Origin of the sequence: Kaistia sp. MMO-174, assembly GCF_037147815.1 — a bacterium.
Classification (GTDB): domain Bacteria; phylum Pseudomonadota; class Alphaproteobacteria; order Rhizobiales; family Kaistiaceae; genus Kaistia; species Kaistia nematophila.
Map to the genome: position 1 here is coordinate 1 of NZ_JBBCUO010000010.1, position 56,019 is coordinate 56,019.

Annotated in this window: 50 protein-coding genes; 28 read left to right on the forward strand and 22 right to left on the reverse strand. The window is 67.5% G+C overall.

Features of this window, described 5'->3' with window-relative positions:
* The 5 genes from WFK98_RS26575 to WFK98_RS26595 form a co-directional block, all read left to right on the forward strand.
* On the forward strand, positions 1-192 hold a 192-nt coding region (locus WFK98_RS26575; protein WP_336802415.1), incomplete at its 5' end, for a hypothetical protein.
* A gap of 231 nt (positions 193-423) precedes the next feature.
* On the forward strand, positions 424-1,632 hold the full coding sequence (locus tag WFK98_RS26580; RefSeq protein WP_336802416.1) for an efflux RND transporter periplasmic adaptor subunit: 1,209 nt from the start codon (positions 424-426) through the stop codon (positions 1,630-1,632).
* A complete protein-coding gene (locus WFK98_RS26585; RefSeq protein ID WP_336802417.1) occupies positions 1,629-4,715 on the forward strand; it encodes an efflux RND transporter permease subunit in 3,087 nt (1,028 codons plus the stop codon). Before WFK98_RS26580 ends, WFK98_RS26585 begins: the two co-directional genes overlap by 4 nt.
* An 88-nt stretch (positions 4,716-4,803) precedes the next feature.
* Positions 4,804-6,045, forward strand: coding sequence for a chromate efflux transporter (gene chrA, locus WFK98_RS26590; protein WP_336802418.1), 1,242 nt, complete (start codon positions 4,804-4,806; stop codon positions 6,043-6,045).
* A gap of 143 nt (positions 6,046-6,188) precedes the next feature.
* Positions 6,189-7,130, forward strand: coding sequence for an alpha/beta hydrolase family protein (locus WFK98_RS26595; protein WP_336802419.1), 942 nt, complete (start codon positions 6,189-6,191; stop codon positions 7,128-7,130).
* 42 nt (positions 7,131-7,172) lie between these two features.
* Here WFK98_RS26595 and WFK98_RS26600 read toward each other — a convergent pair whose 3' ends face one another.
* The 3 genes from WFK98_RS26600 to WFK98_RS26610 are packed head-to-tail and all read right to left on the reverse strand — an operon-like array spanning position 7,173 to position 10,534.
* Entirely contained in the window at positions 7,173-8,690 is a 1,518-nt protein-coding gene (locus tag WFK98_RS26600; RefSeq protein WP_266341220.1) for a DHA2 family efflux MFS transporter permease subunit, read from the reverse strand.
* A gap of 27 nt (positions 8,691-8,717) precedes the next feature.
* Positions 8,718-9,899 (reverse strand): HlyD family secretion protein, encoded by a 1,182-nt coding sequence (locus WFK98_RS26605; protein ID WP_266341221.1) that lies wholly within the window; start codon positions 9,897-9,899, stop codon positions 8,718-8,720.
* Positions 9,896-10,534: a MarR family winged helix-turn-helix transcriptional regulator gene (locus WFK98_RS26610; RefSeq protein ID WP_336802420.1), complete on the reverse strand. Its 639-nt coding sequence runs from the start codon at positions 10,532-10,534 to the stop codon at positions 9,896-9,898. Before WFK98_RS26610 ends, WFK98_RS26605 begins: the two co-directional genes overlap by 4 nt.
* 146 nt (positions 10,535-10,680) lie before the next feature.
* On the opposite strand from WFK98_RS26610, the gene WFK98_RS26615 reads away from it, so the two are divergent.
* Both WFK98_RS26615 and WFK98_RS26620 read left to right on the forward strand, forming a co-directional pair.
* The gene (locus tag WFK98_RS26615; RefSeq protein WP_266341223.1) at positions 10,681-11,442 is read left to right on the forward strand and encodes a sulfite exporter TauE/SafE family protein; all 762 of its coding nucleotides are present in this window, start codon (positions 10,681-10,683) and stop codon (positions 11,440-11,442) included.
* 111 nt (positions 11,443-11,553) lie between these two features.
* Positions 11,554-12,726, forward strand: a complete 1,173-nt coding sequence (locus WFK98_RS26620) for an OpgC family protein (RefSeq protein ID WP_336802421.1) — start codon at positions 11,554-11,556, stop codon at positions 12,724-12,726.
* A 62-nt stretch (positions 12,727-12,788) separates the two neighbouring features.
* Here the strand turns inward: WFK98_RS26620 and WFK98_RS26625 are convergent, their stop codons facing one another.
* On the reverse strand, positions 12,789-12,968 hold the full coding sequence (locus tag WFK98_RS26625; protein WP_266341225.1) for a YdcH family protein: 180 nt from the start codon (positions 12,966-12,968) through the stop codon (positions 12,789-12,791).
* A gap of 259 nt (positions 12,969-13,227) precedes the next feature.
* Between WFK98_RS26625 and WFK98_RS26630 the strand changes: the two genes are divergently transcribed.
* Positions 13,228-13,434, forward strand: a complete 207-nt coding sequence (locus WFK98_RS26630; RefSeq protein WP_266341226.1) for a YdcH family protein — start codon at positions 13,228-13,230, stop codon at positions 13,432-13,434.
* Here the strand turns inward: WFK98_RS26630 and WFK98_RS26635 are convergent.
* Positions 13,407-13,994, reverse strand: coding sequence for a GGDEF domain-containing protein (locus tag WFK98_RS26635; RefSeq protein WP_336802422.1), 588 nt, complete (start codon positions 13,992-13,994; stop codon positions 13,407-13,409). The genes WFK98_RS26630 and WFK98_RS26635 overlap by 28 nt on opposite strands.
* Before the next feature lie 269 nt (positions 13,995-14,263).
* Here WFK98_RS26635 and purE point away from each other — a divergent pair, with 269 nt between their 5' ends.
* The 4 genes from purE (at position 14,264) to WFK98_RS26655 (ending at position 20,336) form a co-directional block, all read left to right on the forward strand.
* Positions 14,264-14,728 (forward strand): 5-(carboxyamino)imidazole ribonucleotide mutase, encoded by a 465-nt coding sequence (gene purE / locus WFK98_RS26640; RefSeq protein ID WP_266341267.1) that lies wholly within the window; start codon positions 14,264-14,266, stop codon positions 14,726-14,728.
* On the forward strand, positions 14,718-15,812 hold the full coding sequence (locus WFK98_RS26645; RefSeq protein ID WP_336802423.1) for a 5-(carboxyamino)imidazole ribonucleotide synthase: 1,095 nt from the start codon (positions 14,718-14,720) through the stop codon (positions 15,810-15,812). Before purE ends, WFK98_RS26645 begins: the two co-directional genes overlap by 11 nt.
* A gap of 288 nt (positions 15,813-16,100) precedes the next feature.
* Entirely contained in the window at positions 16,101-19,253 is a 3,153-nt protein-coding gene (gene ileS / locus WFK98_RS26650) for an isoleucine--tRNA ligase (RefSeq protein WP_336802424.1), read from the forward strand.
* Positions 19,254-19,343: 90 nt separating this feature from the next.
* Complete coding sequence (locus tag WFK98_RS26655; RefSeq protein ID WP_336802425.1) at positions 19,344-20,336, forward strand: LLM class flavin-dependent oxidoreductase; 993 nt, start codon at positions 19,344-19,346, stop codon at positions 20,334-20,336.
* Positions 20,337-20,372: 36 nt separating this feature from the next.
* Here WFK98_RS26655 and WFK98_RS26660 read toward each other — a convergent pair whose 3' ends face one another.
* The 4 genes from WFK98_RS26660 to WFK98_RS26675 all read right to left on the reverse strand — a co-directional run bounded on the left by WFK98_RS26660 (position 20,373) and on the right by WFK98_RS26675 (position 22,930).
* A complete protein-coding gene (locus WFK98_RS26660; RefSeq protein WP_336802426.1) occupies positions 20,373-20,933 on the reverse strand; it encodes a biotin transporter BioY in 561 nt (186 codons plus the stop codon).
* A gap of 37 nt (positions 20,934-20,970) precedes the next feature.
* Positions 20,971-21,570 carry an energy-coupling factor transporter transmembrane component T family protein gene (locus tag WFK98_RS26665; RefSeq protein ID WP_336802427.1) on the reverse strand — a complete coding sequence of 200 codons (600 nt, stop codon included), beginning with the start codon at positions 21,568-21,570 and terminating at the stop codon, positions 20,971-20,973.
* Complete coding sequence (locus WFK98_RS26670) at positions 21,567-22,241, reverse strand: energy-coupling factor ABC transporter ATP-binding protein (protein WP_336802428.1); 675 nt, start codon at positions 22,239-22,241, stop codon at positions 21,567-21,569. Before WFK98_RS26670 ends, WFK98_RS26665 begins: the two co-directional genes overlap by 4 nt.
* Before the next feature lie 92 nt (positions 22,242-22,333).
* On the reverse strand, positions 22,334-22,930 hold the full coding sequence (locus WFK98_RS26675) for an exonuclease domain-containing protein (protein ID WP_266341234.1): 597 nt from the start codon (positions 22,928-22,930) through the stop codon (positions 22,334-22,336).
* Positions 22,931-23,096: 166 nt separating this feature from the next.
* Here WFK98_RS26675 and WFK98_RS26680 point away from each other — a divergent pair, with 166 nt between their 5' ends.
* Positions 23,097-23,474 carry an antitoxin Xre/MbcA/ParS toxin-binding domain-containing protein gene (locus tag WFK98_RS26680; RefSeq protein WP_266341235.1) on the forward strand — a complete coding sequence of 126 codons (378 nt, stop codon included), beginning with the start codon at positions 23,097-23,099 and terminating at the stop codon, positions 23,472-23,474.
* The gene (locus WFK98_RS26685) at positions 23,434-24,228 is read left to right on the forward strand and encodes an RES family NAD+ phosphorylase (protein WP_336802429.1); all 795 of its coding nucleotides are present in this window, start codon (positions 23,434-23,436) and stop codon (positions 24,226-24,228) included. The genes WFK98_RS26680 and WFK98_RS26685 overlap by 41 nt, the downstream gene beginning before the upstream one ends.
* Positions 24,229-24,397: 169 nt before the next feature.
* Here WFK98_RS26685 and WFK98_RS26690 read toward each other — a convergent pair whose 3' ends face one another.
* Positions 24,398-25,597 (reverse strand): MFS transporter, encoded by a 1,200-nt coding sequence (locus WFK98_RS26690; RefSeq protein WP_336802430.1) that lies wholly within the window; start codon positions 25,595-25,597, stop codon positions 24,398-24,400.
* Between the two features lie 309 nt (positions 25,598-25,906).
* Between WFK98_RS26690 and WFK98_RS26695 the strand changes: the two genes are divergently transcribed.
* Together WFK98_RS26695 and WFK98_RS26700 are read left to right on the forward strand one after the other, a co-directional pair.
* Entirely contained in the window at positions 25,907-26,548 is a 642-nt protein-coding gene (locus WFK98_RS26695) for a 2-dehydro-3-deoxy-phosphogluconate aldolase (protein WP_336802431.1), read from the forward strand.
* Between the two features lie 255 nt (positions 26,549-26,803).
* Positions 26,804-27,760 (forward strand): tellurite resistance TerB family protein, encoded by a 957-nt coding sequence (locus WFK98_RS26700; protein WP_336802432.1) that lies wholly within the window; start codon positions 26,804-26,806, stop codon positions 27,758-27,760.
* 79 nt (positions 27,761-27,839) lie between these two features.
* Here the strand turns inward: WFK98_RS26700 and WFK98_RS26705 are convergent, their stop codons facing one another.
* Positions 27,840-29,024 (reverse strand): pyridoxal phosphate-dependent aminotransferase, encoded by a 1,185-nt coding sequence (locus WFK98_RS26705; RefSeq protein WP_336802433.1) that lies wholly within the window; start codon positions 29,022-29,024, stop codon positions 27,840-27,842.
* A gap of 135 nt (positions 29,025-29,159) precedes the next feature.
* Between WFK98_RS26705 and WFK98_RS26710 the strand changes: the two genes are divergently transcribed.
* The 6 genes from WFK98_RS26710 to WFK98_RS26735 all read left to right on the forward strand — a co-directional run bounded on the left by WFK98_RS26710 (position 29,160) and on the right by WFK98_RS26735 (position 34,320).
* Complete coding sequence (locus WFK98_RS26710; RefSeq protein ID WP_336802434.1) at positions 29,160-30,956, forward strand: IlvD/Edd family dehydratase; 1,797 nt, start codon at positions 29,160-29,162, stop codon at positions 30,954-30,956.
* 365 nt (positions 30,957-31,321) lie between these two features.
* Positions 31,322-31,615: a hypothetical protein gene (locus WFK98_RS26715; protein WP_266341242.1), complete on the forward strand. Its 294-nt coding sequence runs from the start codon at positions 31,322-31,324 to the stop codon at positions 31,613-31,615.
* A gap of 17 nt (positions 31,616-31,632) precedes the next feature.
* A complete protein-coding gene (locus WFK98_RS26720) occupies positions 31,633-31,812 on the forward strand; it encodes a hypothetical protein (RefSeq protein WP_266341243.1) in 180 nt (59 codons plus the stop codon).
* 123 nt (positions 31,813-31,935) lie between these two features.
* Positions 31,936-32,760, forward strand: a complete 825-nt coding sequence (locus tag WFK98_RS26725) for an isocitrate lyase/PEP mutase family protein (protein WP_336802435.1) — start codon at positions 31,936-31,938, stop codon at positions 32,758-32,760.
* A gap of 4 nt (positions 32,761-32,764) precedes the next feature.
* On the forward strand, positions 32,765-33,472 hold the full coding sequence (locus WFK98_RS26730; protein WP_336802436.1) for a GNAT family N-acetyltransferase: 708 nt from the start codon (positions 32,765-32,767) through the stop codon (positions 33,470-33,472).
* Between the two features lie 92 nt (positions 33,473-33,564).
* Entirely contained in the window at positions 33,565-34,320 is a 756-nt protein-coding gene (locus tag WFK98_RS26735; RefSeq protein WP_336802437.1) for an SDR family oxidoreductase, read from the forward strand.
* Between the two features lie 213 nt (positions 34,321-34,533).
* On the opposite strand, the gene WFK98_RS26740 is transcribed toward WFK98_RS26735, so the two are convergent.
* Positions 34,534-35,499, reverse strand: a complete 966-nt coding sequence (locus WFK98_RS26740) for a 2-hydroxyacid dehydrogenase (RefSeq protein ID WP_336802438.1) — start codon at positions 35,497-35,499, stop codon at positions 34,534-34,536.
* 232 nt (positions 35,500-35,731) lie between these two features.
* On the opposite strand from WFK98_RS26740, the gene WFK98_RS26745 reads away from it, so the two are divergent.
* From WFK98_RS26745 to WFK98_RS26755, 3 genes are all read left to right on the forward strand, one after another.
* Positions 35,732-36,631, forward strand: a complete 900-nt coding sequence (locus WFK98_RS26745; protein WP_336802439.1) for an NAD(P)-dependent oxidoreductase — start codon at positions 35,732-35,734, stop codon at positions 36,629-36,631.
* Positions 36,632-37,008: 377 nt separating this feature from the next.
* A complete protein-coding gene (locus WFK98_RS26750) occupies positions 37,009-37,854 on the forward strand; it encodes a cytochrome b/b6 domain-containing protein (RefSeq protein ID WP_336802440.1) in 846 nt (281 codons plus the stop codon).
* A complete protein-coding gene (locus WFK98_RS26755; protein WP_336802441.1) occupies positions 37,844-38,626 on the forward strand; it encodes a molybdopterin-binding protein in 783 nt (260 codons plus the stop codon). Before WFK98_RS26750 ends, WFK98_RS26755 begins: the two co-directional genes overlap by 11 nt.
* Positions 38,627-38,783: 157 nt before the next feature.
* Here WFK98_RS26755 and WFK98_RS26760 read toward each other — a convergent pair whose 3' ends face one another.
* The 3 genes from WFK98_RS26760 to WFK98_RS26770 all read right to left on the reverse strand — a co-directional run bounded on the left by WFK98_RS26760 (position 38,784) and on the right by WFK98_RS26770 (position 43,302).
* Positions 38,784-39,980: an MFS transporter gene (locus WFK98_RS26760; RefSeq protein WP_336802442.1), complete on the reverse strand. Its 1,197-nt coding sequence runs from the start codon at positions 39,978-39,980 to the stop codon at positions 38,784-38,786.
* Between the two features lie 177 nt (positions 39,981-40,157).
* The gene (locus WFK98_RS26765) at positions 40,158-41,084 is read right to left on the reverse strand and encodes a DMT family transporter (RefSeq protein ID WP_266341252.1); all 927 of its coding nucleotides are present in this window, start codon (positions 41,082-41,084) and stop codon (positions 40,158-40,160) included.
* 184 nt (positions 41,085-41,268) lie between these two features.
* Positions 41,269-43,302 carry an outer membrane beta-barrel protein gene (locus WFK98_RS26770; protein WP_336802443.1) on the reverse strand — a complete coding sequence of 678 codons (2,034 nt, stop codon included), beginning with the start codon at positions 43,300-43,302 and terminating at the stop codon, positions 41,269-41,271.
* Positions 43,303-43,490: 188 nt separating this feature from the next.
* Between WFK98_RS26770 and WFK98_RS26775 the strand changes: the two genes are divergently transcribed.
* Positions 43,491-44,504: a KpsF/GutQ family sugar-phosphate isomerase gene (locus WFK98_RS26775; protein WP_336802444.1), complete on the forward strand. Its 1,014-nt coding sequence runs from the start codon at positions 43,491-43,493 to the stop codon at positions 44,502-44,504.
* A 166-nt stretch (positions 44,505-44,670) separates the two neighbouring features.
* Here WFK98_RS26775 and hemH read toward each other — a convergent pair whose 3' ends face one another.
* A complete protein-coding gene (gene hemH, locus WFK98_RS26780; protein ID WP_336802445.1) occupies positions 44,671-45,723 on the reverse strand; it encodes a ferrochelatase in 1,053 nt (350 codons plus the stop codon).
* Positions 45,724-45,924: 201 nt separating this feature from the next.
* Here hemH and WFK98_RS26785 point away from each other — a divergent pair, with 201 nt between their 5' ends.
* Positions 45,925-47,427: a bifunctional metallophosphatase/5'-nucleotidase gene (locus WFK98_RS26785; protein ID WP_266341257.1), complete on the forward strand. Its 1,503-nt coding sequence runs from the start codon at positions 45,925-45,927 to the stop codon at positions 47,425-47,427.
* 156 nt (positions 47,428-47,583) lie between these two features.
* Here WFK98_RS26785 and WFK98_RS26790 read toward each other — a convergent pair whose 3' ends face one another.
* On the reverse strand, positions 47,584-48,708 hold the full coding sequence (locus WFK98_RS26790; protein WP_336802446.1) for an ABC transporter substrate-binding protein: 1,125 nt from the start codon (positions 48,706-48,708) through the stop codon (positions 47,584-47,586).
* A 201-nt stretch (positions 48,709-48,909) separates the two neighbouring features.
* Between WFK98_RS26790 and WFK98_RS26795 the strand changes: the two genes are divergently transcribed.
* Complete coding sequence (locus tag WFK98_RS26795; protein ID WP_336802447.1) at positions 48,910-49,695, forward strand: gamma-glutamyl-gamma-aminobutyrate hydrolase family protein; 786 nt, start codon at positions 48,910-48,912, stop codon at positions 49,693-49,695.
* Positions 49,696-49,872: 177 nt separating this feature from the next.
* Here the strand turns inward: WFK98_RS26795 and WFK98_RS26800 are convergent, their stop codons facing one another.
* From WFK98_RS26800 to WFK98_RS26820, 5 genes are all read right to left on the reverse strand, one after another.
* On the reverse strand, positions 49,873-50,973 hold the full coding sequence (locus WFK98_RS26800; protein WP_266341260.1) for a nickel/cobalt transporter: 1,101 nt from the start codon (positions 50,971-50,973) through the stop codon (positions 49,873-49,875).
* Complete coding sequence (locus WFK98_RS26805) at positions 50,970-51,614, reverse strand: DUF1007 family protein (RefSeq protein ID WP_336802448.1); 645 nt, start codon at positions 51,612-51,614, stop codon at positions 50,970-50,972. Before WFK98_RS26805 ends, WFK98_RS26800 begins: the two co-directional genes overlap by 4 nt.
* A 128-nt stretch (positions 51,615-51,742) precedes the next feature.
* On the reverse strand, positions 51,743-52,651 hold the full coding sequence (locus WFK98_RS26810; protein WP_266341262.1) for a LysR family transcriptional regulator: 909 nt from the start codon (positions 52,649-52,651) through the stop codon (positions 51,743-51,745).
* Positions 52,652-52,660: 9 nt separating this feature from the next.
* Positions 52,661-53,845 carry an amidase gene (locus WFK98_RS26815; RefSeq protein ID WP_266341263.1) on the reverse strand — a complete coding sequence of 395 codons (1,185 nt, stop codon included), beginning with the start codon at positions 53,843-53,845 and terminating at the stop codon, positions 52,661-52,663.
* Positions 53,846-53,960: 115 nt separating this feature from the next.
* A complete protein-coding gene (locus tag WFK98_RS26820; RefSeq protein ID WP_442907485.1) occupies positions 53,961-55,547 on the reverse strand; it encodes a gamma-glutamyltransferase family protein in 1,587 nt (528 codons plus the stop codon).
* Positions 55,548-56,019 lie beyond the last annotated feature (472 nt).

A 56,019-nucleotide genomic window follows, 5' to 3' on the forward strand; every position in this document is an offset into this window, starting at 1 on the left:
TCTCTCTACGATGAAACCATAAAAAACCCCGCCGCGCTCCAAAGCCGGCGGGGTTTTTGCATTCAAAACAAAAACACACACAACGAAGAACGAAGAACAGCGGCGCGGACGAGTTCTCAGGAGATACCGCCCAAAGGACAGCGGCGCGCGGCCGGACCCGTCGCGGAAGGGGAGGCGGATCTCCAGGCCTGATGGCCCGCTTTTCGGGCCGGATATCCAGTCGGTAGGTGTTGCCTTGTTGGCACTCGCGTCGAGCGAACGTTCGCTCCGCCTCAAGCGTGCGTTGACAGTTATGTGCACGCGGTACACAAATCTGCCTGGTGACCGCGGCAGCAGGCCTGCGAGGCAGGCTGCCGGGTTTATTTGTTTTGTACTATGCGCTCGGCTTCCCCGGCTCGCCCTGCGCCCATTGGATTGCCAAACATGAAGCGGTTCATCCTCGCAACGATTCTGCTCGTCGTCGTCGTGGCGTTCTGTGGCGGTCTCATCTGGTTCAATTTCTTCCGGACCAAGATGATCGAGCAGTTCTTCGCCAACATGAAGGCGCCCGTCGTCACGATCTCGGCGATCACTGTCGAGCCGGCGCAGTGGACGCCCGGCATCGAGGCGGTGGGAACGGCCGCGGCGGCGGAAGGCGTTGACGTCGCGGTCCAGGCCGGCGGCATCGTCGAAAAGATCCTGTTCAAGGCGAACGACAAGGTCGAGCAGGGCCAATTGCTGGTGCAGATCGATGACGCCGTCGAGCGCGCCGGCCTGGTCAGCGCGAACACGGCCGTTGCCGTCAGCCAGGACGCGCTCAGCCGCGCCCAGGCACTGCTGCAGCGCAATGTCAGCACGGTGGCCTCGCTGCAGGAAGCGCAGAACAACCTCGACAAGGCCAAGGGCGCGCTGACGCAGCTCGAGGCGACCCTCGATCAGAAGGCGATCCGGGCGCCGTTCCCGGGCACGATCGGCATTCCGAAGATCGACGTCGGCCAGTATGTGCAGCCGGCGACCGTCGTCGCGACGCTGCAGAATCTCGACCAGATGAAGGTCAATTTCAGCGTGCCGGAGCAGGAGCTCGGCTCGCTGAAGATCGGGCAGCCGGTTCGTTTCGGCCTCAAGGAGGACGACCTCAACTTCTCGGGCAAGATCACCGGCATCGACCCGAAGATCGACGCCGCCTCGCGCCTCGTCTCGGTGCAGGCGCTGCTCGACAACGCGGACGAGACGCTTCGCCCGGGCCAGTTCATTCGCGTCCGCGTCGACCTGCCGGTCGAACAGGGCGTGATCGCGCTGCCGCAGACGGCGGTGACGATCAGCCTCTATGGCGCCTACGTCTATGCCGTGCAGGATGCGCCGGCCGCGGCGCCGGCTTCCGGAGACGCCGCGAAGAGCGCTGAGGCCGCAAAGCCGGCCGACGCCGGCAAGCCGGCGGAGCCGGCCAAGCCGGACCTCGTCGCCAAGCAGGTGTTCGTCAAGCTCGGCCGTCGTTCGGGCGATCGCATCGAGATCGTCGAGGGCGTCAAGCCGGGCATGCAGATCGTCACTTCCGGGCAGAACAAGCTCTCCAGCGGCAGCCCGGTCGCCGTCGACAATTCGGTCCAGCCGGTTCCCGGCGCGGACGCCAATGCAGGGGCTTCCAAGTCATGAGTTTCTCGGAGCTCTTTATTCGACGGCCGGTGCTCGCAACGGTCGTCAGCTTGCTGATGCTGCTGCTGGGGGCGCAGGGCATCCTGTCGATGTCAATCCGTCAGTATCCCAAGGTGGACGAGACGGTGGTGACGGTGACGACCGTCTATCCGGGCGCCAGCGCCGACGTCATCCAGGGGTTCATCACCTCGACGATCGCGAAGTCGGTTTCTTCGGCCGAGGGCGTCGACTACGTCACGTCGAAGAGTTCGCTCGGCGTCTCGACGGTTTCCGTCTACATGCGGCTGAACACTAATCCGGACAAGGCGCTGACGGAAGTCATCGCCAAGGTCCAGCAGGTGCGCGGCAAGCTGCCGGACGAAGCCGAGGACCCGGTGATCCAGAAGGGCACTGGCTTCCAGTTCGCGCTGATGTATCTGGCGGCCCGCAGCGACACGATGAACGCGCAGCAGCTGACGGATTACCTGATCCGCGTGATCCAGCCGCGCTTCGCCACCGTCGACGGCGTCGCCAACGCCGAAATCCTCGGCGCGCAGGAATTCGCCATGCGTGTCTGGATCGATCCCGTCGCGCTCGCTTCGCGCAACGTGACGGCGACGGAAGTGCTGGCCGCCATCAAGGGCTCTAACTTCCTGTCGGCGCCAGGCAAGACCAAGAACGAGTTCTACGCCTATTCGATCGAGGCGAAGACGACGCTGCAGGATCCCGATACCTTTGGCGCGCTGCCGCTTCGCTCGAACGGGGCCGACATCGTGCGCCTGCGCGACGTCGCGACCATCGAGCTGGCGGCGGCCTCGACGGATACCGAAGTGCGCTTCAACGGCAAGCCCGGCGTGTTCCTCGGCATCTTCCAGACGCCGTCGGCCAACCCGCTCGACGTCGCCACCGGCGTGCGCAACGAGCTGCCGAAGATCGCCGCCTCGCTGCCCGAGGGGATGCATATCGAGTTGGTCTATGACTCGACCGAGGCGATCAGCGCCTCGATCGACGAGGTGCTGCACACGATCCTCGAGGCATCGGCGATCGTCGTCGTGGTGATCTTCCTGTTCCTCGGCTCGTTCCGTTCGGTGATCATCCCGATCGTCACCATCCCGCTATCGCTCATAGGCGTCTGTTTCATCCTATGGGCGCTCGGCTATTCGCTGAACACGCTGACCCTGCTCGCCATGGTGCTGGCGATCGGCCTCGTCGTCGACGACGCGATCGTCGTGGTGGAGAACATCCACCGCCATATCGAGGAGGGGCTGAAGCCGATGAAGGCGGCCATCGTCGGCATGCGCGAGATCACCGGCGCCGTCATCACCATGACGATCACGCTGGCGGCCGTGTATGCGCCGATGGCCTTCACCCAGGGCGTGACGGGCGCGCTGTTCCGCGAATTCTCGCTGACGCTCGCCGGCGCGGTGATCCTGTCGGGCTTCGTGGCGCTCACGGTGTCGCCGATGATGTCGGCCCGCATCCTGAAGCCGGGCGGCGGTCGCATCCAGCACTTCATCGACAAGGTGTTCGACCGCTTCAGCGGCTGGTATGCGCGTCGCCTGACTGGCTCCCTGAAGGTCCGGCCGATCACGCTGCTGATGGTGGCCGCCCTGCTCGGCACGATGGTCTTCCTCTTTCTCCATACGTCGTCTGAACTGGCGCCGGAGGAGGACGAGGGCGCGATGTTCACGCTGATCACGGCGCCGCAATATGCGACGATCGACTACACGCAGCTCTATGTCGACGAGATCGCGCAGAAAACCGCGGATATTCCGGAACGCGAGGCGCTGTTCTCGATCGCCGGATCCGGCTCTGCCAACTCGGCCTTCTCGGGCCTCGTGCTCAAGCCTTGGTCCGAGCGCACGCGCTCGCAGGCCCAGGTCCAGCAGGAGGTGCAGGGCCGTCTCGATACGGTGTCGGGCGTGCAGGCCTTCGTCTTCGCCGTGCCGTCGCTTCCGGGCACCGGCGGCGGCCTGCCGATCCAGTTCGTGGTTCAGTCGACCGAGCCGGCCGACCGCGTCTATGCGGTGGCCGAGGAGATCAAGAACCGCGCCATGGCGTCGGGCAAGTTCATCGTGGTGCAGAACTCGCTCTCCTTCGATACGCCGAAGGTGAATGTGGTGATCGACCGTAACCGCGCCGCCGCGCTCGGCGTCTCGGTGTCGGATATCGGCAACACGCTCACCCTGCTCGTCGGCGAGAACGGCATCTCGAAATTCGACCGCGAGGCGCGCGCCTACGACATCATCACGCAGGTGCCGCAGAAGTACCGGCTCAATCCGGAAAGCCTGTCGACCTTCTTCGTGCGATCGCAGGCGGGCGACATGGTGCCGCTCTCCTCGGTGGTGACGATCAATACCGAAGGTTCGGCGCCGGCGATCGAGCAGTTCAACCAGCTGAACTCGGCCACGCTTGCCGCGCTGCCGAGGCCGACGGTGACGTCGGGTGAAGGCCTGGCGACGCTGCAGCAGATCGCGACGGAAGTGCTGCCGCCCGGCTACTTCATCGAATATGCCGGCCAGTCGCGCACCGAGCTCGAGACGGGCAATTCGCTCCTGATCGTGTTCGCGCTCGCGATCGTCGTCATCTACCTGGTGCTGGCGGCGCAGTTCGAGAGCTTCCGCGATCCGCTCATCATCATGATGTCGGTGCCGCTCTCGATCTTCGGCGCGCTTATCCCGCTCAATCTGGGCCTGGCGTCGCTGAACATCTACTCGCAGGTCGGTCTCATCACGCTGGTGGGCCTGATCACGAAACACGGCATCCTGATGGTGGAGTTCGCCAACCAGTTGCGCGAGGAGCGTGGGCTGAACCGGCATGACGCCATCGTCGAGGCAGCGCGGGTTCGCCTGCGCCCGATCCTGATGACGACGGCCGCCATGGTGTTCGGCGTGGTGCCGCTGCTGTTCGCGGTCGGCGCCGGCGCGAAGGCGCGCTTCTCGATGGGTCTCGTCATCGCGACGGGCATGTCGATCGGCACGATCTTCACCCTGTTCGTGGTGCCGATGTTCTACACCTACCTGTCGAGCGAGCATGCGAAGCAGGAGGACGAGGACGAGGCGCCGGCCGTTCCCGCAGGCGCGGAGCCGAAGCCGGCGCACTGAGCCGGTTTCGGCTGAAGACGTCTCAGAAGGCGGCGCCCGCGGGCGCCGCCTTCTTCATTTTGTCGTGTCGACCGAGCATCATCCGCCGATGATGGAGCGAACCGATTCCGCCGGCGCCGTCGGGGAGGGGCGTTCTTCGCCCTCGGCCGTCCGGATCTTCCTGGTCTTCCTGCGCCTCGGCTGCACCTCGTTTGGCGGGCCGGTCGCGCATATCGGCTATTTCCGCGATGCCTTCGTGCGCCGCCTGCGCTGGCTGGACGAAGCCTCCTTCGCCGATCTGGTCGCGCTCTGCCAGTTCCTGCCGGGACCGGCCTCCAGCCAGGTCGGGATGGGCATCGGCCTCGAACTGGCGGGGCTGCGTGGCGCCATCGCCGCCTTTCTCGGCTTCACCCTGCCATCCGCCGTCCTGATGGGGCTGTTCGCCTATGGTGTCGGTGCCGCGCATGGGCCGATCGATGCCGGCATCCTGTCCGGCCTCGCCATCGTCGCCGTCGCCGTGGTGGCGGAAGCGGTGCGCGGCATGGCGCGGTCGCTGGTGACGGGCCGGGCTGGCATGGCCATCGCGCTGGCCGCGCTCATCGCCGCATTGCTTTGGCCCGGCAGCCTCGCGCAGGTGGCGATCCTGCTCGCCGGCGGACTGGCGGGCTATGCCGTCGGCGGCGTCGACGGGGCCGACGTTCCCGCTGCCGCTCCCGCTGCGGCGGCGAAGGGACCGATGCCGCCCGCCTGGGTCGGCGGAGCCGCACTGGGGCTGTTCGCGCTGCTCCTCGTCGGCCTGCCCCTCCTCGCCGGGGCGACCGGCGCCCCGGTTCTCCGTCTCCTGGAAGGGCTCTACCGCGCCGGCGCGCTCGTCTTCGGCGGTGGTCATGTCGTGCTGCCGCTTCTCAAGGAGAGCGTCGCCGCCGCCGGCTTCGTGCCGGAGACTGCGCTCGTCGCCGGGTATGGCGCGGCGCAGGCCATGCCGGGGCCGCTCTTCAGCCTCGCCGCCTATATCGGTGTCGCGGCGGCGCTGCCGACGCCCTGGCTCGGCGGCGCCCTGGCGACTTTGGCGCTGTTCGCGCCGGCTTTCCTGCTGGTCGTCGGCGTATTGCCGTTCTGGCGCGCGCTGCGCCGTGTCGCGCCGATCCGGCAAGCGCTCGGCGGCGTCAATGCCGCCGTCGTCGGCCTGCTCGCGGCGGCGCTCTATGATCCGGTCTTCACGACGGCCATCCATGGCACACGGGACCTCGCCCTTGCCGTCGCCTGCTACGGCCTGCTTGTCGTCGCCCGCCTGCCGGCCTGGCTGGTGGTGCTCCTGGCGGCCGGCGGCGGCTGGATCATCGCCGGCTGAGAACCTTTGCCGGCAAGGTTGCCGCCGGCCCGGATTGCATCAATAGTGTCGAGGCTGGCCGTCGTGCCGGCCTTTTTCTTGCGGCCGGCGCTGCCGCCGGCCCAGATCTTCGACAAAGACTTCGTGCTTCCAGGGGAAATTTGATGCTGAGAAAATGGCTGCTCGCCTCCATTGTGCTGGCCGCGATCGTTGCGCCGGCCGCGGCCGACGACGTGACCGCAAAGATGCGGGAGGCGTCGAAGACGGCGCTGGCCCAGAAGGCCGGTGGCGTGGTCGAGAGCAACGTCAAGATCGCGCGCGGCGACGAGACGATCGTCGGCACGCTGGCGCTGCCGAAGGGCGTCGAGAAGCCGCCGGTCGTGCTGCTCCTGCATGGCTTCACCGGCAAGCGCGACGAGCTTGCCATTGCCGGGACAGAGGAGGGTGTCTATTCGCGGACGGCGCGGCTCCTGGCCGAGCGCGGCGTTGCCAGCCTGCGCATCGATTTCGTCGGCTCGGGCGACAGCTCGGGCAAGTGGGAGGATACGACCACCTTCAGCCAGATCGCCGATGCGGTCGCCGCCTTCGACTGGCTGAAGAAGCAGGACAATGTCGACGCGGCCAAGATCCATGTCATCGGCTGGAGTCTCGGCGGCCTGGTTGCGTCCCATCTCGCCGCCGTCCGGCCGGTCGATACGGCGACGCTCTGGGCGCCGGTCGCCAATCCCGCCTTCAGCTTCGGCGTCGTGCTCGGCCAGGAGGCCGTCAACAAGGCGCTGGCGTCGAAGGACCCGAACGAGCTGATCGAGGGCACGTTGCCCTGGGGCGCCAAGACGACGCTGAAGGTGTCGTTCTTCAAGTCGCTGTTCGCGACCGATCCGGTCGCGGCGATCGCGCAGTATGGCGGGCCGCTGCTGGTGATCGTCGGGACGCGGGATACGGTGGTGACGCCGCAGCCCGCCGCCGGCCAGCTCTTCCTCGATTATCACAGCGGCGAGGAAGGCCTGATGGTGCTCGATACCGACCATGGCTTCGACGCCTTCACCGGGCCGGCGACGCTGGACGAGATGGTCGGCGCGACGCTGAGCTTCATCGAAGCGCACTGACGGGCTCTCGCGCGCCGGCGGAATCATGCCGCCGGTGCGCGCCTATTCGAGCGCGACGTGCTGCGCAGGGCCCTTCTGCGGCTTGTAGCGCATGAAGGCGAGCAGCGGGATCGTCGCCAGCGTCACGAACATCATCAGCTTGAAATCGTCGATATAGGCGATGAAGGCGGCGTCGCGGGTGATCACGCCATTGATCTTCGCCAGCGCCTCGAGATTGCCGGCTGCTGCGTCGGCGGGCATGGCCGGATTGAAGGGCGTTACATGGCCGGCGAGGACTTCATGGCCGATCTGCGTGTTCTGTGACAGCAGGGTCGCCACCAGCGACACGCCGATCGACGAGCCGAGGTTGCGGACGAGGCTGAACAGGCTGGCGGCGTCGGTGCGCCAATGCGGCGGCAGCGTCGCGAAGGCGATTGTCGAGAGCGGCACGAAGACGAAGCCGAGGCCGAAGCCCTGGATGATGCCGGTCGTCATGAAGGGCGTGGCGCTCATCTGCGGCGCCCAGGTCGTCATCTCGTAGAGCGACCACGTCGTAGCGCCGAGGCCGATCAGGATCAGGATGCGCGGGTCCACCTTCCCCATCAGCCGGCCGACGACGATCATCGCGATCATCGTGCCGACGCCGCGCGGCGCCAGGATCATGCCGGTCGTCACCACCGGGTAGCCGTAGAGGTTCTGCAGCATCGGCGGCAGCAGCGCCATCGTCGCCAGCAGGATGATGCCGATGATGAAGATGAAGATCAGCCCGGTGACGAAATTGCGGTCCTTGAAGATATGCGGATCGATGAAGGTGTTCTTGGCCGTCGCCATGTGAATGGTGAACACCCAGAAGCCGATCGCCATCAGCGCCAGTTCGATCAGGATCTCCGGCGAGGAGAACCAGTCGAGCTGCTCGCCGCGGTCGAGCATCATCTGCAGGGCGCCGATGCCGAGGCTCAGGAAGGCGAAGCCGAAGAAGTCGAACTTGCGTTCCCGCAGCGGGCCTTCCGGCATGAAGGCGCCGATGCCGAGAAAGGCGATGATGCCGACGGGCAGGTTGATGAAGAACACCCAGCGCCAGTTGAAGGCGTCGGTCAGCCAGCCGCCGAGCGTCGGGCCGATGATCGGGCCGACCATGATGCCGGCGCCCCACATCGCCATCGCCTGGCCGTGCTTTTCCTTCGGGTTGATGTTGAGCAGCACGGATTGCGATAGCGGCACCAGCGCCGCGCCGAACAGGCCCTGAAGGATGCGGAAGCCGACCATCTGGGTCAGGCTGCCGGAAAGGCCGCAGAGCATGGACGCGACCGTGAAGCCCGCGACGCAGGTCATGAACAGCCGCTTGATGCCGATCCGGTCGGCGATCCAGCCGGTGATCGGCGTGGCGATGGCGGCGGCGACGATGTAGGAGGTCAGCACCCAGGTAATGGTGTCCTGGGCGGCACCGAGCGAGCCCTGCATCGAGGGCAGCGCGACATTGGCGATCGTCGTGTCGAGCACCTGCATGATGGTCGCAAGCATGATCGACACGGTGATGAGGCCGCGATGCGGAACGGCGGTCGGCGAGGCGGGCGCGTTCATTGTGGCGACTCTCCGGGACCCGCGGGCTTAGTGGGTCGTGGGGGCTTCCGCAGGCGCTTCGCTATTGGCTGCCACGGCATGGCCGAAGCCGGGCAGGGTCCGCTTGTAGCCGGTATCGACCTCGACCGTCGCGCTCAAGCCGGTGCGCAGCGTCGAGAAATCGACGGGGCCGTCGAGGCGCAGCCGCACGGGCACGCGCTGCACGACCTTCACCCAGTTGCCCGAGGCATTCTGGGCCGGCAGCAGCGAGAAGGCCGAGCCGGTACCGGCGTCGATTGATTCGACATGCGCGGCGAACGGGCGGTCGGGATAGGTGTCGAAGGTCACGGTCGCCGATTGCCCCACCTTCATGTGGGTCAGGTCGGTTTCCTTGAAATTCGCGGCGACATAGGTTGTCGCCGTCTCGACCAGGCTGAGCAGCGCCGTTGGGGCCATCGCCGGATTGGTGACGTACTGGCCGACGCGCAGGCGGTCGGTCTGCGATACGACGCCGTCGTCGGGCGCGAAAACGCTGGTTTCCTTGAGCGCCAGCGCCGCCGTTTCCTCGGCAACCTTGGCCTGCAGGACGGTCGGGTGCTGGTCGGTCTGGATGTTCGGATCGCCGCCGAGCGCCGTCAGCGCGCCCGCGACCTTCTCGCGCGCCTGCGCCACGACCTGCTCCGCCAGGCGGAGATTGTTCTGGGCGGTGTCGAAGTCCGCATTGGACGTGACGCCGCGATCCAGCAGGTCCTTCTGGCGCTGGAAGGTCTTCTGGCGATAGGCGAGGCTGTCCTCGGCGGATTGCTGCTCGGCCAGGGCCTGCTGGTAGTTGGAGCGCAGCTGCTCGACCTGCAGCTTGGCGACGGCGACTGCCGCCTCGGCCTGGCGTAGCGCGAGCTTGTACGGCTCGGGATCGATGCGGAAAAGCAGGTCGCCCTTCTGCACATGGTCGTTCTCGTTGACGGCGACCTCGACGATGCGGCCCGACTGGTCGGCCGTGATGGTCACGCGGTCCTGCTCGAGATAGGCGTTGTCGGTCGAGGCGTAGCGCCCGCCCGTCAGCCAGAGATAGCCGCCGCCGACGGCAAGCACCACGGGCAGCGCCAGCATCAGCAGGAAACGGCCGCCGCGCTTCTTCTTCTGCGGCGTCTCGACGACGGTCAATTGCGGAACGCGGGGCAGATCCTTGCTGGGTTCTGCCGTCTCGCGCGCGGCTGGCTCGGCGCTCATATCAAAGCCTTCTGGGGGACTTTCGTTGCCGGGGGCTTGGCAGTCGATGTCTTGGCAGCCGATGTCTTGGTAGTTGCGGCCTTGGCCGTCGAAGCCTTGGCGCCCGCGGCCCTGGAGGCGACCGTCTTGGCCGACGCATCCTTCGTCGCCGCGTCGTTGGCCACAACGTCGCCTAAAGCGTCCGAGCCTGCCTGATCCACGCCTCGGCCCGCCATGTTGCAGCGGATGCGGCTCAACAGGCAGATCAGCGTTTCCGCCTCTTCTGCGGTGATGCCCTCGAGCGCGGTGTCGATCACCTCGTTGCCGATCGTCTTCATCTCGTCCAGCAGCGGGCGGACGCTCTCCGTCAGATGCAGGCGGCGGGCGCGGCGGTCGGCCGGGTCAGGCACGCGGGCGACATAGCCGAGCGCTTCCAGCCGGTCGATGTGGCGGGAAAGCGTGATCGGCTCGACGTCCAGGGCTTCCGCGACCGTGGCCTGGTTCGATCCCTCATTGTGGAAGAGATAGGCCAGCACCTGCCACTGCGCCCGGGTCAGACTGCAACTCTGCGCACGTTGATCGAACGCCCGCCGCACCAGCCGGGCGACGTCGTTGATCAGAAAGCCGAGATGCTTTTCAGAGGGCGGAGTATTCATGGCTCTTATATAATAAGCTTGCGCATATGACGCAATGTGAGTTTGAGATGCGGAAAGGCGGTCAAACAGCAGATATAGTGGATTTTGCCGGCGAAGCGGGGTAAATCGATTCAACCCGCTACATCCTCCGCTTGAACGATCCCCGCATGCACACCGAACTCGCATTTTATGCCGCGGCCGTTCCCGCCGTGGCGCTCGCAGGCCTGTCAAAGGGCGGCTTTGGCGGCGCGATGGGCATGCTAGCCGTTCCCGTGCTGGCGCTGGTGATCTCGCCGGTGCAGGCGGCCGGCATCATGCTGCCGATCCTGCTCGTGATGGACGTGATCAGCCTCTATTTCTACCGTCGGATCTTCGACCGGCCGACGCTCGCGGTCATGTTGCCGGCGTCGGTCGTGGGCATCGCCGTCGGCTGGGCCACCGCCGCCTATGTGAAGGAGGATTTCGTCCGCCTGCTGGTGGGGCTGATCTCCATCCTCTTCGCGCTGAACTACTGGTTCGGCGACCGCCTGCGGGCGAAGCCGGCGGAGCCGAACGGCGCCAAGGGCTCGTTCTGGGGCCTGCTCGCCGGCTTCACTTCCTTCGTCAGCCATGCCGGCGCGCCGCCCTTCCAGATGTATGCGCTGCCGCTGCGGCTCGACAAGCAGGTCTTCGTCGGCACCTCGGTGATCTTCTTCGCCGTCACCAACGCCGTGAAGCTGGTGCCCTATTTCTTCCTCGGCCAGTTCGACGCCGCCAATCTAGGCACGGCGGCGGCGCTGTTCCCGCTCGCGGCGCTGACGACTGTGCTCGGAATCTGGATCGTCCGGGTCATCGACCAGACCCTTTTTTACGGGCTCTCCTATCTCTTTGTCTTCGTCATCGGCCTGAAATTGACCTTTGACGGAGCCATGTCGCTTTTCATGCATTGAAATCCGGCATCTGCCGCCGCACGCTCGCCTTGTTCGCCGGCTAGGCGATCGAGGTTCTCATCGGCTCCTGTAAACTGAGGCTCCCGGGTGCATCGAGCATTGTCCACGTCCATGCCGCGCGACTATCGGATCGATTTCTTCCGAGGCCTCGCGCTGATTTCTATCTTCGTGAACCACATCCCGGGCAATCTATACTCCAACTTCACCCACCGGAACTTCGGGTTGTCGGACGCGGCGGAGATCTTCGTGCTGCTCGCCGGCATCTCGGCGGCGCTGGCCTATTATCCGCGCTTCGTGTCGGGGCAGGCAGGGCAATCGATGGGCCGGGTCGGCAAGCGCATCGGTACGCTCTATGTCGCCCATCTCGCCTCCATCGCCTGCGGCTTCGCGCTTTATGCCGGCGCGGCGCTCTGGCTGCAGGAACCGGGCCTGATGCTTCCCGACGAGCGCCACTGGATCGTCGAGCAGCCTGTGGAGGCGTTGGCGGGCATGGGCCTGCTCACCTACCAGACCGGCAATTTCAACATCCTGCCGATGTACATGGTCATGATGGCGATGCTGCCCGTGATCATGCTGCTCGCCCGCGTGCGCCTGTCTCTGGTGCTGGTCGTGAGCTTCTTGCTTTGGGCGGTCGCCAATGCCTGGCGCATCACCCTGCCGAGCTTTCCCGGCCAGGGCGGCTGGTATTTCAACCCCTTCACCTGGCAGATCCTGTTCGTGATCGGCTTCGTCGGCGGCATCCTGCTGCGCCGGGGCGTCCGGTTTCCGGTGTCGCGGCCGCTTTATGGCCTGGCGGTGCTCTACCTGGTTGCTTCCGCCATCCTGGTCTTCGCCCATCTCTGGGACTATTTCCCGTCATTGCCGGAATGGGTGTGGCTATCGGGCTTCAACAAGAGCTGGGTTGGCATCTTCCGCCTGCTGCATGTGCTGGCGATCGCTTATGTGGTGATCTACAGCCCGCTGCCTGCCTTCCTGCAGGCCTGGCTCGACGAAAGCAACGCGATCGTCCGCCTTGGCCGCCACACACTGCCGGTCTTCTGGGTCGGCACTATCCTGAGCGTTGCCGGCCACATCGTCCGCGAAAGCGTGTTCGGCCTGCCGAACGATCCGACCTTCACCGCCTTCGGCGCCATGCTGGACACGGTCCTGATCGGCACCGGGCTCTGCATCCTGTTCGGGCTCGCCTGGTATCTCGACTGGACGCGGACCCAGCCGAAGGGGCGCCCGATCCTCGATGCCGGCGAGCGGGCCGCTTCGCCTTCCCGCGTCGTGCCGGCGGAGTGATCCGCATAAAGCAAAGGCGCCGCGATCGATCGCGGCGCCTTGCTTGACCCTTTCGTCATCAATCAGTGAATGGTCTTGTTTACCTTCAGTCGGGCGATCTCGTCCTTGAGCTGCAGCTTGCGCCTCTTCATGGCCGCCAGTTCAAGCGTGTCGGCGCTCGGATGGCTGAGGGCCTCGTCGATTTCCCTGGAGAGGGCCTCGTGACGGCGCTCCAGCTCGGCAAGATGCGATTCGATGGACATTAATATTGCCTCCCTTCGTGATCGATGACGGCACCTGATCGTGCCACAGACGCGGGTTGCTGTGAACCGGCTTATAAACCGGAGGCCCCCGCAGGAGGTCCGCCAGACGGCCGGCACTCTCTGGATCTGTGGCCTTTGGCCGCCCGCTTCAAGGGGGCAAGGCGTGATAGATGCACTCGCGCCCGTTCGACCGAGCATGTATCGTCTCGGTTCCGGCGCCGAAAAATGGGCCGGGCGGAGCTCGGTAAGGTTGGGGCGTATGACCGAGGAAGAAGAGCGGGAAATTCGGTTCGAACTGGCGCGGTTGCGGCAGGAGCACAGCGATCTCGACGCTGCGATCTCCGTCATGTCGGAAACCGGCCGTGCAGATCCGTTGCGGATTCAGCGCCTTAAGAAGCGCAAGCTGGCGCTGAAGGACCGGATCGTCGCGCTGGAGGATCAGCTCCTGCCGGATATCATCGCCTGACCGCAGGCAATGCCCTCGAGCAGCAGCCGATCGGCCGCCGCGATCACCTGGTCGGCCGTGGCGCCGGGTTCGATCATCACGACGGATGAGCGCGTGGCGATGCCGGCCCCCGCCGGGAAGCCATCCTCAAGGGCGGCGATTGCGCGCTGCAGTCCCTGCACGCGGTGGCCGCAATCGGCCGGCGTCGAATTCCAAAGCACGACGGCGAACTGCTCGTTGCCGGTCCGCGCCGTGACGTCGCAGGAGCGGATGCCGGCGCGCAGCGTGTCGCCGATCTTGCGCAGGGCGCGGTTGAGGCCGGCCTGTCCCTGGGCGGCGCGGATGGCGTCCATGCCATCGATGTCGATCAGGCCGACGCCGCAGGTCATCGGATAGCGTGCCTGGAAGGCGATGGCCCGCTCGATCTCGCGCGTAAAGGCGCGTCGGTTGAAGAGGCCCGAAATCGGCTCCTCGGCGGCTTCGACCTCGAGCGCCGCGATGCGGTGCTGGCTGGCGTCGAGCGCGCGGCGCAGCGCCGCCACCTCTTCCGAAAGCCGCATCACCAGCGAGCGCTGCTCCACCGGCAACTCCGTGGCCGGCTCGGCCGAAGAGGCCTCGCGTCGGCGCGCGAGCGGCGCCGGTTCGGTTCCGGGGGCGGCGATGGGGTTGGGTCGGAGGGCGGGTGCGTGGGCCATGGCGCGATTTTGCCCGCGCTTGGTTCAATTCTGGTTAACGACGGGTAAGGCTGTTTCGGTGCCTTGCGGCGAGGGCGTCCCTCTCTATAATCCGCGCCTTCCCGCAAGCCGGAGACGAGAACTTGGCAGACAAGACGGCGCCAGTCGCCATCATCATGGGCAGCCAATCCGATTGGCAGACGATGCGGCACGCCGCCGAGACGCTCGATGCGCTCGGTGTCGCGCATGACGACCGGATCGTCTCGGCGCACCGGACGCCGGACCGGCTGGTCGAATTCTCGAAGTCGGCGCGCGACAAGGGATACAAGGTCGTGATCGCCGGCGCCGGGGGCGCGGCGCATCTTCCCGGCATGTGCGCGGCGATGACGCCGCTGCCGGTCCTCGGCGTGCCGGTCGAATCGAAGGCGCTCTCCGGCCAGGACAGCCTGCTCTCGATCGTGCAGATGCCGGGCGGCATCCCCGTCGGCACGCTGGCGATCGGCAAGGCCGGCGCGATCAACGCGGCGCTGCTCGCCACGGCGATTCTGGCGCTCAACGATGCGCCGCTCGCCGCCCGTCTCGATGATTGGCGCGCTGCCCAGGCGGCGCGGGTTGCGGAAAGCCCTTCCGATGACGTCTGACAAGATGCTGCCGCCCGGCTCGACCATCGGCATTCTCGGTGGCGGGCAACTGGGCCGGATGCTGGCGACGGCCGCTGCCGAACTCGGCTTCCGCTGCCACATCTACTGCCCCGACGGCGAGAGCCCGGCCTTCGACGTCGCGGCGGCGCGCACCACGGCCGCCTATGAGAACCAGTCGGCGCTTGCCGCCTTCGCCGGTTCCGTCGATGTCGTCACCTATGAGTTCGAGAATGTGCCGGCCGCCACAGCCGCCTTCCTCGGCGATCAGGTCGACGTGCTGCCGGGGCCGCGCGCGCTCGCCGTCTCGCAGGATCGCTTGTCCGAGAAGGAGCTGATGCAGAGCCTCGACATTCCGGTCGCGCCCTTTGCCAGGATCGACGATCTCGCCGGGCTTGAGGCGGCGCTCGGGCAACTCGGGCGGCCGTCGATCCTGAAGACGCGCCGTTTCGGCTATGACGGCAAGGGGCAGGTGGCAATCCGTCCGGGCGACGATCCCGCCGCCGCCTTCGAGGCGATCGCCGGCAAGCCGGCCGTGCTCGAAGGTTTCGTTACCTTCGCGCGTGAGGTTTCGGCGCTGGTGGTGCGCGGCCGCAATGGCGAGACGGCGGTCTACGACATCGCCGAGAACGTTCACCGCAACCATATCCTCGCGACCTCCACGGTGCCGGCGCAGCTTTCGCCCACGACCGCCGGCGCCGCTCGGGAAATCGCCACCAGGGTGGCGGACGCGCTCGATTATGTCGGCCTGCTGGCCGTCGAGATGTTCGTCGTCGAGGACGCCGGCGTCGAGCGGCTGCTCGTCAACGAGATCGCGCCGCGCGTGCATAATTCCGGCCATTGGACACAGGATGGCTGCATCGTCTCGCAGTTCGAGAACCACATCCGCGCCATTGCCGGCTGGCCGCTCGGCTCGACCGAGCGCCATTCGAACGCGGTTATGACCAACCTGATCGGCGCCGAGGCGGACGAGTGGGCGACACTCGCCGCCGAGCCCGGCGCGCGGCTGCATCTCTACGGTAAGGCGGAAAGCCGGCCCGGCCGCAAGATGGGCCACGTCAACCGGATTTCGCCAAGGGTCGGGTAGGGCGAAGGACCCTCGACCCACCCCTCTGCCGTTTGCGGGAGAGGGGCATCCGGTCCGGTGCGCGTCGAGACCTGAATAGGCCAAGAGACCCTTTCCCGCATGCGGGAGAGGGTTGGGGGTGAGGGGCTTGTGTGTCCCGCAGGCGCCAGCCCCTACCGCCCCCTTACAACGTCCTGCCTCGCCTCCCATATCAGCCCTTCTCCCCAAGGGGTGGCGTCGATGCCGCAAAGGCGCTATCGAAGGCGCCGATTTCCGTCCCGTTTTCCGCCCAGAACAAAGACATTCGCCATGACAGAGCCGAAGACCGTCTATCCCGCCGCCGAGCCGTCGCCGTCCTTCCCCAAGATCGAGGAAGCGATCGGCGCGTGGTGGAAGGAGAACACGATTTTCGAACGCTCGATCGAGCAGCGCCGCGAGCAGGGTGCGTCCGAGTTCGTTTTTTATGACGGACCGCCCTTCGCCAACGGCCTGCCGCACTACGGTCACCTCGTCACCGGCTTCGTGAAGGACCTGGTGCCGCGCTATCAGACGATGCGCGGCAAGGTCGTCGATCGACGCTTCGGCTGGGACTGCCATGGCCTGCCGGCCGAGATGCAGTCCGAGAAGGAACTCGGCGTCTCCGGCCGCATCGAGATCCTGAAATATGGCGTCGCCCGCTTCAACGAGCATTGCCGCAGCTCCGTCCAGCAGTTCGCGGCGGACTGGGAATACTATGTCACGCGCTCGGCGCGCTGGGTCGATTTCAAGAACGACTACAAGACGATGGACCTCTCCTTCATGGAGAGCGTCATGTGGGCGTTCAAGCAGCTGCACGACAAGGGCCTGATCTATGAGGGCTATCGCGTCGTGCCCTATAGCTGGGCCGCGCAGACGCCGCTGTCGAATTTCGAGACCCGCCTCGACAATTCCTACCGCATGCGACAGGACCCGGCGCTGACGGTCGGCTTCCTGCTCGATCCGCGCGAGGGCGACAACGTCCCGACGCGCCTGCTCGCCTGGACGACGACCCCCTGGACGCTGCCGTCCAACATGGCGCTGGCCGTGGCGCCCGACGCTGACTACGCCGTGCTCGAGAAGGACGGCGCGCGTCTGGTCATCGGCGCGCCCCTCGTCGGCAACTACGCCAAGGAACTGGAGGGCTATGCCGAAGTCGGGCAGTTGAAGGGCAGCGACCTCGTCGGTCGCACCTATCAGCCGCTTCTGCCCTTCTTCGCGAACGAGAAGGCGAATGGCGCCTTCCGCGTGATCGGCGGTGACTTCATCGAGATGACCGACGGCACCGGCGTCGTGCACATCGCCCCCGCTTTCGGCGAGGACGACATGCGCGTCGGCCAGGAAGAGGGCATCCCGGTCGTCGACCCGGTCGATTTCGCCGGCAATTTCACCGATCTCGTTCCCGCCTATGCCGGCATGAACGTTTTCGACGCCAACAAGGAAGTGATCCGCGACCTCAAGCATCAGGGCGTGGTCCTGCGGCACGAGACCTATGACCACAATTATCCGCATTGCTGGCGCACCGACCAGCCGCTGATCTACAAGGCGCTACGCTCCTGGTACGTGAAGGTCACCGCCTTCAAGGACCGCATGGTCGAGCTGAACCAGGGCATCGAATGGGTGCCGGGTCACGTGCGCGACGGCCTGTTCGGCAAGTGGCTGGAAAACGCGCGTGACTGGAACATCGGCCGCAACCGCTTCTGGGGTTCGCCGATCCCGGTCTGGAAGTCGGACGATCCGAACTATCCGCGCATGGACGTCTATGGCTCGCTCGACGAGATCGAGCGGGACTTTGGCGTGCGCCCGCACGACCTGCACCGTCCCTATATCGACGAGCTGACCCGTCCGAACCCGGACGATCCGACCGGCAAGTCAGTGATGCGCCGCGTCGAGGACGTGCTGGATTGCTGGTTCGAATCCGGCTCGATGCCGTTCGCGCAGGTGCACTACCCGTTCGAGAACAAGGACTGGTTCGAAGGTCACTTCCCGGGCGACTTCATCGTCGAATACGTCGCGCAGACGCGCGGCTGGTTCTACACGCTGATGGTGATGGCGACGGCCCTTTTCGACAAGGCGCCGTTCCGTTCGGTCGTCTGCCATGGCGTCGTGCTCGACGAGAACAAGCAGAAGCTGTCGAAGCGGCTCCGCAACTATCCGGACCCGATCGAGGTGTTCAACACCTATGGCGCCGATGCGCTGCGCTGGTATCTGGTGTCGTCGCCGCTGCTCTCCGGCGGCGATCTCGCCATGCCGAAGGACGGACGCGCCATCGCCGAGACGGTGCGCCAGGTCATGCTGCCGATCTGGAACGCCTATTCGTTCTTCACGCTCTACGCCAATATCGACGGCATCAAGGGCCGGATGGTCACGACCGCCGAGGCCGAACTCGACCGTTACATCCTCGCCAAGACCGCGGACCTGATCCGCGGTATCGACGCGGCGATGGAGAAGCTCGATCTCGCCGGCGCGACCAGTGCGTTCCCGCCCTTCATCGAGGCCCTGAACAACTGGTTCATCCGCCGCTCGCGAGAGCGCTTCTGGAAAGCCGAGAAGGACGCCGACAAGCAGGCCGCCTATGACACGCTCTACACCGTGCTCGTCACGATGACGCGTGCCCTGGCGCCGTTCCTGCCGTTCCTGACCGAGCACATCCATCGCGCGCTGGTCGATGGCGAGAGCGTGCATCTGGCGAATTGGCCGGATGCGTCGGCGCTGGTCGACGACAAGGCGCTGGTCGAGCGCATGGACCTGGCACGCACCGTCGCATCGGCGGCGCTGTCGATTCGCACGGTCAAGAACCTGCGCACGCGCCTGCCGCTGCGCAGCCTCACGATCGCCCATCCGGGCTTCGAGAAGCTGGCGCTGCTGAAGGACGTCATCGCCGACGAGGTCAACGTCAAGGAAGTCGTCCTGGCGGCCGATCCGTCTGCTTTCGGCGAAGTCGTGCTCGCGGTCGATCCGAAGATCGGCAAGCGGCTCGGCAAGAACCTGAAGGACGTGCTCAACGCGGCGCGGGCCGGCCAGTGGGAAGATCTGGGGGGCGGCCGCTATGCGGTGGCTGGCCAGACGATCGAGCCGGGCGAATACGAGCTGCGCTTCAAGGCCAATGAGGGCCTCGACGCGGTCGCCTTCGACGGCGCCGCCGGCGTGGTCGTGCTCGATACGCATGTCGACGAGGCGCTGGAGCGCGAGGGCGTGGCCCGCGACTTCATCCGCCTGGTGCAGACGGCGCGCAAGGAGGCCGGCTTCAACATCGCCGACCGCATCCATATCGAGGTCAAGATCGCCAACGGCCTCGGCGGGGCGCTGGTCGACCACGCCGAGACGATCCGAGCCGAGACGCTGGCCGAGACGCTGCGGCCGACCAACGACCGGCCGGAGGGCTTCGTCTCGGAGACGAGCCTTCTCGACGAGCCGATCGAGATCGGCGTCCGCGTCGCGCGCTAAGGCGCGAGAGCGATTGAAGTTTTCGCCCGGCCGACTTACCTCGGTCGGGCGAAGTTTTTTCCGGCCCTTGCCGCCTGATTGGGGATTGCCATGACGCCCTTGTCCATTCTCGAACTCGTGCGCGTGACGGAAGAGACGGATGCGAGGGGAGCGCTCGACAATGCCCGCGATCTCGCAGCCCATGCCGAAAGCTGGGGCTATCATCGCATCTGGGTGGCCGAGCATCACAACATGCACGGCATCGCCAGCGCGGCGACCTCGATCGTCCTCGCCCATATCGCGGCCGGCACAAAGACGATCCGGGTCGGGGCCGGCGGCATCATGCTGCCGAACCATGCGCCCTACATCATCGCCGAGCAGTTCGGCACGCTGGCGCGGCTGTTTCCCGGCCGCATCGATCTCGGCCTCGGCCGCGCTCCCGGCACCGACCAGCTGACCTTGCGCGCCTTGCGCCGCTCGCCGAACAACGCCGACAATTTTCCGCAGGACGTCCTGGAATTGCAGGCCTTCCTGGCGCCGGCCGGGCCCGAGCAGCGCATCGTCGCGGTGCCGGCGGCGGGCACCGAGGTCCCGCTCTGGATCCTCGGCTCCAGCAATTTCGGCGCCATGCTGGCGGCGGAGCTTGGCCTTCCCTATGCCTTCGCCTCGCATTTCGCCCCGGACCTGCTGCTGCCGGCGCTGGAGATCTACAAAAGCCGCTTCAAGCCGTCGGAGCAGCTCGACCGGCCCTATGCCATGGTCGGCGTCAACGTGATCGCGGCGGAGACCGATGCCGACGCGGCCCGGCTGGCGACGACGCAGCAGATGTCGTTCGCGGATATCTTCAAGGGCGCGCGCGGGCTTTCCAAGCCGCCGATCGACGATATCGAGACCTATTGGGGGCCGATGGAGCGGGCGCAGGCGAAGCAGATGCTCGCCCGCTCGATCATCGGTTCACCGGCGACGGTCCGCGCCGGCATGGAGGCGCTGGTCGAGGAGACCGGCGCCGACGAGCTGATCCTCGTCTCGGATGTCTACGACCACGCGGCGCGGCTGCGTTCGGTCGAACTGATCGCCGAGGCCTGGGGGATCGGCGCGGGTTAACAGCGCCGATCCTGTTAGCGATCCGGTAACGGCGCGTTAGCGCGCCGCCTGCATCAGCGGATAGGAGCGGCGCACCGTCTCGGCGATGACGGCGGCGACGGCCGCCTTGATCAGGTCGCCCGGCACGAAGATCATCGAACCCTTCGCCGCATCCCAGAGCGACAGCTTGGCGACCATGGCGAGCCAGGGGATGCCGATCAGGTAGACGACCACGACGCCGCCGATCACCGAGAAGACGAAGAACCAGACCGCGTTCATCCGGCGCCAGTTCAGTTCGGTCAGCCAGCCGGTGACGAAGGCGGCGATCGGCCAGGAGAGGATGAAGCCTGCGGTCGGGCCGAAGAAGACCGAGAGGCCGCCATGGCCGCCGGCCAGCAGCGGCAGGCCGAGCGCCACCAGCAGCACGAAGAGCAGGATGGCGAGGCCGCCGCGCTTGGCGCCGATCAGGGAGCCGGCGAGCATGACGCCCAGCGTCTGCGCGGTGATCGGCACCGGCAGGAAGCCGACCTGCAGCGCCGGCACCAGGTTGATGGCCGCCATCAGCGCGGCGAAGAGCGCGATATAGACGATGTCGCGGGTGGAAACGTCCTGGCTCATCGGGTCTCTGTCTCCGGGTTGGTAGGATGCTCAGCGATCAGGATTCATAACCGCGCGCCTCGATGGCGTCGGCGAGTTCGTCGGCGGATTTCAGCGTGCGGATGATCAGCGGCACGATTAGCGCCAGCGGATTGGCGGCAAGGCCGCGCGCCGCCTGCGCCTCGCGAATATGGCGGAATTCCTCCGAGATCAGCGGCACGAAGCGGATGGCGAGCGCGATCGAAAGCCCGACCTTCTCCGGATTGATGCCGATCGGGCGCAGCGGTTCGAGCAGCCATTCGACCAGCTCCGCCATCTCCGACACCGGCGTCGTCAGCGTGACCGCGCTCGCAAGCAGGATCAGCGCCGCGAAGCGCGCCACGGTGAGGATCCCCTCGGCGGCCGAGCCGAAGACGAGATGGAAGGCGAAAATGATGGCGAGCAGGATCGCCGGGCCGCGCAATTGCGTCATCAGGCTGCGGAACGGCACGCCGGTCGACAGGTAGATGGTGAAGGCGAGCGGCACGCTCGCGAAGACCACGGGCTTCGACGGCAGCAGGAAGAGCGCCAGCGAGACGGCGAGCAGGCCGGCGAGCTTGGCGCCGGCCGTGGCGCGGTGCAGGCGCGAGCTGCCCGGATGGTAGAGCCCGAGCGTCATCGCATCCGCTCGCGATAGAAGCGCAGCACCTCGCCGGGCTGGCCGTCGGCGGCGACCCGGCCTTCCTCGATCATCAGCACGCGGTCGAAGCCGGCGATCAGGTCGAGGTCGTGGCTGACGACGACGGCCGGATGCGCCAGTTCCTCGATCGCGGCGGCGACCCGGTTGCGGTTGCGCAGGTCGAGCAGGGTGGTCGGCTCGTCGAAGACGATGATTTCCGGATCGGTGACCAGCACGGCCGACATCGCCACCAGCTGCTTCTCGCCACCGGACAGGAGATGCACCGGCCGCTCGCGCAGATGGTCGAGCTGGTAGCGAGCGAGCGCCGCGTCGATGCGGGCGTCGATCTCACCCTTCGGGATCCTGCGCGCCTTCAGGCCGAAGGCGAGGTCCTCGGCGACGATCGGCATGACGATCTGGTGGTCGGGGTTCTGGAAAACGAAGCCGACCTTGCGACGGATCGCCTTGATGTCCTTCCGGGTGTCGACGCCGTCGACCAGCACGCGTCCGGCGCGCGGCACGACGAGGCCGTTCAGCAGCCGCGCGAAGGTGCTCTTGCCGGAGCCATTGGCGCCGACGACGCCGATGCGCCGCTCCGGCAACGCCAGATCGATCCCGTCGAGGACGGGGCGGCCATCGAAGTCATGGCTGACCGCTTCGAGCACGATCATGGAAGTCGGCGTCCCCGCTGGCGGTTTGTGCGTTGCCGCATGCGATAGAGGCTGCGTCGCGCCGGGTCAATTGCAGCGATCCGCCACCGCCGCTACGTCGCTGTCCGGTAGGGCACATGGACCGGCGTGATGCCCTCGGCGCGCAGCACTACTTCCGCCGCCGCGCGCGCGTCTTCGCCGGCGTCGTGGTGATCGAACGAGAGCCCGAGATGCGCCTTGAGGCTGGCGAGCCCGTGTCCGCCATTGCCCTTCAGTTCGGGCCAGGCGATCCGGGCGACCTGGACGCTGTTGCGCCAGGACCAGCTCGGCGCCATGCGGCCGGCATTCGAGCAGGCGGCGGCGATGGCACCGCTGTCGAAATGCGAGTGCTGGTAGATGATCGCGCCGTCGAGCGCCGCCTGCAGAACCGGCAGCACCTCAACGAAGGTCGGCGCGCCGCGCACCTTGGCCGCCGTGATCCCGTGCAACCCGCTCCAGAGCCAGACCTCGGTTCTCGGGTCGATGAAGGTCACCCAGGTCTCGATCGAATGATCGTGGCGTACACAGGCGACGCCGATCTGGCAGATGCTGCCGCGATCATTGTTGGCCGTCTCGACGTCGAGCGCGAAAAAGCGGAAGGGTCCCTTCGGAAAGGGCGTCACGGCAGGGATCGAGACTGCCGCGAGCCGGCTTTCTTCGGTCAGGGACAAGGAAACGCTCCGGAATCGCGGGGACGGCAGCTTTGCGGGTTTCAAGATGCGATAGAGGCTGGCATGCGCCGGGTCAATTTTCGCAGGGCCTCGCGCGAGCCTTAAACGATCGCCCCTTTCATTGGAAAGAAAAGTGCCATATCTTTTCTATGGAAAGGAGAGGGTGATGCTCAAGCTGCAACCCGCCGCCCGGCCCGAGGCCGGACCGGTCCTCACCAAGGCGGCCATCCGCGCCGCCGACCAGCTACGCCTGACCGCGCGCGTTCTCGCCGCGATCCTCGGCGTCAGCGAGGCGACGGTGTCGCGCATGAAGCGCGGCGATTTCGCTCTCGCGCCCGGCACCAAGCCGTTCGAACTCGCCGTGCTCCTCGTCCGCCTGTTCCGCTCCCTCGATGCAATCGTCGGCGGTGACGGCGCGGTCGCGACAGCCTGGCTCGACAATCCGAATCTGGTCCTTGGCGGCCGGCCCGTCGAAAAACTGCAAACCGTGAGCGGGCTGGTCGATGTCATCGCCTATCTGGACGCGCGTCGCGCTCTCGTCTGAGTTCCGGTCGTTCGCCGGGCCGTGCTGGCGTCTGGTCGAGGCGCAGCATCGCGTCTCGACCCTGAAGCTGACCGATACGCTGGCCGAGCAGGCGCTGCTGGAAGAGCTGATCGAGGACGCCAAGCCGGCGATCCCGCCGGATTGCCGCCATCTCGATTTCCTGCTCGCAACACCGTTCCGCTATGGCGCGATCTATCCCTATGGCTCGCGTTTCCGCCGCGCCGGCCGCACGCTCGGCGTCTATTATGCCGCCGAGGATCCGAAGACGGCCGTGGCCGAGATGGCGTTCTACCGGCTGCTGTTCTTCGCCGAGTCGCCCGATACGCCCTGGCCGCGGGACGCGGCCGAATACACGGCGTTCTCCGCCGAGGTGGCGACGGAGCGATTGCTGGACCTGACCGTGCCGCCGCTCGCCGACGACGCCGGGATCTGGACCGACCGCGTCGACTATCAGGGCTGCCAGGCCTTCGCCGACGCGGCGCGCCAGGCCGAGGGCGAGGTGATCCGCTATCGCTCGGTGCGCGATCCGGCCGGCGGCAGCAATCTCGCCATCCTGCTCTGCCGCGCCTTTGCCCGTCTGGCGCCGATCGAACGCCAGACCTGGCGCATCCGCCTCAGCGCCAGCGGCGCCCAGGCGCTCTGCGAGTTTCCGCGCCAGGCGCTGGAATTCCCGCCGGCCGCGTTCGCGGCCGACCCCCGCATCGCCGGCGTCAATTGGGAGCGGGCTGGCGGCGCGGGCCGGCTGCGGTCGTGAGGCGGTAAAGCGAAGGCAGGCAAGACCCTCACCCAACCCTCTCCCGCTCGCGGGAGAGGGCCTTTTGGACGGTGCCCTTCATGAGTTCGGCACGCATGGGAGAGACGCAGGCGGGCTCCCTCTCCCGCGTGCGGGAGAGGGCTGGGGTGAGGGGCTTCCTTCCCCACTTTTACGCCGTCTGCACCTGGCGGCGTGTCAGCGGCGGGAAGGCGAGGGCGATCGCCACCGCGCCGAGCCCGACGATCGACGAGCCGATGAACAGCCACGCATAGTTCTGGAAGGTGTCGTAGATCCAGCCGCCGATCCACGGCCCGAGCGCCATGCCGATGCTCGACAGCATGGTGGCGGCACCCAGCACGGCGCCGAGGCTCTTTTGGCCGAAATAGTCATGCGCCAGCACGGCATAAAGCGGCATCACCCCGCCATAGGCGGCGCCGAAGACGAGCGCCAGCAGGTAGAACTGCTCGAGCTGGCTGACGACGCTGTAGGCGGCGATGACGACGGCCTGCGCCAGCAATCCCGCCACCAGCACCGGCTTGACGCCGATCCGGTCGGCGGCGACGCCGAGAAGCAGCCGCCCGCCAAGCCCGGCCAGCCCTTCCACGCTGTAGATGCTGACCGCCGCCATCGGCGAGATGCCGCAGACGATCGCATAGCTCACCATGTGGAAGATCGGCCCCGAATGGGCGGCGCAGCACGCGAAGAAGGTCAGCGCCAGGATCCAGAACTGCGGCGAGCGCAGCGTGTCCTGCATGGTCATGCCGCCCGTCTCGCCGGCTTCGGCAGCGGCGCCGGCCGGCGCGGTCGCGGGCGGACGCCGGATCAGCAGGGTCGTCGGCAGCAGGATCACCCAAGCCCCGATGCCGATCACCAGCATGGCGAAGCGCCAGTCATAGGCGGAGATCAGCCAGCGGGCGAAGGGCGAGATGGTCATCGGCGCCATGCCCATGCCGGCCGAGACCAGCGAGACGGCCAGGCCGCGGTGGGTGGTGAACCAGCCGGTCACGGCGGCGATCACCGGCGCGAAGAAGGCGCTGGAGGCGAGGCCGACGAGAATGCCGAAGGTGAGCTGGAAGGCGAGAAGCGACGTCGCCCGGCTCGCCAGCACCAGCGCCAGGCCGAGCAGCACCGTGCCGGCCAGCACGACGGCGCGCGGACCGAAGCGGTCGCTCAGCATGCCCCAGCCGATGCCGGCGACGCCCATGATCAGGAAATTCAGCGTCATCGCGCTCGATATGCCGGCGCGCGACCAGCCGGTGTCGACCGACAGCGGCTCCAGGAAAACGGCGAGCGAAAACATCGTGCCGACGGCGACGCAGCCCATCAGGGCGCCTGCGAAGACGACGAGCCAGCGGTTGAAATTGGTCATGCTGCGAACCCCTCCCGAAGGATTTCTGGCCGCGACCGGTTTCCGTGCGCCGCCGATGAAAGCATGACGAACGAGCCGACGCCGTTTCGACAGGCGCGTGAAGAATTTTGTCGGCTCGTTCGCGGAAGAGAGCAAGACCCTCACCCTCGCGGTTCCGCTCGACCATCATCCTGTGGTGCCCTGCAAGGCCGGGCCTCGAAGGAGGATCCAGGGTACGCTAGATTGCCTCCGCCCCCTTTTCTTCGGTGTCCGATCGGATAGGTTCCGATCGCTCTTCCGCTCCGCGAACCCATTGGCTAAAAGCATTTCATGACCCAGAACCTCTCCGCTCTCCTCCCGATCGTGAAAGCCGCGCCGGTTGTTCCGGTGCTGATCATCGAAGACGTCAAGACGGCCGTGCCGCTCGCGCGGGCGCTGGTCGCCGGCGGCCTGACGGCGCTCGAAGTGACGCTGCGCACGCCGGCGGCGCTCGATTGCATCCGCGCCATCAAGGGCGAGGTCGAGGGCGCCAATATCGGCGCCGGCACCATCCTCAATCCGAAGCAGTTCGACGAGGCCGTCGCGGTTGGTTCGAGCTTCCTCGTCAGCCCCGGGGCCAGCCCGAAGCTGATCGCGCATGCGGCGGGCTCGCCGGTGCCGCTGCTGCCGGGCGTCGCCACCGCCGGCGAGGCGATGTTCCTGCTCGAAGAGGGCTATGGCGCGGCAAAATTCTTCCCGGCCGAGCAGGCCGGCGGCGCGCCCTATCTGAAGGCGCTGTCGTCGCCGCTGCCGGGCCTGATGTTCTGCCCGACCGGCGGCGTCAGCCTGAAGAACGCGCAGAGCTACCTGTCGCTGCCGAACGTCATGTGCGTCGGCGGTTCGTGGGTGGCGCCCGCGAGCGCGATCGCGGCCGGCGACTGGGCGGCGATCACCACGCTGGCGCGCGAAGCCTTCGAGCTGCGCGCGGCCTGAGCCGATTTTCCTGATCGCCCCGCCGGTTCGCGGCGGGGCGAAGTCTTCGCCGGCAAACGATCCCGGCGCCCGTCTATCCCGAACGGAACGGCCCGGTCGAGCGCCGGCATCGCCGCCTGGCGCGCCCTGTTTCGGCCGCGCCGTCGCGCCGGAATGATTTCGATCTTCCAGACGGCATCTTGCCTTGTCGCGGTAGCCGGTGCTCACTACTTCCCCAATGCGTTTCGCACGGTCTCCATCATAGGGAAAAGTGAGATGATCGACGGCAAGAGCATTCTCGACCAGCTGCTCGGAGCGGCATCCGGAGCAGGCGGCGGCCAGGGGCAGGGCGGTCTCGGTGATCTCAGCCGGATGAGCGGCTCGCTCGGCAGCGGCGGCGGCCAGCCGGCCTCGTCCGATCCGGCCGGCGGCCTCGGCGACCTGCTGGGCGGCATGCTCGGCGGCGCGGGCGGCCAGGGCCAGGGCGGCGGCGGTGCCGGCGGGCTCGGCGACCTTCTCGGCGGCATCCTGGGCGGCGGTGGCAGCGGCCAGGCCGCCTCGACTGGTGGCGCGGGCGGCGGCCTCGGCGACGTGTTCGGCAAGGTCACGGAATACGCCAAGCAGAATCCCGGCCTCTCGACGGCGGCGGCCGGCGGCCTCGCCGCCGTGCTGTTCGGCGGCAAGGGCCCGAAGCTCAAGGCAGACGCGCTGACCCTGGGCGGCCTCGCCGCCATCGGCACGCTCGCCTACAAGGCCTACCAGCAATACAAGGTCAACAATCCGGATGCGCCGGCCGCTTCGGCGCCGCCGGTCGGCACCCCTGCAGCGTTGCCGCCGGCGGATTCCGCCTTCCATCCGGCCAATGCGCCGGGCGGCCCGGACGCCGTGGCGCTCTCGATCGTCTCGGCGATGATCGCCGCCGCAAAGGCGGACGGCACCATCGACGCCGACGAGAAGCAGAAGATCCTCGGCAAGCTCAGCGAAGGCGGCCTCACCGCCGACGAGCGCGATTTCCTGAACCGCGAGATGGCCGGCCCGCTCGACATCAACAAGGTGGTAGATTCGGCGACCGGGCCGGAGCACGCGATCCAGCTCTATGCGGCGTCGCTGCTGGCCATCAATCCCGACCATCCGGCCGAGCGCGGCTATCTCGACATGCTCGCCGCCCGTCTCGGCCTCGACGCCAATCTGAAGGCCTCGATCGAGCAGGCCGTCGCCGCCGCGGCGACGTAAGGCGGGGTCCAAGCTTAAAAAGAAGGGCGCGGAGCCGAGCGGTTCCGCGCCCCTCTCGTTTCAGGAAGCTGCCGCGGCCTCAGGCCGCCTTGATGTTCGCCTGCAGGAATTCGTCGATGCGGGCGATCGCCTTGCGGATGTTCTCGGTCGAGTTGGCGTAGGAGAGGCGGATATAGCCCTCGCCATAGACGCCGAAATCCGGGCCGCCGATGGTGGCGACGCCGGCCTGCTCCAAGAGCGCCGACGCCAGCGGCTTCGCCTTCCAGCCCGTCGCCTTGATGTTCGGGAAGGCGTAGAAGGCGCCCTTCGGCGTGGCGCAGGTGATGCCCTGGAGCTTGTTCATCTCCTCGACCACGACGGCGCGGCGGCGGTCGAACTCGGCGACCATCGCATGCACCGCATCCTGCGGGCCGGTCAGCGCCGCGAGGCCGGCGAACTGCGCCGGGGCGTTGACGCAGGACCAGCAGTTGACGGCGAGCTTGCGCACCTTGTCGACCAGCGCCGTCGGCCAGACCGAATAGCCCATGCGCCAGCCGGTCATGGCATAGGTCTTGGACCAGCCGTCGAGCAGGATGACGCGATCGCGGATCTCCGGGTAGGAGAGCAGCGAGGTGTGCTCCAGCCCGTCATAGATCATCTGGCCGTAGATCTCGTCCGACAGGATCGCGACATTGGGCCACTTGGCGAGGCCGGCGACCAGCTTGTCGATCTCGCTCTTCGGCGTGACGCCGCCGGTCGGGTTGGCGGGCGAGTTCAGGATGATCAGCCGGGTCTTCGGCGTGATCAGCGCCAGCGTCTCCTCGGCCGAGAAGGCGAAGCCGTTCTCTTCGCGGATCGGCACCGGGATCGGGGTGGCGCCGGTGAACTCGATCATCGAGCGATAGATCGGGAAGCCGGGATCCGGATAGAGGATGTCGGCGCCCGCCTCGCCGAACATCAGGATCGCCGCGAACATCGTCACCTTGCCGCCCGGGACCACCACGACATTGTCGGGCGAGACCGGCGCGCCGGTGCGCTTCTGAACGTCGGCGGCGACGGCCTCGCGCAGCGGCAGGATGCCGGTCGCCGGCGTATAGCCGTGCTCGCCGTCGCGCAGCGCCTTCACCGCCGCCTCGACGATGTGTTCCGGCGTCTTGAAGTCGGGCTGGCCGATGCCGAGATTGATGATGTCGCGGCCCTGGCGGGCGAGGTCGGTGGCGCGCGCGAGAACCGCGAAGGCGTTCTCCTCGCCGATGCGCTCGAAATTGGCGACTGTCTGGAACATTTCTGGCCTCCCGGGCTATCTCTTTGCGGGGTCTGATTTTGTTGACGGCCGCGACGAGACGGCCATTGATTTCGTATGATGTTTCAGCGCATCCTCAGGGCAAAATCAAACCTGATTTTCCGGGAGCCTCTTACCATGTCGTCCACCACGCCGCGCAAGCTTCGTTCTCAAGCCTGGTTCGATAATCCGGACAATCCGGGCATGACCGCGCTCTACATGGAGCGCTATCTGAACTATGGCCTGACGCGCAAGGAACTGCAGTCGGGCAAGCCGATCATCGGCATCGCCCAGACCGGCTCCGACCTGTCGCCGTGCAACCGCCACCACCTGGTGCTGGCCGAACGCGTGCGCGAGGGCGTGCGCGAGGCCGGCGGCCTCGTCATGGAATTCCCGGTCCATCCGATCCAGGAGACGGGCAAGCGTCCGGGCGCGGCGCTCGACCGCAACCTCGCCTATCTCGGCCTGGTGGAGCTCCTCTACGGCTACCCGCTGGACGGCGTCGTGCTGACGATCGGCTGCGACAAGACCACCCCGGCCTGCCTGATGGCCGCCGCCACCGTCAACATCCCGGCGATCGCGCTGTCGGTCGGCCCGATGCTGAACGGCTGGTACAAGGGCGAGCGCACCGGCTCCGGCACCATCGTCTGGAAGCAGCGCGAGCGCCTCGCCGCCGGCGAGATCGACTATGAAGAGTTCATGGAGATCGTGGCCTCGTCGGCGCCGTCGACCGGCTACTGCAACACCATGGGCACGGCGACGACGATGAACTCGCTCGCCGAGGCGCTCGGCATGCAGCTCCCCGGCTCGGCCGCGATCCCCGCGCCGTACCGCGAGCGCCAGCAGATCGCCTACGAGACCGGCAAGCGCGCCGTCGAGATGGTCTGGGAAGACCTGAAGCCGTCCGACATCATCACCCGCGAGGCGATCGAGAACGCCATCGTCGTCAACTCGGCGATCGGCGGCTCGACCAATGCGCCGATCCACATCAACGCCATCGCCCGCCACATCGGCGTCGAAGTCTCCGTCGATGACTGGCAGACCGTCGGCCACAAGGTGCCGCTGCTCGTCAACCTGCAGCCCGCCGGCAAGTATCTCGGCGAGGACTACCAGCATGCCGGCGGCGTGCCGGCCGTCGTCAACGAGCTGATGAAGCACGGCCTCATCCATGAGAATGCGATGACCGTCAACGGCAAGACGATGGGCGACAACTGCCGCAACGCCGAGATCGAGCTGCCGGACGTCATCCGCACCTTCGAGACGGCGCTGGTGCAGGACGCCGGCTTCATCGTGCTGCGCGGCAACCTGTTCGACAGCGCCATCATGAAGACCAGCGTGATCTCGAAGGAGTTCCGCGACCGCTACCTGTCGAACCCGAACGATCCCGAGGCCTTCGAAGGCCGCGCCATCGTGTTCGAGGGTCCGGAGGACTACCACCACCGCCTCGACGATCCGTCGCTCGAGATCGACGAGAACTGCATCCTGTTCATCCGCGGCACCGGCCCGATCGGCTATCCGGGCGCGGCCGAGGTCGTGAACATGCAGCCGCCGGCAGCCCTCATCAAGCGCGGCATCCTCTCGCTGCCCTGCATCGGCGACGGCCGCCAGTCGGGCACGTCGGGTTCGCCGTCGATCCTGAACGCCTCGCCGGAAGCCGCCGCCGGCGGCGGCCTGGCGCTGCTGAAGACGGGCGACCGCGTCCGCGTCGACCTGAACAAGGGCTCGGCCAACATCCTGATCTCGGACGAGGAGCTGGCGACCCGCCGCGCGGCCTTGAACGCTGCCGGCGGCTTCCCGATCCCGCCGAGCCAGACGCCGTGGCAGGAAATCCAGCGCGCGCTGACCGACCAGCTCGCCGACGGCATGGTCCTGAAGCCCGCGGTCAAGTACCAGAAGGTCCACCAGACCTACGGCGTGCCGCGCGACAACCACTAAGCGTCGGCGGAAGGCCCCGGCTTTCCGGCCGTTTCGAGAATTGCATGACCGGCCCTCGTGGCCGGTCATGTCGTTTCTGGGTTCGTTTGCTGGCAGCGTCCCGCGTCCCACCCTCGCCGTCATCCCGGACGCAGCGCAGCGAAGATCCGGGATCCGTTCGGCGATGGCATCCGGTGTCCTGCACGACAAGCCTGCCGCTGCATGGATCCCTGCTTTCGCAGGGATGACGGGCCGAGGATGACGATGGCCCCGGTAGTTGGCCGGGCGGGGTCGGCGTCTCCAGGGCGCGAGGAACCGGTGAGGCGGGATTCCATCCCGGCGATACTTGTCCTAGTCTCGGCATTCCCCATCCAGCGGAGGCCCCTTTGCAGCATCTTCGTATTTCGCCGGAAGGCATCAGCTCGTTGTTCTGGATCGTGCCGGAAGACAAGCCCGCCTATGCCATCGAGCCGGACGACCTCGACCTCTCCGAGGAACTGCTCGACCGGATCGAGGTCTGGAACGACGTGTTCGACGCCCTGTTCGATTCGGACGATCCGAAGGCCTCGCAGTTTCCGACGCCGCAGGCCGAGGCGGCCTGGCGGGCCGAGGGCCGTGCCCTCGCCGACGCGATCCGCGAGGAACTCGGCGACGAATGGGAAGTCGAGGCGCGCTTCTGAGGCGCGAGGGGGAAGGGATGAGCAAGCTCAACCGGGCCTGGCACGAGGCGCATCCGATGCCGCCCAATCCGACGCTCGACCAGCGCATCGCCTGGCATCTCGACCATAGCGCCCATTGCGGCTGCCGGCCGATCCCCCGACTCATTCTCGAGGAACTGGCGCGGCGCGGCATCGAGCCGCCCGCGCCGGCGGCCTGAGGCGCGCTCCATCCTTTCCGGCTTCCGCGCCAGCGCGTTGCCGGATCGCGTTTTCCGCTCGAACCGCTCTTCACCTCGCCCGAAAACCTTCTAGGATCGCTGCGACTGAAGATGAGGATCGACATGACATCGTTATCGGAGCGGCGCGCCGCCTTTCGCAGGCTGCATGAGGGCGGCTGCTTCGTCATCCCCAATCCGTGGGACATCGGCAGCGCGCGTCTGCTCGCCGGGCTCGATTTCAAGGCGCTGGCCACTACCTCGGGCGGCTTCGCCTTCAGCCGCGGCCTGCCGGACGGCGCCGTGTCGCGCGACGTGATGCTGGCGCATGTCGCCGAGATCGTCGAGGCGACGGAACTGCCGGTCAACGCCGATTTCGGCAATGCCTTCGCCGACGATGCCGAGGGCGTCGCCACCAATGTCGCCCTCTGCGTCGATGCCGGCGTCGCTGGCCTCTCGGTCGAGGACATGGCGTCCGATCGTTCGCTCTATGGCTTCGATCATGCCGTCGAGCGGATCCGCGCCGCCCGCGCCGCCATCGATGCGTCACGCCAGGACGTGCTTTTGACCGCGCGCAGCGAGGCGCTCCTGGTCGGCCATCCCGGAGGGCTGGACGAGGCCTGCCGGCGCATCGCCGCCTTTGCCGAGGTCGGCGCCGACGTGCTGTTCGTGCCGGGCAAGCTCGACGCCGCCGCCACCGCCGCCGTGCTTGCCGCTGCCGGCGGCAAGCCGGTCAACGCCATCGCGCTCGATCCCGCCCAGCCGATCGCCGAGATCGCGGCGCGGGGCGTGCGCCGCGTCTCGCTCGCGACCGGCCTTGCCCGCGCCGCCTATGGCGGCTTCCTGCGGCTGGCGCGCGAGGTGGTGGCCGCCGGCACGCTGACGGAGCTCGCCCATGCCGAGCCGGGCGCCGAGCTGAACCGCATCTTCGCTCCCTTCGCCAGAGGCTGATATCGTGACATCGAACGGAACGCTGCCCGTCGGCATCGAACTCGACCCGACGCCGGGACCAAGGCCCGGCCGCGTGACGCTCGCGGGGCGTTTCGTCACCATCGTGCCGTTCGACCTCGCCGCGCATGGCCGCGACATCTACGAGGCGTCGAGCGGGCCGGAGAACGAGGGGCTCTGGCCCTATCTCTGGCAGGGTCCCTTCGCCGACTACGAGAGCTTCGCCGCCTATTACGCCGAGGCGGCGAAGAAGGACGATCCACTGCTCTTCGCCATTCTCGACCGCGCCACCGGCCGCGCCGTCGGCCATGCGGCGCTGATGCGGATCGTGCCGAACGACCGGGCCGTCGAGGTCGGCAACATCCTCTATACGCCGCCGCTGCAGCGCACGATCGGCGCCACCGAGGCGATGTATCTGCTGGCGCGCCATGTCTTCGACGATCTCGGCTATCGCCGCTACGAGTGGAAGTGCAACGACCTGAATGCGCCGTCGCGGCGCGCCGCCAGGCGCTACGGCTTCGCCTATGAGGGCACCTTCCGCCAGCACATGATCGTCAAGGGCCGCAACCGCGACACCGCCTGGTTCGCCATGCTCGATAGCGACTGGCCGCGCGTGAAGGCCGCCTTCGAGGTGTGGCTCGATCCCGCCAATTTCGACGCCGAGGGCCGGCAGAAGTCGAGCCTCGACGCGTCGCTGCCGGAGGCATCGACCTAGCCGCCTCGCCATCCGGCAGCCATCCAGTTTTCGGCCTGTGGATTGAGGAATTCCACCGGCCGCAATCCATGACATAGAACGGGAGGAATTTCATGACGGGACGTCTCAAGGGCAAGCGCGCCTTTCTCACCGCGGCCGGCGCCGGCATCGGGCACGCCACCGCGCTCGCCTTCGCGGCCGAGGGCGCCTATGTCATCGCCACGGACCTGAAGCCGGAGGGGATGGCCGACCTGAAGGCGGCCGGCGTCGCCGAGGTTCATGCGCTCGACGTGCGCTCGACGGCGGCGGTCGACGCTTTGGCCAAGCAGGTCGGCCCGGTCGACGTGCTCTTCAACTGCGCCGGCTTCGTCCATCACGGCACGGTGCTCTCCACCTCGGACGAGGACTGGGATTTCTCCTTCGACATCAACGTCAAGGCGATGCACCGCACGATCCGCGCCTTCCTGCCGGGCATGCTGGCGAAGGGCGAGGGCTCGATCATCAACATCTCGTCGGGCGCGAGCTCGGTGCGCGGCATCCCGAACCGCTATGCCTATGGCGCCTCGAAGGCGGCCGTGGTCGGCCTGACCAAGGCGGTCGCGGCAGACTATATCCGCCAGGGCATCCGCGCCAATTCGATCGCGCCGGGCACGATCCAGTCGCCGTCGCTCGACAGCCGCATCGCCGAGCAGGCGGAGAAGCAGGGCAAGACGGTGGAGGAAATCCGCCAGCAGTTCATCGACCGCCAGCCGATGGGCCGCCTCGGCACGGCCGAGGAGATCGCGTCGCTGGCGATCTACCTGGCGTCCGATGAGTCGCGCTACACGACCGGCCAGGTCTACCTCTCCGACGGTGGTTTCGCGCTGTAAGGGGGCGTGAGCGTCGTGAAGACCCTCACCCCGGCCCTCTCCCGCGCGCGGGAGAGGGGGGCGCCTGCGCGGGTTGCCGCAATGGCTCGCCGGCTATGAAAGGCGCTGCCCCAAAGCCCTTGCCCGCTCGCGGGAAAGGGTTGGGTGAGGGCCTTGCCCTGAGGCGAAGCGGGAGGGGCGATCCCTCCCGCGTATTCGCGAGGCCCGAAGGCCTTACTTCTTCTTCCAGCCGGTGAACGGCGTCTCGACGACCGGGCTCAGCGGCGGCTTGCCGTCGAGCCAGGCGGTGAGATTATCGATCACGCGCTGGCCCATGGCGTTGCGCGTATAGACCGAAGCCGAGCCGACATGCGGCAGCAGGACGACGTTCTCGAGCGCGATCAGCTCGGCCGGAACCTGCGGCTCCTTCTCGAACACGTCGAGGCCGGCGGCGAGGATCCGCTTCTCCTGCAGCGCCTTGATCAGTTCCGGCTCGTCGACGACGGTGCCGCGGCCGATGTTGATCAGGACGCCGTTCGGGCCCAGTGCGTCGAGCACGGCGCGGTTGATCGCCTTCTCTGTCGAGGCGCCGCCCGGCAGCACGGAGAGCAGCGTGTCGACCTCCTTCGCCATCTCGGTCAGGTCGGCGTAGTACTCGTAGGAAACGTCATCGGCCGGCCGGCGGTTGTGGTAGACGACCTTGACGTCGAAGGCCTCGAGGCGGCGGGCGATCGCCTTGCCGATGCGGCCGAGGCCGACAATGCCGACGGTGCGGTCGCGCAGCGAGCTGCTGAGCGGATAATTGCCGGAGGGCCACTTGCCGGCGCGTAGGTAGCGCTCGGACGCGGAAAGCTCGCGCACCGTCATCAGCAGCAGGCCGAGCGCCGTGTCGGCGACTTCCTCGGTCAGCACGTCCGGCGTGTTGGTGACGATGATGCCCTTGGTGCCGGCGTATTTGGCGTCGACGAGGTCGTAACCGACGCCGAAGGAGGCAATGACTTCCAGCGCCGGGAGCTTGTCGATCAGCGCCGCGTCGACAGCGCCGCCCACGGCGACGGCCTGGATGCGGGGCGCGACTTCGGCCAGAAGCGCGGCCGGATCCTTGGCGTCGTAGAGACGATGCACGGTAAACTTGGCGTCGAGCGCATCGTTGACGTTCTTTTGCATGCGGCCGGGCATGAGCAGTTCGGGCCGGGACATGGAGGCTCCTTGGGGCTGGCTGGGTGCGGTCCCCGGTTGGCGCATCGCCGGGACCGGATTCGTGTGATCGGTAACATGATTTGCGCGATCGATTCCGGCAAGTCTTCGCCGACAATCCGATCCGGCGGTGTTTCCTCGCGGGAATGGCGGTAGTTTGCCTTGTCCTGAAACCGCTTACCACTCTAATCTGCGAATGAAATCAAATGCAAACACCCAGGGAGGGGTTGCAGGCATGTCGAACCGCACCGTTGGCTTCATCGGGCTTGGATTCATGGGCGAGGGGATGGCCACCAATCTCGTCACCAAGGGCAATCCGCTGCTCGTGATGGCCAATCGACGCCGCGAGGCGGTCGAGCGGCTGCTGGCGCTCGGCGCCAGCGAGGTGAAGACCCCGGCCGAGATGGCGCGCGGCGCCGACGTGATCTTCCTCTGCGTCACCGGCTCCCGCGATGTCGAGCAGGTGATCGAGGGCAAGGACGGCATCCTCGCCGGCGCGCGCAAGGGCCTGATCGTCGTCGACTGCTCGACCGCCGAGCCGACCTCGACGCTTCGCCTCGCCGGCCGCATGGAGGCGCAGGGCGTGACGCTGGTCGACGCGCCGCTCGGCGGCACGCCGGCGAATGCCGCCGCCGGCACGCTGCAGGCGCTGGTCGGCGCCTCCGACGAGGTGTTCGCCTCGCTGGAGCCGCTGATCGCCTGCTGGGCGGCGACGATCGTCCATGTCGGCCCGGTCGGCGCCGGCCACAAGATGAAGCTGCTCAACAACTTCCTGTCGCTCGGCTATGCCGCGCTCTATTCCGAGGCGCTGGCGCTTGGCCAGAAGGTAGGCATCACGCCCGATACGTTCCATTCGGTGATCAGCAAGGGCCGCATGCGCTGCGGCTTCTACGACACCTTCATGAACTACGTGATCGACCGCAACGAGAATGCGCACCCCTTCACCATCTCCAATGCCTACAAGGACCTGCGCTACCTGGCGCTGATGGCGGATTCGGTCGGCGCGGTGAACACGCTGGGTGAATCGGTGAAGAACAATTTCGCCGCCATGGCCGCTTCCGGCCAGGCCGAGAAGTTCGTGCCGATGATCTCCGACTTCATCGCCGCCCAGAACGGCACCAAGCTGAAGGGCTGAACGTTTCCCGCGGGCGGGACACAGGAAAGACCCTCACCCCAACCCTCCCCCGCGCGCGGGAGAGGGGGCTTGGCTTCGGATGCGAGAAGGGGCGCGGGCTCTCCTTCACCTCTCCCATGGGGAGAGGTCGGAGCGAAGCTCCGGGTGAGGGGTTGCCATCTCTCGGGTGAGGCCTGAACCCCTCACCCGCCGGCCTGCGGCCGTCGACCTCTCCCCATGGGAGAGGCGAAGTCGTTGCGCCTCGGTGAAGCTGGAAACTCCTTCTCGTCCGTGAAGTGCCATCTCCCGAAACTTCGCGGGCGAAATTGGCGTAGAATGGTCGGGCCCGGAGAGAGGGCGGCCGTATCGACCGCGTGCCGGGCCGGCGGAGGCCGGCCATGTCTGCGATACCGCATGAGGATGCTCCCCGACGACGCCTGCTGATCTATCGTCACCGCCTGGTGGTACGGATCACGCACTGGATCAACGTGCTCTGCATCGCCGTGCTGCTGATGAGCGGCATGCAGATCTTCAACGCCCATCCGGCGCTCTATGTCGGCCAGCGCTCGCAGTTCGACCATCCCGTGCTCGCCATGGGCGCGGCGGACGACGGCGGCGCCCAGCCGGTCGGCGTCACCACCATCCTCGGCCATGATTTCACCACCACCGGCGTGCTCGGCGTATCGCGCGAGCATGGCGAACTGGTCGAGCGCGGCTTTCCGAGCTGGGCGACGCTGCCGAGCTACCAGGATCTCGCCACCGGCCGGCGCTGGCACTTCTTTTTCGCCTGGCTGTTCGTCGCCAACGGCCTCGTCTATCTCGCCTGGAGCCTGACGTCGGGCCATCTGCGCGAACTGGTGCCGAGCGGCGAACAACTCCGCCATATCGGCCGCTCGATCTGGGAGCATCTTCGGCTTCGCTTCCCCAGGGGGGACGAGGCGCGCCATTACAACGTGCTGCAGAAGCTCGCCTATTTCGGCATCGTCGTCATCGTGCTGCCGCTTCTGGTGCTGGCGGGGCTCACCATGTCGCCCGGGATCGACGCGGCCTTTCCCTGGCTGGTCGAGCTATTCGGCGGGCGGCAGACGGCGCGCACGATTCATTTCATCTGCGCCACGCTGGTGATGCTCTTCGTCGTCGTCCATGTCGTGATGGTGCTGGTCTCCGGCCTCTTCAACAATCTGCGCTCGATGATCACCGGCAATTACGCGATCGATCCCGAGGAGAAGCCCGATGCGCATTGAGAGCGGTTTCGATCGTCGGGGCTTCCTCAAGCGGGCGCTGGTGCTGGGCGGCGCGCTGCTGCTTTCCGGCTGCGACCAGCTTTCCGGCTCCGAGAGCTTCCGCCGCCTGCTGTTCCGCGCCGAGACGCTGACGCGCACGGCGCAGCGCGCCCTTCTCGGTCCCGACGCGCTGGCGCATGAATATTCCGAGGCCGACATCTCGCCCGATTTCCGCGCCAATGGCAGCACCGATCCGCAGGACGCGGACTATCTGGCGCTCGCCGCCGACAATTTCCGGAACTGGAAACTGAAGCTCGGCGGCCTGGTCGAGCGGCCGATGGAATGGTCGCTCGACGAGCTGCGGGCCTTGCCCTCGCGCACCCAGATCACCCGGCACGATTGCGTCGAGGGCTGGAGCTGCATCGGCAAATGGAAGGGCGTCCCGCTGAAGGTCCTGCTCGATCAGGCCGGGGTGAAGCCCGGAGCGCGCTACATCGTCTTCTATTGCGCCGACACGCTCGACGAGACTCTGACCGGCGGCGCCAAATATTACGAGAGCCTCGGTCTCGAGGACGCGAACCACGCCCAGACCATCCTCGCCTATGAGATGAACGGCGAGACCCTGCCGGTGCCGCATGGCGCGCCGCTGCGGCTGCGGGTCGAGCGCCAGCTCGGTTACAAGATGGCGAAATACGTCATGCGCATCGAGGCGGCCGCCGATTTCGCCGATATCGACGGCGGCCAGGGCGGCTTTTGGGAAGACCGCGGCTACGAATGGTATGCGGGGATTTGAGGATTTTATTGAAGAGAGCCCTCGCCCCGGCCCTCTCCCGCGCGCGGGAGAGGGGGATCGCCTAAGTTCGCGCAGGCGACGCTCCCGATCGATGAAGGTCGCCGGCCAAAACCCTCGCCCGCTTGCGGAAGAGGGCAGGGTGAGGGCCTTGCTTCGCCTATCGCGCCGGGCGCGGGGCGGCGAGGATCAGCTTCGCCGCGCCGTTGACGACGAAGGTGCCGACGACGATGAACACCGTCAGGCAGAGGAAGGCGCCGAACAGGCCGAGCTGGTCGCCCAGGAAGCCGAGCGCCAGCACCGGCAGCGCGTTGGCGAGATAGCCGGTGATGTAGAAGGTAGACACCCAGGTCGCGCGCCGGTCGGCCGGCGCGATCCGGTTGACCACGCCGGCGGCGCCGACGAAGGCGGCACCATAGCCGATGCCGCTGCCGACCGTGCCGAGCACGAACAGGAGCGGCGAGGTGATCCAGATCGCCAGTGCGCAGGCGAGGATGGCGAGCGCGATCAGCGTGGTGCCGAGCACCATGGCGCGGTTCGAATCGAGCCGCTGGCTGGCGAGCTGGCTGATGCCGGCGACGAGCTGGAAGGCGGCGACGATGACGCCGGACGCCGCCTGGCTGTGAACCTCAAGCAGTTCATGCACGAAGGTGACGCCGAGCCCGGCGAAGGTCGAGCCGACCGCCCAGGCGATGATCAGCGCGCCGGCGGCGACCGCGAAGGCCGTGTAGCGCCCGGCGGGCACGTCGTCGGCGGCGGTCGCCTCGCGGGGGTCGGTGATGCGCGGCGCCGGCTGCCACGACGCGGTGGCGAGGCCGAGAATGGCGATCAGCGCCAGCGCGGCGATCAGCACGAAGGGCAGGTGCAGCGGCCAGGCGTCGAAATGGAGCGCGGCCGAACTGATCATCGGGCCGAGCGCGCAGCCGCCGGTGAAGACGGCGGTGGCGAGCACGGCGTTGGCGCGGGCATCCGCCTTCGGGTCGAGCTCGATCAGCGCGGCATTGGCGATGCCGGTGAGGCCGCCCGTGCCGGCGCCGGCGAGCAGGCGGCCGAGCATCAGCGTCGGGAGATTGCCGGCGAAGCCGAAGATCAGCGCGCCGGCGATCACCACGCCGAGCGAGAGGATGATCAGCAGCCGCCGATCCGGGAGGCGATCCGACAGGCGGCCGAGCACCAGCAGGGCTATCAGCGTGCCGAAGGCGTAGATCGCGAAGATGAAGGCGACGGTGAAGGCGCCGAGCGACCACATCATCCGGTAGCTCGTATAGAGCGGCGACGCGGCGGTGCTGTTCAGCAGCGCGACCGAGATGGCGAGGGCGACGAAGAAGCGCGCCTGGCGGTTGGCGGGAAGGGCCATGGGGAAATCCGGGGGAAGGCACGTGCTGGGCCGCCGGCCTTCGGGGAGGCGGCTCGTTCTCTTAGAGCAGTTCCGGGCTGCATGGAAACACCGAACTGGCCCGGTTGCCTGACGACCCGCGTTTTCTTGTCGCGCGCGCCCCGTCGCTGGCGGAAGCGCTTTCACGCTCCCGTCGCGTCAGCCGTCCAGCACGTCGATCGGCTGCTGGCGCTCCGGCGCCTTCACCCGCTCGCGATAGAGCAGGTAGAGCCCGCTCGCGATGATGATGGCGGCGCCGACCAGGGTGCGCGGCTCCGGCACGTCGCCGAAGAAGACATAGCCGAGCAGGATCATCCAGATCAGGCCCGTATACATGAAGGGCGCCAGCACCGGTACGGCGGTCATGTGATGGGCGCGCACCAGGCACCAGTGGCCGGCGAAGGCAAGCGCGCCGGTCAGGAACAGGCAGAGCGCGACGAGGATCGTCGGCGGCACGGCCATGACCGGCAGCGACACCGGCGAGAGCACCAGCATCGGGATCAGCGCCGAATAGAGCAGCAGGCCGGCGCTGCTCTCGGTCCGGGTCATGAGCCGGGTCGAGAGGATGTAGAAGGCGTTGGAGCAGGCGGCGGCGAGCGACAGGAAGATCGCCGGCTTCAGCGCCCCGAAGCCCGGCATGGTGATGACGAGCACGCCGGCGAAGCCGACCAGGATCGCCGCCCAGCGGCGTGGCCCGGCCCATTCGCCGAGCAGCGGCCCGGCCAGCGCCGCCGTGATGAAGGGCGCCGAGAAGCCGATCGACATGGTCATGTCGAGCGGCAGCTCATGGATCGCCAGGAAATTGAAGATCGTCGAGCCGGCGAGGAACATGCCGCGCAGGAACTGCATCACTGGCCGGCGGGTCTTGTAGAGGGCGATGGCGCGCCAGGGCTGGAACACCAGCGCGGCGAGTACGACCTGCACCAGGAAGCGGAGCCACACCACCTCCATCACCGGCACGAACTGGCCGGCGAACTTGGCGCAGGCGTCCGTGCAGGAAAACAGCAGCATGGCGAGGCAATAGAGAGCGATGCCGCGCAGGCGCAGCGTGGCCTCCGCATCGGCGGTCGGCAACGGGGGAGACATCCGGACTCCGCGAAGTCGGTCGGGAGATGATGCCCCGGGGAGGGCAGGCGCTATCGACGATCGGCCCCCGCCACTCAACCAGATCGCGCCGCCCGGCTCAAGCAAGGACTTGCCGAAGTCGGGGTTTGCCCAGACCGGGACCTCGCGCGCCAAAGCTGGCACACCGCGTCGGCGAAGACTTCGTTTAGGCGACGACTTCGGGCTTCTCGGCGACGTCCGGCTGCGCTTCCGCCTCGGCCGCCGCTTCCGGCTCGTCGATGACGTCGTCCTCGTCGTCCTCGGCGATGGCGGAGAGGTTGCGCTCGATCTGGCGCAGCAGCTTGCGCAGCCGCTTGACGTCCTTGTCGTCGAGCCCGGCCAGCGCCTCCTTCTCGAGGCGCTTCCAGCCCTTGTCGATGCCGAGGATGGCGTCGCGGCCCTGTTCGGTCAGGTAGACATGCGCCTGGCGCCCGTCCCCGGCCGAGGCCCGGCGCTCGACATAGCCCTGCGCGGCGAGGCGGCTCACCATCTTGGTGACGGTGGGCGGCTGCACGGCGAGGGATTGCGCCAGCTGGCTCATCGAGAGCCCGTCCTGCTCGGAAAGCGTCTTCAAGACGCTGTCCTGACCCGGATGAAGCCCCATCCGCGTCAGATGGCTACCTGAACGCCCGCGAGCGGCACGCGCTGTCTGGGCGAGGCGGAAGGTGATCGTTTTGCGGTGGTTAAAGGCCATGATCTTCCGCATAACCGGTGAACGTGTCGGGTTGATGACACGGCAAACGAAACGACCCGAAATCAGCGCTGGAGGCGCAATCCGACCGTGACCGTGGTGGTCGGATAGTCGCCTCCCGGCGTGGCACTCTTGTAGTATTCCTGCTGGAAACGGCCGACAACCCAGGCCGAGCGATTGATCTTCCAGGTGACGCCGAAGCCGGCTTCGTAGGTTGCGTCGGCGGCGTTGATTCCCTCGTATTTCTGGTACTGGTAGCCGAGGTCGGCATCGAGCGTCAGGTTGCGCCGCAGCGCGTGCTGCGCCTTCAGGCCGATGTCGTAGACGATCGAGCCGGCCGAACTCGGATCCGTCGTCGGATCGACATAGGTGGCGGCGCGCAGCGTGAAGTTGGTCAGCTCCGTCGGCGCCCACAGCACAGTCGATGGTCATGGCGTTCAGCGGCTTGAACGCGTCGTCGTCATAGCTTTCGTGATGCCAGCCGAGGGCGAGCTCGCCCTTCAGCACCGGATCGGCCGAATAGGCGATGCCGCCGCGCAGCGTGATGCCCTGGCTGGCGCGGTTGAAGCCGTTCGAATCGATCTTCTGGCGGAAGCTGCGATCCGACACCTCGGCCTCGACGAAGGGCGTGAAGGCCGGCGTGACCTCGTAGCCGACGCGGGTGGCGGCGCTCACCCAGGTGTTGTCGCGGTCGCCCTGCGGGATGATCTCGCCATTGGCGCCCTTGCCGTCCTCGTAGCCGGTATAGGTCACGCCGGAGCGCAGCTGCAGCGCGACCCGGCCGACCGTGCCGTCCAGCGTCGCGCCGGCATTGTAGGTGTTGACGCCGGGCGGGTTCTCGACGCCGGCGGGATAGTCGAGGCTGGAGAGCGACTGCGTCTGGTAATTGTAGTTGGCGCGCAGCCGCAGCGCCCAGTCGCGCGGCAGGTCGAGGCGCGCTGTCGCCTCGGCATTGATGTCCGGCTGCGGCGCCACCGAGCCGTCCGAGAAATAATCGAGATTGCCGTGGAAGGCGAAGCCGAGCGCGTGCCGGCTCCAGTCGGACTTGACGATCAGGTCCGGCACCACGGTGAGAACGCCGGAGGGGCCGCCGGTCGAGGATCCGGCCGCGTTCGATGTATAGCCGCCGCGCAGCTCGACCGAGGGCAGGACGACGAAGCTGCCGAGACGGATGCCGAGCGGATCATAGCTCGAGGCGTCGAGCGCATCGGCCGTGCGGGCGCGCGGCCGCGTCGGCTGCTCGTCCTCCTCGGCGATGGTGGGCGTGATCCGCTCGGTGCGCACGGCGCGGCTCGTCGAAAGCGGCTCGTCGCGGCCGGTGCCGGGCGTCTCGGTCGGCAGCGTCAGGTCGACCGAGGCCTGGCCGTCGCTGCCGCGCAGGCTGCCGAAGGCGTCGGTGTCGTCGAGCAGGTCGACCGGCAGGGGGGTGTCCTCGGCCCGCGCGACCGTCGTCGAAGCGAGCGCCGAAACGAGCGCCGCCGACAGGAAGAGCCGGGCCGGGAATTGCATTGCCGCTTGCCGTGACCTTTGCGCATGAACGGACAGCGTCCGGCGAGCCGGACACTATGGTTTCCGAACCGTAAACGGCCTTGGTTAAGAGAAGGTTGTCAGGGCCTCGTTGCCGCACAGCGTTTTACGGCGGCGCGGCCCGGCTGGGCATGCTAAAAGCCGCCCAACCAACGGACGCGGAGTGAACGATGCCGGCTGCGGGCAATAGAGGCGAAGATTTGGCGGCGATCGATCTCGCGGAACAGTCGGTCGCCTCGGCGCTCCGGACGCTCGGAAGCGAGCGCGCCGGCCTCGACGCCCTTGCCGCCGCCTTCGCCGGTCCGCTCGCGGCGCCCTTCGCCGAAGTCGTCGAGATGATCCGCGCCCATGGCGGCCGCGTCGTCGTCACCGGCGTCGGCAAGAGCGGCCATGTCGGCGTCAAGATCGCCGCGACGCTCGCCTCGACCGGCACGCCGGCCTTCTTCGTCCATGCCGCCGAGGCGAGCCATGGCGATCTCGGCATGGTCGGCCGCGACGACATCATCCTGGCGCTGTCCTGGTCGGGCGAGACGGCGGAGCTGCGCGCCGTGGTCGAATATGCGAGCCGCTTCCGCACGCCGCTGATCGCCGTCACCTCGAACGCCGAGAGCACGCTCGGTCGCCAGGCGAGCCATGTGCTGGCGCTACCCAAGGCCGAGGAGGCTTGTCCGCACGGCCTGGCGCCGACGACCTCGGCGGTGATGCAATTGGCGCTCGGCGACGCGCTCGCCATCGCGCTCTTGGAGACGCGCGGCTTCACGGCGCAGGATTTCCGCCTGTTCCACCCTGGCGGCAAGCTCGGCGCCAGCCTGCATTTCGTCCGCGACATCATGCACAAGGGCGCGTCGATGCCGGTCGCGCATTCGGGCGCGCCGATGACCGAGGCGATCGTGACGATGACGGCGAAGGGGCTCGGCTGCCTCGGTGTCGTCGACGGCGACGGCGCGCTGATCGGCATGATCACCGACGGCGATCTGCGCCGGCATATCGGGCCCGACCTGCTGTCGCGCACCGTCGACCAGGTGATGACCCGCTCGCCGAAGACGATCCAGCCGGACATGCTGGTGGGCGCGGCGATCGACCGGCTGAACGGCGCCAAGATCACCGTGCTGTTCGTCGTCGAGGGCGAGAAGCCAGTCGGCGTGCTGCACATGCACGACCTGTTGCGCATCGGCGTCGCCTAGGGAAGCAAGACCCTCTCTTCACCTCTCCCATGGGGAGAGGTCGGAGCGAAGCTCCGGGTGAGGGGTTGGGGCTAACGCGGAGAGGACTGTACCCCTCACCCGCCGGCCTGCGGCCGTCGACCTCTCCCTCAGGGAGAGGTGAAGACCACCAGCCGGCGTCCGTTCCTCACACCCAGCCGAGCAGTTCGCGGCGGACGAGGTGCTCGATCAGCGCCATGCCTTCCGGGCTGTCGTTCAGGCAGGGAAGGGCGGCGAAATGCTCGCCGCCATTGTGCCTGAAGATCTCGGCGTTCTCGCCGGCGATCTCCTCCAGCGTCTCGACGCAATCGGCCGAGAAGCCGGGCATGACGACGGCGATGCGCTTGACGCCCGCCTTTGCCAGCGCCTCGACGGTCTTGTCGGTATAGGGCTGCAGCCACTCCGCCTTGCCGAAGCGCGACTGGAAGGTGGCGCGCAGCTTGTCCTGCGGCCAGCCAAGCTGCTCGCGCAGCAGCCGGGCCGTCTTCAGGCAATGGCAGTGATAGGGGTCGCCGAGCGTCAGGTTGCGCTTCGGCAGGCCGTGGAACGAGGCGAGCACGATCTCGGGCTCGAAATCGAGCGCGGCGATCGAGCGTTCGACCGAGGTGGCGAGCGCGGCGATATAGACCGGGTCGTCGTGATAGGCCGGCAGCGTGCGCACGGCCGGCTGCCAGCGCATCGTCTTCAGCTTGTCGAACGCCTTGTCGTTGGCGGTCGCGGTGGTCGTCGCCGAATATTGCGGATAGAGCGGCGCGATCAGGATCCTGTCGCAGCCGGCGCGCTGCAGCCCGTCGATCTTCTCGGCGATCGAGGGCGTGCCGTAGCGCATACCCCAGTCGACGACGATCCTGCCATTGCCGGCGAGGGCGGCGGAGAGCTTCTCCGACTGCGAGCGGGTGATGGTCCGGAGCGGCGATTCGTTGCGCTCGTTGTTCCAGATCGAGGCGTAGTTCTTGCCGGATTTCTGCGGTCGCGTCGTCAGGATGACGCCGTTCAAGAGCGGCCACCAGATCAGCTTCGGCACCTCGATGACGCGCGGATCCGACAGGAACTCCTTCAGATAGCGCCGCATCGACCAGTAGTCGGTCGCATCCGGGGTCCCGAGATTGAGAAGGAGGACGCCGATCCGGCCGCCGGTGATCGGCGGATGGTCGGCGGGCTTGGCCGCGGGCGCGGCGATATCGGCGATCTGGCTGGTCATCGTGCCGGAACTTAGCCGCAGAGCGCCCGAACGCGAAGGGGCCGGGTGCAATTTCCTCGGTTGCGCGTTGTCGCAGCGGCCGCGCGCGCCGATCCCGCCGTCGCGCCGAATGCGCCCTTGTCGGATGCCGCTATGCCATTGCAACATTGCGGTGGCATTCTGGCCGCACGCCCCGCCCCAATCCTGACCGGAGATCGCAACATGTTCGGACGCCAGCGCAGCCTGCGGTTCGGCCTTCTCGCCCTCGCGATGACAGTCGCGGCGCCGGCTTGGGCCGCGCCGGTGACGATCACCTTCGTGCAGACCAACGATATCGACCGGATGGAGGAGCTGGACGGGCGCGGTGGCTTCGCCCGGCTCGCCGCTGTCGTCGAGGCCGAGCGCGCCAAGGGGCCGACCTTCTTCGTCCATTCCGGCGACACCATTTCGCCGTCGCTGCTCTCCGGCATCGACAAGGGCGCCCACATCATCGACATCCTCAACCAGATGAAGGTCGATGTGATGACGCCCGGCAATCACGAGTTCGATTTCGGGCCGGACGTGTTCCATGCCCGCATCGGCGAGGCGACCTTTCCGGTCGTGACCTCGAACATCCGCGAGAAGGACGGCAGCCAGCCGAAGAACACCGTCGACGAGCGCGTGGTCGAGGTCGGCGGCGTCAAGATCGGCTTCTACGGGCTGACGACAGAGGATACGCCGGTGGTCGCCACCGCCGGCGACACGGTGTTCAACTCGTCGATCGAGACCGGCAAGGCGAAGGGCAAGGCGCTGCGCGATGCCGGCGCCGATTTCGTCGTCGCGGTCGTGCACACGCCGCTTTCCGTCGACATGTCGCTGGTGCGCAACCGCGCCGCCGACCTCGTGCTCTCCGGCCATGACGAGCATCTGCTCGCCTTCTTCGACGGCAAGACGGCGCTGACGGAATCCGGAGCGCAGGCGGAGAGCATCATCGTCACCCGGGTGACGATCGACAAGACCGAGAAGGACGGCAAGACGCAGATCACCTGGCGGCCGCATTTCGACATCGTCGACAGCGCCACCGTCACGCCGGACCCGAAGATCGCCGGCGTGGTGAAAGCCTATCAGGACAAGCTCGACGGCGAGCTCAAGGTGCAGATCGGCACAAGCGAGACGCTGCTCGACAGCCGCCGCGCCACCGTGCGCGGCGAGGAGGCGGCGATCGGCAATCTGGTCGCCGACGCGATCCGCGCCTCGGTCGGCGCCGATATCGCGCTCACCAATGGCGGCGGCATCCGGGCCGACAAGGAATATCCGGCCGGCACGGTGCTGACGCGGGCCGACGTCTTCGCCGAGCTGCCCTTCGGCAACAAGACGGTGAAGCTCGCCGTCACCGGCAAGGCCCTGAAGGCGGCGCTCGAAAACGGCTTCAGCCTGACCGAGGCGGCGGCCGGCCGCTTCCCGCAGGTTTCCGGCCTCGTCGTCGAGGTGGACCTGAAGCAGCTGCCGGGGATGCGGGTCCGGAGCGTCACGGTCAACGGCGCGCCGCTCGACCCGGAGAAGAAGTACACGCTCGCCACCAACGACTATGTCGCCGATGGCGGCGACGGCTATGTTGCGTTGAAGGACGCGGCGCGGCTGATCAGCCCGGTCGACGCCAAGCTGATGGCGAGCGACGTGATCGACTACATCACGGTCAAGAAGACGATCGCGCCGAAGGCGGAAGGTCGGATCGTATTCCGGTAGGGGTTGCAGGACCCTCACCCCAGCCCTCTCCCGCGCGCGGGAGAGGGGGGCGCGTCGAGCCTGTCATGTCGGGCGGCAGATCGATGACGGGCGCCGGCTCAAAGCCCTCGCCCGCCTGCGAGAGAGGGTTGGGTGAGGGCCTCGCTGGCCTGACCTCTAGTGACCCTTGGCCTGCTGGGTGAAGCCGAAGCTTTCGAAGGAATATTCGGCGACCCGGAACGACTGGTAGATCTGGTCGCGGAAGCCCTTCCACGGCTCGTAGATCGCCTTGAAGCGCGGATGAGCGGCGGCGAGCTCGGCGTAGAGCTCGAACGACGCCTTGTAGGCCGCTTCCAGGATGTCGGTCGGGAACGGCCGGAGCTGCACGCCCTTGTCGATCAGGCTGCGGATCGCGGTGTTGTTGCGCACGTCGTAGCGGGCCTGCATCTCGTGCCCGGCCTGCGCGGCGCTCGCCCGCAGCGCTTCCTTGTAGGTTTCCGGCAGCGCCTCGAAGGCGGCGCGGTTGATCAACAGGTGGATCGAGGGGCCGCCGTCCCACCAGCCGGGATAATAGTAATAGGGCGCGACCTTGTAGAAGCCGAGCTGCTCGTCCTCATAGGGGCCGCTCCATTCGGCCGCGTCGAGCCAGCCATCGTCGAGCGCGGCATAGGCCGACTCAATGGCGAGTTCCTGCGGCTCGACGCCGAGACGAGCGAGCACCATGCCGCCGAGGCCGGCGATCCGCATCTTCAAACCGGCCATCTCCGGCAGGCTGCGGATCTCCTTGCGGAACCAGCCACCCATCTGGGCGCCCGTATTGCCGGCGACGAGTGAGGTCAGGCCATACTGCGCATAGAGGCCGTCGAGCAGGGGCCCGCCGCCGCCTTCGACGATCCAGGCGTCCTGCATGCGGGCATTGAGTCCGAAGGGCAGGGCGGAGCCGAAGGCGAAGGCGGGGTCACGGTCGACGTGATAGTAGGAGCAGGTCTGCAGCGCCTGAACCGACCCGGCGCTGACGGCGTCGAGCGCCTGGCCGGCCGGGACATAGCGGTCCGGCGGCGCGATCTCGATGCGGAAACGACCGCCGGTCAGGATCGCCGCCGAGCGCGCCATCGCCTCGGCGGCGCCATAGATGGTGTCGAGCGTCGCCGGGAAGCTCGATTGCAGCCGCCAGCTGATATCGGGCAGTCCGGTGATCCGGGGCGGCGCCGCCAAAGCCTCGCCGCCTGCCGCCACCGCCGCGCCGGGGCCGATCATGGCGGCCTTCAAGAGCGTGCGTCGGTCGAGCCGTTTAGAGCCCATGCAGTCGTCCTGGTCCTGTTCTGGCGCCGCCCGGGGGGTGACGCCGTCTTTCGGGGAGACCCCGCCATGCGGGGCTGCCGGCATCCGCATCGATGCCTATATGAGGGCGGGTCTCCTAGCGGGCAGAGTTGGCGAAAAGACGGCTTTTTGCCATGGTCCGGTGTAATAGGGAGCCGAGCCTCACAGCAAGCGATCTGGATCATGACGGATTTGAAGAGTTTTTCGCCTCTCGTCGCGGTGGCGGCCGATGTGCGCGATTTCGAAGGCTATCGCTGGCACGCGGCCCCCGAGACCTATGTGAAGGCCGCGCTCACAGGCGCCGGCGCCATTCCGGTCATCGTGCCTTCGCTCGGCGACGCGCTTGACATCGACGCCCTGCTGGAGCGGGTCGACGGCGTGCTGATCACCGGCAGTCGTTCCAACGTCCATCCGACCCTCTATGGCGCGAGCGCCGACCCGCGCACCGAGCCCTATGATCCCGCGCGCGATTCCACCACGCTGCCGCTGATCCGCGCGGCGCTCCGCCATGGCGTGCCGCTGCTCGCCATCTGCCGCGGCCAGCAGGAACTGAACGTCGCGCTCGGCGGCACGCTGATCTCGGAAGTGCAGGACCTCCCCGGTCGCGACGACCACCGCTCGCCGGTTTCCGAGGTGCAGGCGGAGCGTTTCGCGATCCGCCATCCGGTCCGCATCGTCGCCGATGGCTGCTTCTCGCGCATCCTGGAGCGCGACGAGATCGACGTGAACTCGCTGCATCGCCAGGCGATCGGCGAACTGGCCGAGGGACTTGTCGTCGAGGCGGTGGCGGCGGACGGCACGATCGAGGCGGTCAGTGTCCGCGACGCGCCCGGCTTCGCCGTCGGCGTGCAGTGGCATCCGGAATACTGGGTTTCGACCGATGCGCCGTCCGGCCGGCTGTTCCGCGCCTTCGGCGAGGCGATGCGCGCCCGCGCCGCCTCGCGCGGTCTGCTCGCCGCGGCTGAGTAGCGGCTTTAGCAAGACCCTCACCCTGACCCTCTCCCCCGCAGAGGGGAGAGGGGGACTGCCTGCGACGGTCCTCCTCGGAATCCATGAAGAGCCCCGGCCAAAACCCTCGCCCGCTTGCGGGAGAGGGTAGGGTGAGGGGCTTTCTTGCTGGCTTGCTTTGACCGGCTGGAAGAGGCCTCAGGCGCCTGCCAGCGCGCCGCCGAGCATCAGCAGGCCGAAGAGGAGAATGCCGGTCGCGGCGAGGATCTGCAGGCCGTTGACGATGCGCAGCTGCGTCGCGCTCTCGCCGCCGGAGAAGCGCAGCGCCAGGTCCTTGGCCTTGACCGCCATCGTCGCCAGCGCCGAGACCGTCAACCCGGTGCCGAGCGCCATCACCAGCACCGACAGGATGCCGGCCCAGTAGAGCTTCTGCGACACGGCGAAGACCAGCACGATGATCGCGCCCGAACAGGGCCGCACGCCGACGGCGAGGATCGCCGTCCAGGCGCGCGCCACCGTCAGCGGCCGGTCGAGCTGGGACGGGTCCGGCGCATGCGAATGGCCGCAGTCGCAGGCGAGGCTCGCCGCCGATTGGACCTGGCCGTTGCCGGCGAGGGCGGTGGCGGTGAAGCCCGTGCCGGCGAGACCGGCGGGAGCGCCCTGCGTCGCGAGCGCGAAATTCCGGCCGAGCTTGTGATGCGGGTGGTTGCAGGTCGCGGGGTCGTGCGCCACGCCAGCCTGGCCGCCATGCGCGTGGCCGCGTCCCGAAATCTTCATCCAGAGCAGCCACACGCCGCAGAGCGCGATCAGCGCGTAGCTCGCGATCTCCAGCGCGTCGGTCGCCCGCGTCATCGTCATCGCCGTGACGTTCAGGACCAGCGTGCCGACCGAGACGACGAGGATGGCGGTGAGCGCCTGCACCAGGGCGGAGGCGAACGAGATGACGATGCCGCGCTTCAGCCGGTCGCCGGTGGCGAGCAGGTAGGAGGCGATCACCGCCTTGCCGTGGCCGGGGCCGACGGCGTGGAAGACGCCATAGGCGAAGGAAAGCCCGATCAGGATCGCGGCGGCATGGCCGCTCTGCGTCAGGTTGGCGAGCGCGTCGGTCAGGTCGCGGTAGAAGATCGACTGCTGCCGCGCGATCCAGACGAAGAACGGCGCCAGCGGCCCGGCCCAGCCGACGACGCCGCCGCCATCGGGCGTGGCGATGCCGAACGGGCTCGGCGCGGCGAAGGCGAGGGTCGGCATCGCGCTGGCGGCAATGGCGCCGATCCAGCTTCTGGCGCGGGACAGCGTCATGAGCAGGCGATCGTGATCTGGGCCGCGAGGCTGGAGGCCGCGTCGGCAAGCTCGTCGGGCAGGTCGCGCTGGTCGGCGGGAATCGCGGCGAGCTTGGCCATGATCGCGGCGTCGAGCTCATGCGGCGGCGCATAGTGCGCCTTGCAGTTCGCCGGCGCGCCGGCGAGCGTGATCGCCTGGTGCTTCACGAAGTTGAAGGCGACGAAATATTCGGGGTCGAACACTTCGAGCGTCGTGTTCGGACCGACGGCGGTCGGCGTCTTCAGCGGCAGCGTGTAGAACAGCGTCAGCCGGCTGTCGTGGAAGTCGAGCCAGTACTCGGACGGCGCCTCGACCGGGGCGCGGCGGCCATTCACCTTGAGCCGCGTGAAATAGTGATAGTCCTTCAGCGAATCGACATTGACCTTGGCGAGCGGCTGCAACTCGTCGTCCGACAGCTTGCCGTCGCCATTGGCGTCGAGGCCCTGGATGGCGAAGGCGGTGAAGGCCTGGTCGAACTGCCAGATGTGGCGGATCGCCGTCATCTTGCCGTCGGCGTCGAAGACGATCTCCTCCTTCGCGTCGACGAAGACATGCGGATGCGCCTCTGCCGCGGTCGCGAAGAGCGCTGCGAGGGCGAAGACGATCAGGGATCGAAGCATGAGCATGGGTCTCTGCGAAGGGCGAGCGGCGGGAAGGGGGCCAGACAAGTACGGCCAGATCGTGTCGGCGGCGAAGGCCGGCCCGCGTCGGCGACGGGCGGCCCATCACAGTTTCTTGAGCGGCGGCGCTAGCAATTGCCGCCGTGCGGGCCGTTCTTGTCGAACCACTTCACCAGGAAGTCGATGAAGCTGCGCACCTTGCCGGAAAGGTGGCGGCGATGCGGGTAGACGGCGTGGATGGCGGAGCTGGCCGGCTCGAAGGGTTCGAGCACGACGGCCAGCCGCCCGGCCTCGATATCGTCCTTCACCACCAGATGCGGCACGATGGCGAAGCCGAGGCCGGCCATCGCCGCCAAGCGGGCGGCATTGGGGCTGTCGACCTCGACGCGCCCCTTTACCGGCACCGAGATCTTCTCGCCATCGACCATGAAAGGCCAGTTGGAACGATAGGCGACGTTGGAATCGAGAATGCACGGCTTGCCGATCATGTCCTCCGGCTGCTCCGGCGTGCCGTGTTCGGCCAGCACCTCGGGGCTCGCGACGACGGCGATGCGGAACGAGGCGAGGCGGCGGGCGATCAGGCTCGAATCGGTCAGCGTCGAGATGCGGATGGCGACGTCGAAGCCCTCGTCGACGAGATCGACGAAGCGGTCCTCCAGATGCAGCTCCAGCGAGATCTCCGGCTCGCTGACGACGAATTCCATGATGGCGCGGCCGAGTTCGCCATCGCCGAAGGTGCGCGGCGCCGAGACCTTGAGGCGGCCGCGCGGCGCGGCATGGGCGTCGCCGACCGAGGATTGCAGGTCCTCGATCCGCTGCAGGATCTCGGTGGCGTCGCGTGCATAGCTCTGGCCAACCTCGGTCAGCGACAGCGTGCGCGTCGTCCGGTTCAGCAGGCGCGCGCCGAGCTCGTCCTCGAGCTCGCGCACATATTTGGAGATCAGCGCCTTCGAGCGGCCCATCTTGCGGGCGGCGGCCGAGAAGCCGCCGGCTTCGACGACCTCGACGAAGGTCTTCATCCTCGTGAGCGTATCCATGGTCGCCGCCTAGCCGGCCATGATCTTGGTTGCGAGCTCGATCAGCGCGCGGTCGCGGCCGGCGGGCGCGATCAGCGACACGCCGAGCGGGCAGCCCTCGTGCTCGGCGAGCGGCAGGCTGATCTGCGGCAGGCCCGCGAGGCCCGCCGTGCAGAGCATGGAAAGCGCGCGGTTGCGGTAGGATTCAAGCTCGTCGCCGCCGAGGCCGATGCGCGGCGCGATGCCGGGCGTGGTCGGGATGGCGAGCACGGTGTCGTCGCCGAGCAGGTCGTTCAAGCGGGCCCTCACCTGGGCGCGGCGAACGGCGGCGGCATCATATTCCTCGCGGGTGACGTGGCTCGCCCATTCGAAGCGCTCGCGCACGCCGGGGCCGAAGCTCGGCTGGCGGCTCTGGATCCATTCGCCGTTCGCTTCCCAGGCTTCATAGGCCTGCATGGTGCGGAAGATCATGCGCCAGGCCGCGAGGCCGTCCGGCGCGACGATGACGGCGCCGGCCGGCTGCAGGTGGGCGGCGATGCGCGGCGCGGCCGAGCGAACGGCCGCTTCCTCGAGATCGCCGAGCAGCAGCGCGTGGATGTCGTCGCCGACGAGGAAGCGGGTCAGCGGCGTGTCGCTCTTGTCTTCGCCGAGTAGGACTTCGCCGACGCGGGCGAAGGTTTCGGCGTCGCGGGCGAACCAGCCGACCGTGTCGAACGATTCAGCCAGCGGCGCGACGCGCGAGATGTCGATGCGGCCATGCGTCGGTCGCAGGCCGATCAGGCCGTTATAGGAGGCGGGCGCGCGCACCGAGCCGCCGGTGTCGCTGCCGAGCGCGAAATCGACCAGCCCGCCGGAGACGGCGGTCGCCGAGCCGGAGGACGAGCCGCCGGGAATGCGGCCCGGGGCGCGGACATTGACCGGCGTGCCGTAGTGATGGTTCTCGCCGTTCATCGAATAGGCGAACTCGTCGGTGTGCACCTTGCCGACGAAGCGGGCGCCGGCGTCGAGCAGGATCTGCACGGAGGGCGCGCTGACGGTCTTGATGTCGCTTTCGGCCCGCTTCAGCGGGTGGCCGACGCCAGTCGGATAGCCGGCGACGTCATAGAGGTCCTTGATCGCCATGGTCAGGCCGCTGAGCGGCCCGGTCGGGGAGGACGGCACTTCGACGGCGGGATAGTCGACGAACGCATGGACCGGGTCGTTGGCGAGAAGCATGGGCGTGTATCGACTTCCTTGAGGGATATCGGGGCGACGCCGGCGCGGCGTCGCCTTGCTCTGAATTCATAGCGCTATTCGGCGGGCTTTGCCAAAAAGAGCGTGGCGAAGACCTTCAGGCGGCGATGGCGGCGCCGTCCGAGCGCGGATCGCTGGCGCCGAAGATACGGCCGTCCTTGCGCCGGACGAGCGCGCCGGCATGGCCCATCGTGTCGGAATAGCCCTCATCGAGCACGGCGACCTCGTGGCCGGCTCTTTCCAGCGCCAGCAGCAGGTCGGGGTCGAAGCGATTCTCGACGCGCAGATTGGTGTGGTCGGAGCCCCAGGTGCGGCCGAGCAGCCAGCGCGGCGCGGCGATCGCTTCGCCGAGATCCATGCCGAACAGCGCGTGGCGGGTGAAGACTGCCGCCTGCGTCTGCGGCTGTCCTTCGCCGCCCATGGTGCCGTAGCTCAGGATGCGGCCGTCGTCGAAGCGGGCGATCGCCGGGTTCAGCGTGTGGAACGGCTTGCGGCCGGGCTCGAGCGGGTTGAGCGCGTGCGGATCGAGCGAGAAGGAAGCGCCTCGGTTCTGCCAGGTGATGCCGGTCGAAGGCAGCACGACGCCGGAGCCGAATTCCCAGAAGATCGACTGGATATAGGAGACGGAGAGCCCCGTTTCGTCGATGGCGCCGAGCCATACCGTGTCGCCCTTTTTCGCCACTTCCGGCCAGGGCGCGGCGCGCCGCATGTCGATCGCCGCCGCCTCGCGCGCTAGCACGCGCGGCGAGAGGTGCACGGAGAGATCGCCGGCGAAGACCGGATCGGTGACGTGCCTGTCGCGGATCCTGAAGGCGCGCTTGGTCGCCTCGATCAGTCCGTGAATATGCTCGAAGCTCTCGCCGCGCTGGACGCCGAGCTGCTCGAAGATGCCGAGGATCAGCAGCGAGGCGAGACCTTGCGTCGGCGGCGGCGAGTTGAAGACGGTGGCGCCTTCGAGGCGGACGGAGAGCGGCGGCCGCAGCCGCGCTTCATGCGCCGCGAGGTCGGCCCGAGTCACCGGGCTGCCGACGCGCTCGAGGTCGGCGGCGATCTCGTTCGCGACGTCGCCCTTGTAGAAATCCAGGAAGCCGGCGCGGGCGAGGTGGTCGAGCGTGTCGGCCAGGCGCTCCTGCCGGATCGTGGCGCCGAGTTCCGGCGCCTTGCCGTCAATCAGGAACACGTCCTTGAAGCCCGGCGCGGCGGAGAGGGCGTCGAAATGCTCCGCCGACAGCCGCGCCTGCGAGCGGGTGACGGAGATGCCCTTCTTGGCGTGCTCTATGGCGTTCGCGAGCAGGGTGGGGCGGTCGAGCCGGCCACCGAGGCTCTGCGACAGTTCATAGGCGGTGTTCCAGCCCGACATGGCGCCGGCCACCGTCAGCGCCGCGTCGGGGCCGCGCGTCGGGATGCGGTCATATTTCTCGCGATAGGCGCGGATGGTGGCGCCGGAGCCGGCGCCGCCGCAGGCTTCGAGATAGCGCGGCTCCTTGCCGGGCTCGCGGATCAGCCAGAAGCCGTCGCCGCCGATGCCGTTCATGTGCGGGTAGACGACGGCGATGGTGGCGGCCGTCGCGATCATTGCCTCGATGGCGTTGCCGCCGGCTCGCAGGATCTCGGCCCCTGCCTCCGCCGCGGCCCTGTGGGGAGCCACAACCATGCCCTTCTCGCCGACGACCGTTTCGCTCACGCGCTTTCTCCTGTTGCCGTTTCTGAATAGGCGAAAGCCCCTTCGCCCGGAAGCACGAATCAACCGCAGCGCCGGCGCCGGCGGCAGCGGAAAATCGGCCGGATTCTCCGTCGCGAAGGCCGTGCCAAGCGCCTGAGCCGACACAAAAATGTCGCGATTCCGTCGCGTTGGGGCGGTCCCGGCGGCCCATGCACGAATTTTGGGCCCGGAGGGCAAAATCCGCTTGAATGTTAACCGCGTTCGGCCTACCTACCTCCTCGCCCAATTATCGCACGTGCCTGTGGTTGCGTGCCGACCGGTGGGGCTTCGGACAAGAGGCCGAAGCGACGCCCAAGATCCTCCGCAAGGTGGGTCCCAGGAGTTCGGGAGCGATCCCGAGAAAGGTCGGCAGCCGGAAAGCGAAACCGGTGAACTCCGTCTCCGCGGAGGACGCGACTTGAAGCAACGACGTAGCGGGCTTTTTTGGTCTCGG

Excerpts from the sequence above, each read along its gene's own strand:
- chrA (WP_336802418.1), top strand. The coding sequence starts at position 4,804 with ATGATGGAGCGAACCGATTCCGCCGGCGCCGTCGGGGAGGGGCGTTCT.
- WFK98_RS26805 (WP_336802448.1), bottom strand. The coding sequence starts at position 51,614 with ATGCTTCGATCCCTGATCGTCTTCGCCCTCGCAGCGCTCTTCGCGACC.
- WFK98_RS26810 (WP_266341262.1), bottom strand. The coding sequence starts at position 52,651 with ATGGATACGCTCACGAGGATGAAGACCTTCGTCGAGGTCGTCGAAGCC.
- WFK98_RS26710 (WP_336802434.1), top strand. The coding sequence starts at position 29,160 with ATGTCGTCCACCACGCCGCGCAAGCTTCGTTCTCAAGCCTGGTTCGAT.
- WFK98_RS26580 (WP_336802416.1), top strand. The coding sequence starts at position 424 with ATGAAGCGGTTCATCCTCGCAACGATTCTGCTCGTCGTCGTCGTGGCG.
- WFK98_RS26770 (WP_336802443.1), bottom strand. The coding sequence starts at position 43,302 with ATGCAATTCCCGGCCCGGCTCTTCCTGTCGGCGGCGCTCGTTTCGGCG.
- WFK98_RS26720 (WP_266341243.1), top strand. The coding sequence starts at position 31,633 with ATGAGCAAGCTCAACCGGGCCTGGCACGAGGCGCATCCGATGCCGCCC.
- hemH (WP_336802445.1), bottom strand. The coding sequence starts at position 45,723 with ATGACCAGCCAGATCGCCGATATCGCCGCGCCCGCGGCCAAGCCCGCC.
- WFK98_RS26610 (WP_336802420.1), bottom strand. The coding sequence starts at position 10,534 with ATGAATACTCCGCCCTCTGAAAAGCATCTCGGCTTTCTGATCAACGAC.
- WFK98_RS26795 (WP_336802447.1), top strand. The coding sequence starts at position 48,910 with ATGACGGATTTGAAGAGTTTTTCGCCTCTCGTCGCGGTGGCGGCCGAT.
- WFK98_RS26750 (WP_336802440.1), top strand. The coding sequence starts at position 37,009 with ATGTCTGCGATACCGCATGAGGATGCTCCCCGACGACGCCTGCTGATC.
- WFK98_RS26645 (WP_336802423.1), top strand. The coding sequence starts at position 14,718 with ATGACGTCTGACAAGATGCTGCCGCCCGGCTCGACCATCGGCATTCTC.
- WFK98_RS26765 (WP_266341252.1), bottom strand. The coding sequence starts at position 41,084 with ATGTCTCCCCCGTTGCCGACCGCCGATGCGGAGGCCACGCTGCGCCTG.
- WFK98_RS26620 (WP_336802421.1), top strand. The coding sequence starts at position 11,554 with ATGCCGCGCGACTATCGGATCGATTTCTTCCGAGGCCTCGCGCTGATT.
- WFK98_RS26775 (WP_336802444.1), top strand. The coding sequence starts at position 43,491 with ATGCCGGCTGCGGGCAATAGAGGCGAAGATTTGGCGGCGATCGATCTC.
- WFK98_RS26655 (WP_336802425.1), top strand. The coding sequence starts at position 19,344 with ATGACGCCCTTGTCCATTCTCGAACTCGTGCGCGTGACGGAAGAGACG.
- WFK98_RS26725 (WP_336802435.1), top strand. The coding sequence starts at position 31,936 with ATGACATCGTTATCGGAGCGGCGCGCCGCCTTTCGCAGGCTGCATGAG.
- WFK98_RS26690 (WP_336802430.1), bottom strand. The coding sequence starts at position 25,597 with ATGACCAATTTCAACCGCTGGCTCGTCGTCTTCGCAGGCGCCCTGATG.
- WFK98_RS26760 (WP_336802442.1), bottom strand. The coding sequence starts at position 39,980 with ATGGCCCTTCCCGCCAACCGCCAGGCGCGCTTCTTCGTCGCCCTCGCC.
- WFK98_RS26605 (WP_266341221.1), bottom strand. The coding sequence starts at position 9,899 with ATGAGCGCCGAGCCAGCCGCGCGCGAGACGGCAGAACCCAGCAAGGAT.
- WFK98_RS26740 (WP_336802438.1), bottom strand. The coding sequence starts at position 35,499 with ATGTCCCGGCCCGAACTGCTCATGCCCGGCCGCATGCAAAAGAACGTC.
- WFK98_RS26735 (WP_336802437.1), top strand. The coding sequence starts at position 33,565 with ATGACGGGACGTCTCAAGGGCAAGCGCGCCTTTCTCACCGCGGCCGGC.
- WFK98_RS26615 (WP_266341223.1), top strand. The coding sequence starts at position 10,681 with ATGCACACCGAACTCGCATTTTATGCCGCGGCCGTTCCCGCCGTGGCG.
- WFK98_RS26680 (WP_266341235.1), top strand. The coding sequence starts at position 23,097 with ATGCTCAAGCTGCAACCCGCCGCCCGGCCCGAGGCCGGACCGGTCCTC.
- WFK98_RS26705 (WP_336802433.1), bottom strand. The coding sequence starts at position 29,024 with ATGTTCCAGACAGTCGCCAATTTCGAGCGCATCGGCGAGGAGAACGCC.
- ileS (WP_336802424.1), top strand. The coding sequence starts at position 16,101 with ATGACAGAGCCGAAGACCGTCTATCCCGCCGCCGAGCCGTCGCCGTCC.
- WFK98_RS26785 (WP_266341257.1), top strand. The coding sequence starts at position 45,925 with ATGTTCGGACGCCAGCGCAGCCTGCGGTTCGGCCTTCTCGCCCTCGCG.
- WFK98_RS26700 (WP_336802432.1), top strand. The coding sequence starts at position 26,804 with ATGATCGACGGCAAGAGCATTCTCGACCAGCTGCTCGGAGCGGCATCC.
- WFK98_RS26800 (WP_266341260.1), bottom strand. The coding sequence starts at position 50,973 with ATGACGCTGTCCCGCGCCAGAAGCTGGATCGGCGCCATTGCCGCCAGC.
- WFK98_RS26670 (WP_336802428.1), bottom strand. The coding sequence starts at position 22,241 with ATGATCGTGCTCGAAGCGGTCAGCCATGACTTCGATGGCCGCCCCGTC.
- WFK98_RS26625 (WP_266341225.1), bottom strand. The coding sequence starts at position 12,968 with ATGTCCATCGAATCGCATCTTGCCGAGCTGGAGCGCCGTCACGAGGCC.
- WFK98_RS26585 (WP_336802417.1), top strand. The coding sequence starts at position 1,629 with ATGAGTTTCTCGGAGCTCTTTATTCGACGGCCGGTGCTCGCAACGGTC.
- WFK98_RS26790 (WP_336802446.1), bottom strand. The coding sequence starts at position 48,708 with ATGGGCTCTAAACGGCTCGACCGACGCACGCTCTTGAAGGCCGCCATG.
- WFK98_RS26660 (WP_336802426.1), bottom strand. The coding sequence starts at position 20,933 with ATGAGCCAGGACGTTTCCACCCGCGACATCGTCTATATCGCGCTCTTC.
- WFK98_RS26695 (WP_336802431.1), top strand. The coding sequence starts at position 25,907 with ATGACCCAGAACCTCTCCGCTCTCCTCCCGATCGTGAAAGCCGCGCCG.
- WFK98_RS26630 (WP_266341226.1), top strand. The coding sequence starts at position 13,228 with ATGACCGAGGAAGAAGAGCGGGAAATTCGGTTCGAACTGGCGCGGTTG.
- WFK98_RS26685 (WP_336802429.1), top strand. The coding sequence starts at position 23,434 with ATGTCATCGCCTATCTGGACGCGCGTCGCGCTCTCGTCTGAGTTCCGG.
- WFK98_RS26665 (WP_336802427.1), bottom strand. The coding sequence starts at position 21,570 with ATGACGCTCGGGCTCTACCATCCGGGCAGCTCGCGCCTGCACCGCGCC.
- WFK98_RS26815 (WP_266341263.1), bottom strand. The coding sequence starts at position 53,845 with ATGCTTCTCGCCAACGACCCGGTCCATGCGTTCGTCGACTATCCCGCC.
- WFK98_RS26755 (WP_336802441.1), top strand. The coding sequence starts at position 37,844 with ATGCGCATTGAGAGCGGTTTCGATCGTCGGGGCTTCCTCAAGCGGGCG.
- WFK98_RS26600 (WP_266341220.1), bottom strand. The coding sequence starts at position 8,690 with ATGAACGCGCCCGCCTCGCCGACCGCCGTTCCGCATCGCGGCCTCATC.
- WFK98_RS26745 (WP_336802439.1), top strand. The coding sequence starts at position 35,732 with ATGTCGAACCGCACCGTTGGCTTCATCGGGCTTGGATTCATGGGCGAG.
- purE (WP_266341267.1), top strand. The coding sequence starts at position 14,264 with ATGGGCAGCCAATCCGATTGGCAGACGATGCGGCACGCCGCCGAGACG.
- WFK98_RS26595 (WP_336802419.1), top strand. The coding sequence starts at position 6,189 with ATGCTGAGAAAATGGCTGCTCGCCTCCATTGTGCTGGCCGCGATCGTT.